At 42.8% G+C, this 57,671-nt stretch carries 35 protein-coding genes (2 of these 35 cut by a window edge); 1 reads left to right on the forward strand and 34 read right to left on the reverse strand.

Going from position 1 to position 57,671, the window contains the following annotated elements; all coding sequences use genetic code 11:
- The 28 genes from HDC92_RS16435 to HDC92_RS16570 all read right to left on the reverse strand — a co-directional run.
- Positions 1-75, reverse strand: the 5' portion of a protein-coding gene (locus HDC92_RS16435; protein ID WP_183876094.1) for a gliding motility-associated C-terminal domain-containing protein. It extends 3,126 nt beyond the left edge of the window; only the first 75 of its 3,201 coding nucleotides appear in the window; the start codon lies at positions 73-75; the stop codon falls past the left edge of the window.
- Entirely contained in the window at positions 72-1,913 is a 1,842-nt protein-coding gene (locus HDC92_RS16440; protein WP_183876096.1) for a carbon starvation protein A, read from the reverse strand. Before HDC92_RS16440 ends, HDC92_RS16435 begins: the two co-directional genes overlap by 4 nt.
- An 11-nt stretch (positions 1,914-1,924) precedes the next feature.
- Positions 1,925-3,868, reverse strand: coding sequence for a heparinase II/III family protein (locus tag HDC92_RS16445; RefSeq protein ID WP_183876098.1), 1,944 nt, complete (start codon positions 3,866-3,868; stop codon positions 1,925-1,927).
- Position 3,869: 1 nt separating this feature from the next.
- The gene (locus HDC92_RS16450) at positions 3,870-5,165 is read right to left on the reverse strand and encodes a polysaccharide pyruvyl transferase family protein (RefSeq protein ID WP_183876099.1); all 1,296 of its coding nucleotides are present in this window, start codon (positions 5,163-5,165) and stop codon (positions 3,870-3,872) included.
- Between the two features lie 21 nt (positions 5,166-5,186).
- Complete coding sequence (locus HDC92_RS16455; RefSeq protein WP_255484559.1) at positions 5,187-6,350, reverse strand: glycoside hydrolase family 88 protein; 1,164 nt, start codon at positions 6,348-6,350, stop codon at positions 5,187-5,189.
- A gap of 25 nt (positions 6,351-6,375) precedes the next feature.
- On the reverse strand, positions 6,376-7,266 hold the full coding sequence (locus HDC92_RS16460; RefSeq protein ID WP_183876103.1) for a DUF5017 domain-containing protein: 891 nt from the start codon (positions 7,264-7,266) through the stop codon (positions 6,376-6,378).
- A 60-nt stretch (positions 7,267-7,326) separates the two neighbouring features.
- Positions 7,327-9,321, reverse strand: a complete 1,995-nt coding sequence (locus HDC92_RS16465) for a RagB/SusD family nutrient uptake outer membrane protein (protein ID WP_015809764.1) — start codon at positions 9,319-9,321, stop codon at positions 7,327-7,329.
- Between the two features lie 14 nt (positions 9,322-9,335).
- A complete protein-coding gene (locus HDC92_RS16470) occupies positions 9,336-12,722 on the reverse strand; it encodes a TonB-dependent receptor (protein ID WP_255484560.1) in 3,387 nt (1,128 codons plus the stop codon).
- 198 nt (positions 12,723-12,920) lie between these two features.
- Entirely contained in the window at positions 12,921-14,078 is a 1,158-nt protein-coding gene (locus HDC92_RS16475) for a FecR family protein (RefSeq protein WP_183876107.1), read from the reverse strand.
- Positions 14,079-14,199: 121 nt separating this feature from the next.
- Entirely contained in the window at positions 14,200-14,790 is a 591-nt protein-coding gene (locus tag HDC92_RS16480) for an RNA polymerase sigma factor (RefSeq protein ID WP_015809767.1), read from the reverse strand.
- Positions 14,791-15,267: 477 nt separating this feature from the next.
- The gene (locus HDC92_RS16485; RefSeq protein WP_183876109.1) at positions 15,268-15,858 is read right to left on the reverse strand and encodes an RNA polymerase sigma-70 factor; all 591 of its coding nucleotides are present in this window, start codon (positions 15,856-15,858) and stop codon (positions 15,268-15,270) included.
- 140 nt (positions 15,859-15,998) lie between these two features.
- The gene (locus HDC92_RS16490; protein WP_015809769.1) at positions 15,999-16,952 is read right to left on the reverse strand and encodes a hypothetical protein; all 954 of its coding nucleotides are present in this window, start codon (positions 16,950-16,952) and stop codon (positions 15,999-16,001) included.
- A gap of 208 nt (positions 16,953-17,160) precedes the next feature.
- Complete coding sequence (locus HDC92_RS16495; protein ID WP_183876110.1) at positions 17,161-18,399, reverse strand: BamA/TamA family outer membrane protein; 1,239 nt, start codon at positions 18,397-18,399, stop codon at positions 17,161-17,163.
- A 98-nt stretch (positions 18,400-18,497) separates the two neighbouring features.
- Entirely contained in the window at positions 18,498-20,255 is a 1,758-nt protein-coding gene (locus HDC92_RS16500) for an alpha-L-rhamnosidase (protein WP_183876112.1), read from the reverse strand.
- A gap of 36 nt (positions 20,256-20,291) precedes the next feature.
- Entirely contained in the window at positions 20,292-23,081 is a 2,790-nt protein-coding gene (locus HDC92_RS16505; protein ID WP_183876114.1) for a polysaccharide lyase family 8 super-sandwich domain-containing protein, read from the reverse strand.
- 16 nt (positions 23,082-23,097) lie between these two features.
- Entirely contained in the window at positions 23,098-26,364 is a 3,267-nt protein-coding gene (locus HDC92_RS16510) for a glycosyl hydrolase (protein WP_183876116.1), read from the reverse strand.
- A 154-nt stretch (positions 26,365-26,518) separates the two neighbouring features.
- Positions 26,519-28,720 (reverse strand): family 78 glycoside hydrolase catalytic domain, encoded by a 2,202-nt coding sequence (locus HDC92_RS16515; protein ID WP_183876118.1) that lies wholly within the window; start codon positions 28,718-28,720, stop codon positions 26,519-26,521.
- The gene (locus HDC92_RS16520) at positions 28,717-29,586 is read right to left on the reverse strand and encodes an alpha/beta hydrolase (RefSeq protein ID WP_183876119.1); all 870 of its coding nucleotides are present in this window, start codon (positions 29,584-29,586) and stop codon (positions 28,717-28,719) included. Before HDC92_RS16520 ends, HDC92_RS16515 begins: the two co-directional genes overlap by 4 nt.
- A complete protein-coding gene (locus tag HDC92_RS16525; protein ID WP_183876121.1) occupies positions 29,579-31,969 on the reverse strand; it encodes an alpha-L-rhamnosidase C-terminal domain-containing protein in 2,391 nt (796 codons plus the stop codon). The genes HDC92_RS16520 and HDC92_RS16525 overlap by 8 nt, the downstream gene beginning before the upstream one ends.
- A 27-nt stretch (positions 31,970-31,996) precedes the next feature.
- Positions 31,997-33,604 carry a glycoside hydrolase family 28 protein gene (locus HDC92_RS16530; RefSeq protein ID WP_183876123.1) on the reverse strand — a complete coding sequence of 536 codons (1,608 nt, stop codon included), beginning with the start codon at positions 33,602-33,604 and terminating at the stop codon, positions 31,997-31,999.
- Between the two features lie 31 nt (positions 33,605-33,635).
- Entirely contained in the window at positions 33,636-34,742 is a 1,107-nt protein-coding gene (locus HDC92_RS16535) for a glycoside hydrolase family 105 protein (RefSeq protein ID WP_015809777.1), read from the reverse strand.
- A gap of 55 nt (positions 34,743-34,797) precedes the next feature.
- Positions 34,798-36,954: a polysaccharide lyase family 8 super-sandwich domain-containing protein gene (locus HDC92_RS16540; protein ID WP_183876126.1), complete on the reverse strand. Its 2,157-nt coding sequence runs from the start codon at positions 36,952-36,954 to the stop codon at positions 34,798-34,800.
- Positions 36,955-36,969: 15 nt separating this feature from the next.
- Positions 36,970-38,622 carry a RagB/SusD family nutrient uptake outer membrane protein gene (locus HDC92_RS16545; protein WP_183876128.1) on the reverse strand — a complete coding sequence of 551 codons (1,653 nt, stop codon included), beginning with the start codon at positions 38,620-38,622 and terminating at the stop codon, positions 36,970-36,972.
- A 42-nt stretch (positions 38,623-38,664) separates the two neighbouring features.
- A complete protein-coding gene (locus tag HDC92_RS16550) occupies positions 38,665-41,592 on the reverse strand; it encodes a SusC/RagA family TonB-linked outer membrane protein (protein ID WP_183876130.1) in 2,928 nt (975 codons plus the stop codon).
- Between the two features lie 315 nt (positions 41,593-41,907).
- Complete coding sequence (locus HDC92_RS16555; RefSeq protein ID WP_255484561.1) at positions 41,908-43,524, reverse strand: glycoside hydrolase; 1,617 nt, start codon at positions 43,522-43,524, stop codon at positions 41,908-41,910.
- A gap of 50 nt (positions 43,525-43,574) precedes the next feature.
- Entirely contained in the window at positions 43,575-44,768 is a 1,194-nt protein-coding gene (locus HDC92_RS16560) for an AGE family epimerase/isomerase (RefSeq protein WP_183876135.1), read from the reverse strand.
- Positions 44,765-45,952, reverse strand: a complete 1,188-nt coding sequence (locus HDC92_RS16565; RefSeq protein WP_183876137.1) for a glycosidase — start codon at positions 45,950-45,952, stop codon at positions 44,765-44,767. Before HDC92_RS16565 ends, HDC92_RS16560 begins: the two co-directional genes overlap by 4 nt.
- Before the next feature lie 49 nt (positions 45,953-46,001).
- A complete protein-coding gene (locus HDC92_RS16570; protein WP_183876139.1) occupies positions 46,002-47,432 on the reverse strand; it encodes an MFS transporter in 1,431 nt (476 codons plus the stop codon).
- A 177-nt stretch (positions 47,433-47,609) separates the two neighbouring features.
- Here HDC92_RS16570 and HDC92_RS16575 point away from each other — a divergent pair, with 177 nt between their 5' ends.
- Complete coding sequence (locus HDC92_RS16575; RefSeq protein WP_015809785.1) at positions 47,610-48,479, forward strand: AraC family transcriptional regulator; 870 nt, start codon at positions 47,610-47,612, stop codon at positions 48,477-48,479.
- A gap of 15 nt (positions 48,480-48,494) precedes the next feature.
- Here HDC92_RS16575 and HDC92_RS16580 read toward each other — a convergent pair whose 3' ends face one another.
- The 6 genes from HDC92_RS16580 to HDC92_RS16605 all read right to left on the reverse strand — a co-directional run.
- Complete coding sequence (locus tag HDC92_RS16580; protein ID WP_183876141.1) at positions 48,495-49,805, reverse strand: TlpA family protein disulfide reductase; 1,311 nt, start codon at positions 49,803-49,805, stop codon at positions 48,495-48,497.
- A gap of 36 nt (positions 49,806-49,841) precedes the next feature.
- Complete coding sequence (locus tag HDC92_RS16585) at positions 49,842-51,278, reverse strand: RagB/SusD family nutrient uptake outer membrane protein (RefSeq protein WP_183876143.1); 1,437 nt, start codon at positions 51,276-51,278, stop codon at positions 49,842-49,844.
- A gap of 47 nt (positions 51,279-51,325) precedes the next feature.
- Positions 51,326-54,655 (reverse strand): SusC/RagA family TonB-linked outer membrane protein, encoded by a 3,330-nt coding sequence (locus HDC92_RS16590; RefSeq protein ID WP_183876145.1) that lies wholly within the window; start codon positions 54,653-54,655, stop codon positions 51,326-51,328.
- Positions 54,656-54,778: 123 nt separating this feature from the next.
- Positions 54,779-55,882 (reverse strand): FecR family protein, encoded by a 1,104-nt coding sequence (locus tag HDC92_RS16595; protein WP_183876147.1) that lies wholly within the window; start codon positions 55,880-55,882, stop codon positions 54,779-54,781.
- A 68-nt stretch (positions 55,883-55,950) separates the two neighbouring features.
- Positions 55,951-56,481: an RNA polymerase sigma factor gene (locus HDC92_RS16600; protein ID WP_183876148.1), complete on the reverse strand. Its 531-nt coding sequence runs from the start codon at positions 56,479-56,481 to the stop codon at positions 55,951-55,953.
- Between the two features lie 190 nt (positions 56,482-56,671).
- Positions 56,672-57,671: the 3' portion of a TlpA disulfide reductase family protein gene (locus HDC92_RS16605; protein WP_183876150.1), read on the reverse strand. It continues 131 nt past the right edge of the window; 1,000 of the gene's 1,131 nt are visible here — the last part of the coding sequence; its start codon lies off the right edge, out of view — the gene reads right to left on this strand; it ends in the stop codon at positions 56,672-56,674.

The following is a 57,671-nucleotide window of genomic DNA, read 5'->3' on the forward strand; positions in this document are numbered from 1 at the left end:
ATGTAAAACGCCCATCCATAAAAACATAAATGCCAGCAAAGGCATTTTTAGTTGCTTGGTAAATGTTAAGTTCATCTCTCTACTAACTCTTTAACGGTATCACCATAATAATCCAACTGATCTGCTTTCATTTTTGACAATTGGTACCATCTTTTAAAAGTGTTCACAAACACGATGAACATCAGTACCATGGCTATACAGGCCAGGAAAGCCAGCAGATATTGGCCCTTGGGCAGGTAGATATTCAGCACCTGCTCATAGCCCGCCCAGAAGGTGATGAGGGCCATGAACACCCCGGGTATAGCAGCACAAAGGGCGTATTTTTTCCTGTTCATACGGATGAGCATGGTGGTACAAACAATCAGGCCGCAGGCTGCCAGCAATTGGTTGCTGATCCCAAATAAGGGCCAGATACTGCTTACGTTCCCTGTATACACCAGGTAGCCCCAGGAAAACGTGAACAGCAAACTGCTGATGATGAGCCCCGGCATCCAGTTCTTGTCATTGAATTTGGGTATGACCCTCCCTATCATCTCCTGCAGGAAGAACCTGCCTACCCTTGTGCCTGCATCAATAGCTGTCAGTATAAACACCGCTTCAAACATGATGGCGAAATTGTACCAGTAGGCCATTACATCGTCCATATACGGTATTTTATTAAATATATGGGCCATACCTACTGCAAGGGATACTGCCCCTCCCGTCCTTCCCTGCAGCTCTACCCCAATCTTTTCACTAAAATAGGCCAGGTCTACTGCCTTTAGGTCCGGATTTTGCGCAATAAAGCTTTCGTACATCTCTTTTGGGGTATTGATGGCGAAATAATCTCCCGGAAGCAATGTACAGGCTGCGATTAAAGCCATCAAAGCCACGAAGCCTTCTACCAGCATGGCGCCGTAGCCAACAAAAAGAATCTCCTTTTCATTGGTCAGCATTTTTGGAGTTGTTCCTGTAGCAATAATGGCGTGAAAACCAGAGATCGCTCCGCAGGCAATTACGATAAAAATAAAGGGCAATACAGGCCCGCCAATAACCGGACCGCCACCGCTCACAAATTGGGTAAGTGCAGGCATTTGCAGTGTTGGGTGTACAAAGATCACTCCTACTGTCAGCATGAGGATCGTTCCTATCTTTAAATAGGTAGACAGGTAATCCCTTGGGACCAATAATAACCAGACAGGTAATACGGATGCCAGAAAGCCGTATACTGTTATGGCGATAGATATGGTTGCAATCTTCCAATGGAAAATATTACTGATGGCGGGAATCTGCATCAGCTCATGGCCTCCAATTATGGAAGCAATTAGCATAATCCCTCCAAAAATACTGGCCAGGGTAACACTGTCTTTCCGATAGCGCATGATCAACCCCATGATCAGGGCAATGGGCATGGTTGCTATAACAGTAAACAAAGACCAGGAAGCTTCATGCATGGCGCTGATACAGGCTAAAGAAAGGCCGGCAAGCGTAAGGATAAGGATAAAAAGAATAGCTATCCCTGCTATCAAACCAGTACCTGTACCGATCTCTTTTCCTGCTATGGTAGCCAGGCTTTTTCCTTTATGTCTTACTGATGCAAAGAGCACCACCATATCATGCACCCCGCCGCCCAATACGCAGCCTATCAAAATCCATAACGCTCCCGGCAGGTAACCAAACTGGGCAGCAAGCACCGGGCCTACCAAAGGTCCGGCAGCTGCTATGGCTGCAAAATGATGGCCAAACAATACATTCTTATTGGTGGCCACATAATCTTTTCCATCTGAAAATTCTATTGCAGGGGTTACGTTTGCAGCATTGAGCTTTAATACTTTATTGGCCAGGAAAATCCCGTAAAATCTATACGCAATGGCAAATACCAATAAGGCAATAAAAACTAAAGTGAGGGCGTTAACGCCATTAAAAACATCCATGTCTTAAATTCTTAGTTTTGCGGTTTATAGGTGATTATCATGCGACCCGCCACTATTGGCTTGTCAATAAAAATCCCAATACGAGCATAAACCGGGCCTCCCTCAGTGATCTCTTCTGATCTCAGGGATAATTTGTTGCCCGGAGAAGAAAAGGTGACCAGCATTTTTTGATCATTTCTGGTCAGCAATAGGGTGCTATCGGAAACCTGCTTCCAGACTGAACGGGTAACCACCGCAGTTTCAAACTTTTTGGCTTCGGTATACTCAAAAACATCTTCAAAAGTAACGCTACCACTGCCCTGCCTGTTGTAAACCATAGTGCGTTCCAGTTTCTTTAGTCCGGGTACATTGTAGGCCGATGAGATATCTAAGGTAACCTCATCTTTTTCTGGTGTAAAGTTTGAATGTGTCGTTTTTGAGCGGGCCTGGGCACCTGGTCGCTGCGTACTATCCGCAATAAGGGGAACGGGATGGCCGAATGAACTTATTGTTTTGTAAGTATACCGATATTTAGGATCGAAAATATTAGCGGTATAGGGTATTACACCCGGATCACCCGCCATAGTTTGGTTACCTTGCACAACGGTATAGGAGCCTATATCATTATGATTATGTGATTCGTTGTTATTGCCGCCTTTAAGTACAACGCCCATATTGGAAGAAGATCCGGCAGCGGGCCTGCATACCAATACGCCCGTATGGTCGAAAAAGAAACGCAACGAAGAAGCGTCTTTCCGATCTGTCTTTCCCGGCTTCAGGCTGGTTGAAGAATTGGGAAAGGCCATCATCAAAGTCCGGCGGTTATCGCTTGTTTTTCCGGTAATCGACAGCGTGTCGTATCTTATCAGCCCCAGTTTAAGGCTCCGACTGAGGTAAGACATCAATTCGGTGTCAGGCGTTGCGCCTTCGCGACAATCTGAAAAAGCTGGATACACGTTGTTTATAATTTCGAGATTGGGTACATATCTGGCTATTTTCTGGACCTTCGGATCACTAAACAGGTCAACTTTACCCCCTGTAGCCTGCCAAATGCTTTCGCGCAACATCGCATAATGCCCAAAGCCGTAATTGTAATAAATAATACCTTCGCCACAGTACCCATCTTCACCAAAACCTGACAATCCGTTTTTCGAATAATATTCGCCTATCGCAACAAAAGTCGCACGTTCGTCTTTGTTGTCAATGGTGGCAAGTGCCGCTCCAACCAGTCCAGCCAGGCAAACATGGTTCCAGTTATTGGTTTCAGTCAGAAAACTATTTTCTTTGTTTTGTGCTCTTATTTTTTCGAGTACAGGATTAAAAATCTTTAGGTACAAGGCGTTTATAGCCTCAGTTCTTAATTTACTGCTGATTTTATCGCCCATCATGTAGAGGGTTTGGGCAATGGTATGTGCATATAAGGAAGAGGTAAGTTCTACCGAATATGCGACGCCATTGTAGTTCTTAAAACCATGATCGCTGCGTGGCGATACCCATGATTTTTGATTGATAATATCGCGCAAGCCTGCTTCTACCTGAGCGGTATATCGGTCCTTGTTTTCCAGACATTCGGCCCAGGTCACTTTGGATAAGCCTTCGGCTCTTTTCCGCATCATGGTCAAGCCTGCCCCCGAAGAAGTTTCTGTTCCATTGGAAAGGGAGAAATAGTCCTTTTTGCTAAAGGGCGGGAAGGCATAATTTTTCATTCCACGTAAAAAACGCTCGTATTTGCCTGATTTTAAAAGCTTGTCCCAGGTTTCGCGCTTACTGATCGGGTCGCCAAATCCCTTGGGCTGTTCAGACAGCATGTTTTTAATTTCGGCTATGCGTTTGGCATCAAGGGGTTTGAGCGGATATGGGGCGTTCTGACTAATGGCCAAAGGTACATTTCCAATTAAAAACAGGGCAATCAACACCATTTTGATGGCTGGCAGCAGACGTAGTTGATTTACTTGTATAAAGTGTTTTCTTTTCATTTTATTTTTTCATTGAGGGATGGTCCAAAAACCCTCCCAGTACTTTCATGGTGTCTTTTTGATATCGAATTACCCGGCTGAGGGCAGACATTGCTTTTGCTTTAGCGGCTTTAGGGTTTTTCATCATTTCCAGGACTGCGGGAACGATCCGGTCGACATCCGACTTGGTATCCATGTCAAATAACCACTCGCCTAATCCAATATCCCGCCACATAAATCCTTTAGAGGTTTGTTCGGTAAAGCGGCAAACGATAGCCGGTACACCCATTGCTATGCACATAATAGGTGAATGCATTTCGAGCCCGAATAGTCCCGCAGAGCGGGCATAAGTACTAACCGCTTCATCTGTTAGCCAATATTTATCACGCCAGACAACCCGGGGCTTAATGTCCTCCGGCAGGGGATCATAAAGCATTTCCTTGCCAATACGGATCTGTGTTTCATTTTCAGGAACAAGCAATACTTTAAGATCTGTTTGCCTTACCACTTCAATAATTGCATTTCGAATGGGCAGGTTATCATGTTCTTTCATCTTTTCGTTCCATGCATGTTTTTCCTGGTTAACTGTAGGGTCTTTTGAAGGGAGTTCCCACCATGGAGAAAAACGGAGCTGTGGAATTGCACAAACAAATTTTCCTGTTTCCAGTGCATGTTCCTTCAGAAATAAATCAGCAGCTTTATCATTTCTTACATCTACCGCAAAAGCACCATCCGGACAGAAACCCATTACCGGGCATTTTGCACCTATTTGCTTTGCAAATTCCAGCGATACGGAGTCCCTGAAATATGCAAAAGATGCATGATTGATCAGTTCTAAATCCAAGGGATTGTAATTTTTATCCTGTGCCTGAAAACCATAATTGCCCGGGAAGGTAATTCCGTAAATCCCGTATGGTTTACCTGTTTCTTTTTTCCAACGGAGCATTTCCTTTCTGCCTACCAGAGAAGGCCCCGATCCGTGAAGAAAAAAATCGCTTTCTGCTATTGCTTTTTGCTGCTCCTTTTCTGATTTTAATATCTTTAATCCAGGAAACCTGGCCATCAGCATTTCTTCTACACCAGCCCCTACGTCCATAGGCCAAAGACGAACATCCACATGTGGCAGGTATTTCTCAATCAATGCCAGCACCCCTGGTGTGTGGGCAATATCACCAATATTTTCGACTTGCCACGATGAACGTAAAAGAATCGTTTTATTTCTCTTGCTACTGGAACTGGCTAAAGCCGGAATGGCAGCCAGGAAAGCAGCGAAAGCAAGCGTCTGCTTCAGGAAGTCTTTGCGATTGATGTGCATCATATATCTGATTTCTTTTTTAAATTATTTCAATAGTTTGCTATACCTTAATAATGCCTCCAGGTAATAATAATCTGCGTAAATTATGGGTGTATTTACCTCTGATTTATAGGGCTTTGAACCTACCGAATGTTTGAGCAGGAAATTGTGGTTTTTGCCCGGACTTGCAGTGTATGCTTTACCCGAAAGACTTGCCAACATGTCTTCTGCCAGTCTGAACTGTGCCTTATCATTGGTATAGGTGTACAATTCCAATAAAGCAGAAGCCGTAATGGCCGCTGCTGACGCGTCTCTTTCTTCATTCGGTATATCCGGTGCGTTAAAATCCCAATAGGGGATCTTATCCGATGGAAGGTTCGGATGACTGGCAATAAACTTTGCAATATTTATAGCCTGGTTAAGATACTTCTTATTTCCAGTTTCCCTATACATCATGGTATATCCGTAAACAGCCCATGCCTGCCCTCTGGCCCAGGCAGATTCGTCTGCAGCCCCCTGATTGGTTTTCCTGGCAAGTACTTTTCCTGCAGTATCATAACAAACTACATGATAGCTGCTATAATCTTTTCTAAAGTGGTTTTTAAGGGTATTGTCAGCATGTGTAATACTTATATCATGAAATTTGCGGTTTCCTGATGCTTTAGCTGCCCACAATAAGAATTCGAGATTCATCATATTGTCTATGATCACAGGATAGTCAAAGCCTTTAAACTCCTCCCAGGACTTGATCAGCCCAATTTTAGGATTGAAGCGCGTAGACAGCGATTCTGCCCCAACAAGCATAATGTCCTTGTATTGCTCATTGTTGGTTAAACGATAACCATTTCCGAAGGAACAATACAACATAAACCCCAAATCGTGTGTGGTCTTATTGTATTTTTCTTTTTCTACAGCCATGGTCCATTTATCCGCAGCCACTTTCCATTTATCGTCGCTGGTAAATTCATAAAGATACCATAATGACCCGCCGAAGAAACCACTGCACCACCAATCTGATGTCCGGGTATCCAATGTCCCGTCTTGTTTTACAGACTGAGGGAACCTGCTGAGGTCTGTATTCGCTTTTAGCATCAATTCATATTGTGCTTTGGCAAATTCGATTTCTTTATTTACATCAACCTTAGGTTGTGCCTGTAACCTGAGTGTCGTTATTAAAAGCGTAACCGCTAAAAAAATAGTTTTCATCATTCTTTTGGTCAGGGGTGAAAGCATACTAATTGGTAACGGTAATTTCTATTTGCTTAACTACCTTTTTATTTCCATAGACATTATTGGTTTCAGCTACGAAAGTGGCCGTATAGGTGCCGGCTTTACTGTAGGTATAGGTGTAGCTTTCCTTTTTTGCTTCCCTGAACAATTTAAGCGCTGTTGCTTTATCTTTCCCCAGGTCGTTAGGGTTGATATAGATAGCCCTGCTTATTCCCCAGTCTTCTGTATATTCCTCCTTAATTTCCGCAGTTGCATTTCCTTTGAACTGAATCGTGGTCGTGTTTACAAGCGATCTGCCCGCTTGTTTGTTACCATAAGAAAATACAGAAAAATTACTACCTGACCCATAGTCCATTAGCGTAACCTCTGCATCGTCAAATTTACTTTTCAGCAATACAGCAGTGATATTCCAGTCATTGGCGGCTAAAAATTCTGTCTGAGGCCTGGTAATATATCTAAAGGCCAGATATAATGGTTTTCCTGTAACGGCAAGATCCATAATATCAACTTCCGTTGAGGGCGTTACTGTAGTGCTGGTTGCAAGTGTAAAGCGCCTGGTGATGTCTACCCAGGTAGCAGCCTTAATGTTGTCAATTGCATATTTACCGTCAAAATCAGCAGACACCAGTACCGACAATTGATTGAGCTGTCGTATAGCGGCTACTGTAGCACTGGAGAAAGACAAATAACAATTTTTTAATGCTCTGGAATTGGTAACATAGTTGTAGTCCTTCAGGAGTTCCCCTGAATAAAAGGACAACATTTGAGGGCTCCCTTCAAATTTGAACGTAACAGACTCGCCAACCTTAACCGTGGTTTTATCAGCCGTAACTTCTAATGCCGGATCATCAATCTGATATTTCTCACATGAAAATAAAAAAACCGATATCAGCATTAAATAATATTTAAAATATGTGTTCATTAGATTATCAATAAATAGTAAAACGAATAACAATTACCAACCTGGATTCTGACCGATTGCCTTATTGACGGTAGTTTCAGCATCAGGTATAGGCCATAAAACATCTCTCTCTGAGGTGTTTTCCCCTGCTTTTCCACCAAAGGCCCTTGATCCCAGAGCAGCAAAATCCAGCGCAATTTGTTTCATCACACGGTAGTAATCACCCCAGCGTACCAGATCTCTCTTCCTCATGGCCTCAAATGCCAATTCTCTTGAACGCTCCGCTTTCAGGAACTCCATAAATCTGGCATAGTCAGCAAAGCCCGCAGTTTTTACGTCACCTTTAAATTCAGATAACCTGGTCAGGGTTACAGCGGCCTTTGCTTGTACTCCTGCATAGGTAAACACAGCACCGGTAGTGGCTGCTGCAGATGCTCCGGAGCTTTGTGTTGGTGGTGTAGCGGTGGTTGTACCTGCTGTAGTTACAGTATACAGCTTATTGTCGTTATAAACTTGTTTACCTGCAGCGTATAAGACATTTGGCATCCAGGATTCACCAATAGTAATGGTTGGTGTTAAATTATAATTACCACCTCTGTTCTCCAGATAGATGGCGTTTAGCGCTCTGGTTCCACTTGTTGCAACTGTGGCAACAGCAGCGCCACCTGCACCGCCACCACCAGAAATTGTAACTGCCGGCGCTGAGGTATATCCTGAACCTGCAGTAGAAATAGTAATGGTATCAATCAGCTCTCTATTTGGCAACAGGTTTCCATACGCTCTTCTCCTTACCTGATTTACAGTCTGGTCCAATACATCCTGATCTGGTACAGTTCCATTTTGACTTGCTACTGCTTCTGCATACATCAGTAATACATCTGAGTAGCGCAGCAGCGGATAATTGACCGAGTTACCTCCTTGCTCTTTTGGATAAACGGTTTCATATTCCCTTTTCCATTTAGCTACACTTCTTTCACTTGCCTGCATGGCTGTAGGATAGATTGGGCGATACGTTTTAGTGGCAGGATTGGTCGACGACAAAGTGTATGGGGCGATGTTCCAGTCCCTTCTCCAATCACCTTTTGCATAGGAAAAATATAACTTTGGTGTGACCGCTACATATCCGAAGCAATAACCATAATTTGGGTCCTGACCACCGTGGGAAATTCCATAATGAATACCAACTTTCCCGGTGGCATTGAAACCATCTGAACTATAACCGTAAAACTCAACCTCCCAGATGCTTTCTTTAAGGTCATATTTATCCTGGCTCATGTTAATGAATACCTGCCTGTAATCCGGATTAAGGCTATGATAGCCGTCATCTATTACTTTTTTCGCCCAGATTTTAGCCATTTCGTATTTGGACACATCCTTTACAGGATCTCCGGCCATATATAAACACACCCTGGCCAATAAACCGCGTACGGCAGACTTATTGATGTGACCCGCGTTGCTGACCTGCCTGACATCAGGGACCAGACTTTCCGCTTCGGTCATATCTTTGATGATCTGCTCGTATACTTCTTTTGAAGGTGTTCTGGGATTATTGGTTTGTGCAACAGAAGAAGTAGGTTCCAGCAGCAAAGGCACATCTCCCCAGTAGCTCACCAGTAAAAAGTAAAAGTAGGACCTTAAAAACAAAGCTTCTCCTTTAATGACAGACCGGTTGGCTTCAGTCATTGTAGGTTTATTGATATTGGCCAGCAATAGGTTTGCTCTTTCAATTCCGTTATACAATGCGGTCCATACATTAGTTACGTTAGTTTCAGAAGTGGTAACCAGGTTTACAGCAATGCCCGTATTCTGTGCAGAACGGTTGTAAAAACCCTCATCTCCGTCCAATGACATCACCCCCTGAAAGCTGTGTCCATAAATTTTTGTCAAGGTCTGGAACACCCCGGCCAATGCCGAATTGAGCTGTTGTTCAGTCTCGTAATAATTTAAACTGGTGATCGTATCCTTTGGTACAGTATCTAAAAATTTAGAACAAGATGTAGCCATACAAACCAGGGCTACAACAATACAGATATATAATTTCTTTTCCATAATATTTTTTGGTTTTATAATGAAGCCTTTAGTCCAAAAACTAATGTTTTCGCAATAGGGAATGCAGAATAGTCAAACCCTGGAGTTAAGATGGAATTGCGCGTGGACACTTCCGGATCCATTCCTGAATAGTTGGTCCATGTAAGCAGATTCTGTGCAGAAGCTGTCAGGATGATCTCTTTAAGTCCTAATTTTTTCAGGTAATTCACTGGTACGCTGTAAGCCAATTCCACAGTTTTCAACCTTAAATAGGAAGCATCTTCCAATTCCCTGGTCGAATAATAGCCCTCAGGAACACCACCCACAACCGGTATGGTCGTACTCGGATTTGCAGGCGACCACCGATTCGCATAACCCGCATATTGATTCAGCATGCTGTATGCTTTTGCCTCAAAAATCAGTTTGTTTGCATTGTATACATCATTGCCATAAGACCATTGCAAGAAGACGTTCAGACTTAAGTTTTTATAAGTAAAATTGTTGGAAAAACCACCAGAATGAATAGGTAAACCCCTGCCGATAATGGTTTGATCGGCCGCTGTGATGACTCCGTCATTGTTCAGGTCTTTATAGCGGATATATCCTGGTTTGATGACCTCTCTGGCCATCCCGTTTGTCGGCACAGCATTTTTAAGGCGGTAACCGCCATTGGGCAATTGATAAAAATCATCGTACTGATAAATCCCATCAAAGATGTACCCAACGAAATTACCTACTGAATGACCTATTGCTGCACTATACAACACCGGGTCAGCATATCCGGATTGCCATCTGGGTGTGATACTATTCAACAAGCGTTCCTCTTCATCAGCTAGTTGTAAAATGGTATTCCGGTTGAAGCTGATGTTAAAATTACTCCGCCAGGTAAAATCCCGCTTACTGATATTCACCGTATTCAAGGTAAATTCCAAACCCTCATTCTTTAATTTACCTACGTTTTTGTAGGCACGGGCATACCCTGTGCTTGGCGACATATTGGCCAGCAGCAACAAATTGTCTGTTTTCTTTCGATATAGATCTACCACCAGCTCAATCCTGTTCTTCAATAAAGCTAAATCGTATCCTAAGTTGAGCTGCGCAGTAGTTTCCCATCTTAATTTGGGATTGCCAATCGTAGGGATGGCTGCTGGTGTTGGCACCTCATTCCCAAAAGAATAACCAGTAGAGTTGTCTACATTGATTGGTGAAAGCGCAGAAAAATCCCCTACTCTGTTGTTCCCGGTAAGGCCGTAACTCAAACGTAATTTGGCTTCTGTAATGGTTTCAATTCCTTTAAGAAAAGACTCTTCCTTCATTTTCCAGGCAAAAGCTCCTGATGGAAAGTAACCCCATTTGTTATTCGGAAATTTAGACGACCCGTCGGCCCTGAATGTTGCGGTGAACAGGTATCTGGATTGATACCCATAATTTACTCTGCTGAAATAAGATTGCAGGGTATTATAAGTGCCGAAAGAGCCTACAGCCAGCGGTGTACCTTGCCCCAATCCGTCTATGCCCAAAGTCTCATTAGGAACTTTAATTGCTGTATAGTTATTTCCTTTGCTGCTTTCCTTTTGGAAACTAAAACCACCCAATACGTTTAAGGAATGAACCTTGTTTACCTTGCTATAGGTAAGGGTATTTTCGTTAGACCAGGTTGTGCGGCTGCTATAGGACATTGACCCCCACTGTCCATAGTTATTTCTAGGGCTTATGGGGCTACCTTCGCTCGTATTGGAGTTATAGAATGTACCCAATTGAATGGTATTCAGGTTAATGGCACCGGTAGATTTGAAGACCAGATTATTAGTGATGTCATAATTAAAATACCCATTGGCAACCAGGTTATTGTTGTCCTTATTTCTGTAAACATTCTTTGCAGACTGCACCGGGTTGAAGCGGTAATCTGTAGTGCTGGTTACACCTTCATCAAAAAGTTCTTCTTCCAGATCTATGTCGCCTGTCAAATATCTGGCGTTAACTGGCCTGTATCCCCATACTGAATAAAGAAGCGCACTCGATGCATAGCCATCTTTTATAGAAGAAGCGATCTGGCCATAGGTCTGCGTGTGTGTATAATTTGTACTCAGGCCAGCTTTCAATTTTTTGCTGACGTTTTGATCTGTAGTAATGCGTCCCTGTTGTTTCTTCAAACCCGTATTTACTACCACAGAGCCGGTCTCAAACAAGGATCCTGAAATGGCATACCTGGTATCTTTATTCCCTCCCCGCAGTGATAAATTGTGAATATTGGTTACACCTTTGGTGAAGAACTGATCCTGCCAGTTGATCCCTTCCAGATTTTTATAGGAATCATAGGTTACGCCGTCCGGAAGATACAGCGTCCTGGCAGTTACCGAATCCCGCTCAAATTCCAATTTAACAAACTCATAAGGACTTAATACCTCAACCCTTTTAGTCACATCCTGAAAACCGTAGGATCCTGAATAATTCAAATTGGATTTACCCACTTTACCCTTTTTTGTTTCTACAACAATGACACCATTTGCACCTCTGGAGCCGTAGATCGCAGTTCCGGAAGCATCTTTGAGCACATTTATGGATTCCACATCGTCAGGGTTCAACATAGAAAGATCAAAGTTCTCTGTTGCGAAGCCATCAATGACGTACAAAGGGGACGCATCCTGTGTGATGGAGCCCACTCCTCTGATCCGTATATTGATCCCTTCTTCTCCAGGCTGTCCCTGACTGGCAGAAACATTTAAACCAGCCACACGGCCCGCCAATGCCTGTTCTATCGAAGACACCGGGGCTTTAGTCATATCACGGATATTTACCTGCGCAACAGAACCTGTAAGATCAACTTTTCGTACGGATCCATATCCTACCACTAAAACCTCATCCAGTTTGCTGATCTGCGGTTTTAGTGTAACGTTAATGGTTTGTCTTCCTTCAACCCGTATTTCCCGGTCATCAAAACCGAGGTAGGTAAAAACCAGTATTGCATTATCCGGAACCTCTATACTATAGCGTCCGTTCTTATCAGCAACCGCTTTTTTATCCCCACCTTTCATTCTTACGCCTGCGCCCTGCAATGGATTCCCCTCTTCATCATTGATCACACCTGAAACGCTGATATTTTTTCTAAGAGGTTGCATCATCACACTTGGCTTTATTTGAACAATGATAACGTTATTGTCAATCTTATAAGTTAAAGGCTGATTGGCAAATATTTGCGCTAAAACATCTTTAAAGTCGGCAGCTTTTACAGAAATGTCAACAGGCTTAGCCTGAGAGAGCGCATTGTCTGCATACACAAAGTTATAGCCACTCTGAGTCCTTAGCACTTTTAGTACAGCACGTAAGTCTGCTTGTTTTTTTGAAATAGTAATTTTCTGTGCAAGGCCGGCAGCACTTACCTGCATCAGGGCAGCTATTAGTATTACGGTGGTTAATCGCATAATTAGCCAAATTTTACGGATATAAGAATTTATTATACCCAGGTTTGTGGTTATTTTTCTATACATTTATATATTTGGTTGTGCAGGAGCCTTTTGTTCTGAAGCGTCAGGCCACTGCGGGTTTAGTTTATTAAATTAAGCACCAAGTATTGACCAAGTTCCTGTTTCAGCAGGGATTTGGTTTTTTTGATATCCGTACTATCTGCTTACCAAAATCTTCGTTCCTTCAATTTTAAATTTTACCTGTCCGGTTGATTCTAATGGCCGCAATACTTCAGACACATTGGCAAAACGGGATACCGAGCCACTAAATGTAGTTACAGGTAATTCACCCAGATATACTATTTCTACATTATACCAGCGTGAGATCATGCGCATGATGTAGCGGATGTCATCCTGTTCAAAAACAAACTGATTGTTTTTCCAGGCTATAAACAATTCTGTGTCCACATTTTCAACTTTTATACCGGTACCATTAAGAGAGGATTGCTGGTTTGGTTTGAGTATGACCTCATTTACCTTTGCACTGCCCTCAACCAATGTAGTTTTCGTGCTATGCTCGTCCGCATAAGCATTGATGTTAAATTCAGTACCAATATCCTCTACAGTCTGCCCGGTGCTTTCCACTTTAAAAGGCATTTTTGAATTATGCACAACCACGAAATAAGCTTCACCGGTCAGTTTAACCCGCCGTTCGCCGCCCAAAAACTTACCCGGGAATTCAAGCTTACTGTCTGCATTTAAAAACACTTTGGTACCATCAGGAAGGACAACCTGATAGGTTCCACCACGGGGAGTAGTGATGGTTGTCATTCCATTTAGCAGCCCTGGCGAAGAAGTATCCCCTTCCAAAGTACTTCCATCACTATAGGTGATCTTACTCGCATCAATCACTACTCCGCTTTTCGCATCGCTTAGTTGCACGCTGCTGCCACCTGGTAAGGTAATTGTGGCTGTGTTTTTGCCAGGCTTAATGTCGTTTTGATTCGCGATTTTTGAATTGCGATTTGCGACAGGGTTGCCGGCATAAAACCAAACGCCTGAGATTATCAAAGCTACAGCTGCCGCTATCGCCGCCAATTTTGGTAGTAACCTCAGCGTTTTAGGCTGATGGCTTGCTTGTAATAAATGATGATTGTAGATGTAGTTTAAAATAGTTTGTTTTTTTGTGGCATCCAATGCATTTTCGGGAACGTCCATTTCGTCACTAAATGCATCGGGAAAAAGCTGCATCAATTCCTGATCGTTGTGAGAAGTAATGATATGCGACCATAGCTCTTCATTTTCCGTTTCGGTATTCAGGTTATTGAAATAGTTTTGTAGCAGGACTTGAATCCTCGCGTTTGATTTTTGCATCGTTTGTTGGTTGTAGGCTTTTATACCTTTTAACTACATTGACACCTGACGCAAAAAAAATGCTTAGTGGTTAACTAAAAAATAATTGACAAATATTTAATAGACTGATTTACAATGCTATTTATTTAAATAGTACAGCAAATAGCGCCGGATAGGCTAGTGCATGTTTACTGAAGTGCTCACGTATGTGTTTTAAAGCCTGACGCATATGTGCCTGTACAGTACGGCTTGAAACGTTCATCTTTTTTGCAACTTCTTCATATTTCAATCCTTGTATATGGCAAAGGGTATATGCTGTTCGTTGCTGGGGACTTAAGTTTTCGACAGCCTGGGTCAATATCCTGTTACTTTCATTGTAATCTAGTATTTTATCTGTGGAATTGTCAGATTCCAGAGTATTAATTTTAAGCTGTGTGGCCGATCTGGCATCTTGTGCCAATTTGCGTATCACGTTTATGGAATGGTTTCTTACTACCCGGTTTAGATATGCCCCGAAATTTTTCACCTCGTTGAATTTTTCTCTGTTGAGCCATATTTTTAAGAATACATCTTGTACAATCTCACTCGCCTGATCTTCGGATTTAGTCAGCTTTCGGCCATAGTCATATACATAACGCTGATAAAAATCAAAGATTTCCGTAAATGCACGCTGATCGCCCATGGCAATCCTGGCCAATAGTTCTTCTTCATTTTTAAGTTGCCTGCTCTCCATCAGTTGTACCCTGGTGATAATTTTTTGTTGATTATCTAAGCAGCAAGTATAATATAAATTTAACCATGTTCAAGTATCTATTTCGATTGTTTTAAATGTAATGGCTGATTTGATGAACTTTCTTCGGAGCAAAAATGAAAGAATGTTTGTTTGAAAAAACCAGGCACAGTTCATTCGGCAATTTGCCATAAAATACGTTTCCAATTTATAAATGGGCAGAATTGTTAACTCTATATCATATATTGATCAATAACTCAAAATTAAAGAAGAAGGATACTGCGGATGAACGAAAATGTCTGGTTCAGGTTGGCTTTGATTACTCTGATCACTTTGGTTAAATGCCCTTCAACCGTTTTTTAGATGGCAACATGTTCAGCCTCTTTTAAAATATCTGGCCCATGATATCAATATCCGTTTATTCTGTACCGCAGTGTGCATACACAAAAATACCATTTACACCGGCCTGCAAGGTTGAATTTAATTAATCCATAAATGACTGCTTGCAGAAACAGCAATGATCAGGATGCCGGAATCTTTCAAATTGGTTTTGATTACTTTGATCCCTTTGGTTAAATGTCCTTCAACCGTTTTTTCCGAAATATTCATCTCCTTTGCTATCTCTGGTATGGTCATACCTTCAACCCGGCTGTAATTAAATACCATGCGGCATTTTTCTGGCAACAGCTCTACCTGCCCGTTAATATACTCCTGTAAAAACTTAGCTTCAAGCTTTTGTTCGTCATCTGCATAACTGTTCAGTTTATACTCCTTATGCTCAATATCCCTGCGCCTGCGTTCCCGCTCTATTTGCTTAAATATGGAGAACTTTACTGCCGTGGCCAGATAAGCTTTTAAGGTTTGGATCTCCAGTTTGTCCCTCCTGCTCCATACGCCAACAAAAAGTTCCTGCACAATTTCCTGGGCAGCCGATTTATCTTTGGTATGGTTGTAGGCCATAGCCATCAACGTACTCCAATAACGGTTGTAAATTTCCGTAAAAGCAGCATGATCCGCAGCCCTTAACAAAGCAATCAGTTCCTGATCGGTATATGTGCTGTAAGCACCCATTTCCCTGTTGTGTTTAAAACCCAATAATAAGTTAGCTATAATTCCGAAAAAATCAAAACCGGATTATATTGTAAACTTATACATTTCAGCCAACGAAACCACACATTATCAGATGAATAATTTAATTGTGGGTATATGGGTTATAGCTTTTCTATTTCTGCTATAGGGAGCTTGGTAGTTTTAGCAATAAATTCAATAGTAAGGCCCTCTTTTTTTAGTTCCCTGGCAATTTCTAAAGCCTCCTCACGGCGGCCTTCCAGTTTTCCTTCTATTTTAGCTTCCTGTCTTTCCCACTTTTTAAAAACGTCAATAACTCCCATAGGATTTTTATCTTTAGTTAGTTCCTCGATCTGCTGATCAAATTTACGATTAATTTCTTCACTCTCAATAAAAATGAAGTTCTTAAGAAATAATATAAAACTGATAATCCGCTGGCGGTCATAACCATGACGCAGTAATGCCTTGACAATGACAAGCCTTTCATCAGCAAGTTCTTCATCCGGTATTTTACCTTCCAGCAATGCTTTCTGGCAGGCCAGAGCAATGAGGGAAAACGGGTTGTCGCTTTTTAACAGTTCATCTTCCTGATGATCGAAAACGTGGTATGCAGTATACTTAAATGAAAGTACTGTACCCAGCAATTCGTCAAGGTATTCCGTAGGCCTTAATTGCGTCTTTTTACCGGTAAATACTGCGATAGAGGCTACAGATACTTTATACTTATCTCTGATGCGGTAATTGTATTCAAATACCCGTTGGCCAAACTTACGATCATTACCACCCTCTATTTCTACATTCAATAGTACCCACTTTTCTGTACCGTCTTTTAGATACAGTTTAGCTAAAAGATCTGCCCTGCGGCCCCCTCCTTTACGTTCCCTGTCTGGAATAATAGTGAACAGCTCATTATTCAAAAATTCTATCTCTCTATTAAAATCCAATATTTCGTCGGCATCAGAGAATACAAAACGTAAGAAATCAGGAAAATTGTCTTCAAAAGCTCCTTTAAGAAACTCGTCATCCTTTCGGCGGGGCCTTTCTTCCTCATTGTTTAGCTCCTTTAACGGTATTACAGCTATTGTTTGCTTTTCCATTTTTATTGGTCTGGTTTGTTTAAGCAAAAAAACATATCAATGGCCATGAAATCTGCATGAACACTCAACTCATTTCACTAAATTTTTGGGCTTTTGCCATATAATATTTGGCGATGGGCATTTTGCAGGCGAAGCATTGATAAACGTTATTCCGGTTGTCTTTTTAAACAACCTGCCAAAGGTTGTTAACCTCGTAAGGATATCAAGTTTAAAATGCTTCGCCCAAATTGAGCAACACTGCACTGTATCCTTTACTCATGCCATAATCAATACCGATATTCGTATTTGAAGCCTTATTAAACTTAATGCGCAGACCGGTTCCTGCTGCAGGCTTCCAGGAGGTAAATAAAGAGCCCGATCCACTTACGGTATTTACATTTGCAAATACCACAAAACCCAATAAGCCATTTGTGGTAATGTCCCTGCGGTATTCACTCTCAGCATAAAACAGCGTTCTGCCACGGTACCTGTTCTGGTCTATACCCCTTGCCGATCTGTTATAGGGGTCCCATCCGGTGCTTGGCAAATCCAGGTAAGGAGTTTTATCGTTCAGCACTGTCCAGAAGTATGACCATAGTGCCAGCGTATTTTGCTGACGGGGTTTTCCCGGATTCATAGAAATGTATTTACGCACATCCAGATAAACGGAGCTCCAGCTGTTGTCGCTGCCTAAAAACGTCGGGTTCACCCGGTAAACTAAATTTCCATACATTCCCGGCATAGGATTTATGGAATTGCTCCGCGTATCATAAACCATATTCAGGCTAATTCCTGAAGAAAAGGAGTTTTTGCCTGTGCCGTATCGATAGCCGGCATACTGCTCCAGCTCTGGAGAGGGATCATCGGTATTGATGTTAAAGCGGTAATCCAGGTTGTAGCCAAGACCCGCATATAAGTACGGTTTGATCCGCTTAAGGGCATTCTGATAAAACCGGATGTATTTATAGTTCAGCAATACTTTCTCCTCCTCCGCTTTCTGGTGGCCAAGCCCCCAGGTGTATTGAGGATAAACCAGGAATCGGGTATCTCCCTGAATCAGCCAGGTGTTGTCGGGAAGCCAGATGTTGGTCCTGACTGGCAATCCAAAACGACTGCCAAGATTCCAGTAGGGTGTAAAGGTCGCCGTTGAAAGATTTGTCGTCTTTTTTGGGCCAAGATACATCGCAGCTGAAGTGCTGGTAATGAGCGCATTTCCGGTACCCCCGGGTACAGTACCCCCGATAGGCAGAATAGAAAAATAAAGCTTTTTATCCTTTTCTTCCCGGATTTTACCTGGGCGGATGCGAAATAAGGCTTTTCCGATGTCGATCAGATCTGTTTGTCTGGCGGTATCCTGACCCTTTTTGGTCTGAATGATCGCATCACCCGCATTTTGTCCAAAAGAAAAGACCGGCCCACACATCAGCAGGTTAACCAGGCATAATCTCACTATCGTCTTCGATTGCATATGAGCAGTTTAGGATAGATAAAATGCAATAAGCCTGCCAGAAACTGAAGTACCGCGATTAGCAATGGATTCACCAGATGGATGGTGTGGCTATTGTATTACTTAATCACTTTAACTCCCTTTGGCGCAGCATAATCTGTTTTAATCTGTCCGTTAGCCAGCTTTGTATGTTTAATTTTTACAATACCATAAGGCGTTGGAAAGGTACCTTCAACAAACTTCAGGTCTCCAAGATGGGGTTCAAGTTTAATTACTTTACAACCTGGCTCCACCACTTTTACGCCAAGCACATGTGTGGTTAACCAGGGTGTAGGGCCCGAAGCCCAGCCATGTGAAAGACTATGCCTGTGACCGACATAGCAATAAGCACCGTAATCGCCGTGAATGTCTTTTTTACCTTCTGGTACAATTTCATCAATACGACTTGCACCAGGTACCCAGTTCAGGTTAAAATCTTCCCAGAAAGTGGTAGCGCCTAGCTTAAGCATGGCACCCCAAAACTCGCGGATATTATCTATTGCCCCCTGATAGTCTCCGGCCTTTGCCTTGGCTTCCAACATGTAATAACCGTAAAAAGTAGAGAAGTTTTTTGCTCCATCAATGGAGATTTCTTTATTTGCCTGATCAGCAGGAATAATGCCTGATAGCGACAACAGGGCCGCTGCTTGCTTTGAAGCATTGGTTTCAGGTACATGTTTCTTTAAACGCTTCACAGCATCATCACATATCTTTACAGTTGCCGGGTCATTTAATACGCTACACAGTTCAGCGCCTGCTTCAAGTGTTATGGATAACATGGCATGCATACCTGCATCTACTCCTTTTTTATTCGCACTGGATGGCCAGTCTAAAAACCGCCTGCCATCATGTAGGTTTTCCTTATTATTTGAATCAACCTTTGAAGCAAAATGTACCAGTAGCTTTAACAAATAATCCTTTTGTGCTTTTAAATAATTTAAATCCCCGGTATGCAGGTACCAATCACGGTGAAGAATTACCCACCACATTGAATAGGTAATCATGCCATTCATGTATTGAGGTAATGGGGTTAAATCTCTTGATAAGTCCAAGCTTTTGGGTACAACGTTATTGTTACCAAATACCGCCGATATGGTGGCCACTTCCGGATGCATATCACCAACCCATACCAAACGGTCACGTTTAATACCATCCCACAAATAATCCTGCATATTCAGGTGCACGGTATAAGCTCCGGTAAGCCATATTTCGTTTAGCAAGGGATCGCTTGAATTAAAGGAACCCAGATATGGAATGTCCCTGAAAATAAAAATAGTGCTGACTTCTTTTAAAGCAAGCTGGGCATTATCATCTGCCAGGTCGATCCTTACAAACCTAAAACCAGTATTTCCAATTTCCAGTTTGCCTAGCCAGGGCAGTTCAACGATAAAATCGCGCATGGCATGATCATTAGTAGCACCTTTAGCCCCAATATCGGACATTGCCTCACTTACAGACTCGCCAAATCTGATCCTGATCTTAACTGGTTTATTGCTTTTAGAGCGGTCTGTTACCAATTGCAAGCCTCCATGCAGCTCTTTACCAAAATCAAATAATAAACCTGCCTTACCATTCGCATCGCTTTTCATCACGCAAACATCCGTACCGGACAGATCTGCCTGTCCGTTACCTTGTTTTAACAATCTTTGGGCATTGACAATATTTGTTTTCGCATTCTCGGATTGCCAGGTAATGGCCACCGGCGATAGAAACTTCCGGACGGTTTCTGTAGAACGCGCGCTTTGCGTACGTGCAGCATCAAAAACTGGTGGCAATTGTGCCCTGGTTAAACTTACAGCAATACACATTAAAATGCCTAACACTAAACTTTTCTTCATTAACAGGTCTTTAATAAATGTAAATTACTGATAAAATTACTCTTTGATGAACTGCTTCCGGATAACTTTGCCCTTATCGTAAATTCTCAGAAAATAATTAGGCCCATTTTGCAGCTCGCTTACCTCTACCGAATTCCCGGTCACCGTTTTATATTTACGGCCCCACAGGTCATAAACCTCAATTTTCGCGTCTTTAGAAACACCCTTAACTGTAAGTGTTGAAGTAGCAGGATTAGGATAAAGCATGATTTCATTGTTCTGCTGATCGGATTTAGCCATAAGCGATCCATCGTTAACAATGTTATAAAAACCTGTATTCGTTTTCCCTTTTTCATCTCCGGAATACATAGACAGGTTGATGGCAGTTTCTCCGGCCGCATAAGATGTGCCGGCACCGGTTAAGTGCAGGTTAAGCGTAATGGTAATGTTGGAGCCGGTATACTCCGGATCTGAAACAGAGATCCGGTAATTTGTTGAATATTTCTTGACCTGCACTATCGCCTTTTTATCCGATTTGATTACCAGTCCATCTGGCATGGTTACCTGACCAGCACCATAGAAAACTGCAGCGTATTGCTTATTGGTGCCATTATGGTAAATGGCCTGTACGGTAGAAGTGTTACTTGCCAGTTCGAATCCGTGACTGGCGTAAAGTGTCGTCATGTCACCGGCAGACTTATTGGGAGCTACGATATAATAATAGGTACGGTTGGTTGGCGTAGGGCTGTGTCTTACGTAAAGGTTGAACATTTGGTTGGTAACACTGCCGGTGCCCCCGCCCAGACTTGCCCAGGTACCCGTTTGAGATTTATTTGTAAGGGAAAAGTACCCACCATTAGGAAACAGATATCCTACCTGTCCATGGTTCACCCAGTTTAGTTTATTGGTTGTGAGCGAATCGCCCGAGAAGGTATAAGTAGAACCATCGTCCCGAATGGTAATGGCCCCGTCCAACTTGGTCTGATTTATAGTTGTTACTATTTCGTTCGATTTTGATGCGGTAATGCTATTGCCCACACACACCATCATGTTCTCCAGCAAGAAATAGGCTTTATTTGCGGTAACCCCCCTTTTGTTGTCCTGCTGAAAGGCGATGATCCCTACTTCGTTGACCGAAAGACCACCCCCATAGACATTGGAGGCAGTCACATAACCCTCTACTGTTCCAAAGGTGGTTGATGCGGCTGCCTCGCTCATTTCGGACGTAGTACCAGGAATACGCGACCAATTCCAACTGGGAAAAATGTTATCATATTCGTTGCCGGTAACCAGGATATTAGTTGCACCGAAAGGCAAATTCCAGCCTTTTAAATTTGTCCCCTTAATGGCCTCTGTACCTGTATTACGTGAAGAAGTAATCTTTGCGGACATATAGAAATTCGCTCCCCGACTGACCACCATATCCGATAGCCAAAAATGTTTCGCCCTTGAAAATGGGAACGCAGCTCCAGCCAGATGCGCCTTCCAGCTCTGATAAGACGCATTGTTTACGGGATCATTTACAGCTTGTGTATCCAATAAACCTGCAGAGATCTTATTTAAAAGACTATTGGCACCACTAACCGACCTCCCAATAATTCCAAAGTCCAGCGTGTTGCGGTAGCTGAGATTGCGAAGGCCACCTAATATCACTCCCCTGAGGTTGTTTTTATAAGTTGTCGTATAAATCGAATTGAAACTAGTTCCCGCAGCGATATTGAGATACTTCACCTCATCATCTACGAATATCATTCCATAGCTGCCTGTTTGGATTTGGGTTCGATGCTGGTGGAAACTGCTATCCATCCGGATGCCCTCGGTTATGCTCATATTGGCAATATTTAACCCATTAACCATACTCTGGTAACCTTTCGTAACCGTTTTATAACTGTCCATCACCAATCCCTTTCGTATCATCGTTGTAGAAACCCAAGATCGGTTGGCACCTCTGTGGTCAGAATTATCGGTTTGGTCAACTACAGTTGCCGCATAAGTCATAAGAGAATCGTTTGGTATCGCTCCTCTCATCAGCAGCAGAGCCGACACCACATTATTCGGCGAACGTATTTCATTATCATGCCAGTTAGATGACACGTAATTAGCATTGATAAAGTGTCTCATGGCCAACATAAATTTGGCAGGTACATCAGGATGATTATACAAAACATTTGACGGATTGCGATAAGCCTGTGCCAGGCGATTTAGCCAAAGCGTATGTCGCGGCCAATTGTCACCAGTATAATTTACACCAGGCCATTGTCCATTAGGCAACATCGTTGTAAGGAAAAAGGTAAGATCCTGCTTTTCCTGCTTAGAGTATTGGCTGATTAGCCTGCCGGCAACAGTATCCATATCTGCCTGTTGGCTACTGGTCGGATCCCCATCCCCATAAACCTTAAAATCTGAAATCCGATACCCAGCCGTATTTGCCCTGCCGCGTCCGTTAAACCTGATATACCTATACCAACCATAGGTTCCGTTTATAGTGAGCAGCGAAAGGCTGTTAGTGGGTGGAATTGTTTTTAGTGTATTCCAGGTTATTCCATTTGTTGAACCCTGGATATCAAAAGTTACGGCATATCGTCCGTCGGCAAATTGAATAACAACATGGTCTATATCCCGAATACTCCCGAGGTCTACCGTGAGTGTCTGGATATAACCATTAGAAGTTGATGACCAGTAAGTGGCCGTATTGTTATCCACGGCGTTAGCAGCGAAGTAGGAACCTTCTGTTGTAGATGCTGATGCCGGTTTATTCAGCGACAGCAATGTTTGCGCAGCCGCGCCAAAAGCAATGCCAAAAATCGGGAGCATGGCAAGGAGCAGAGATCGTAAATTTAATTTCATACATGATTTGGTTAGGTTAATATTTAGTCACGCTTATAAACCCCGGGCCTTTTAATCCTGATGGTTCGAGCATACTTTTCGGGTGATAAGGGTTGTCATTTGTCCAGGTATTCCGTTCTTCCGGCGGCAACATGCTATCGCCGATCAGACGGTTTACCCAGGTGTTCGCCACACTTATTTCAATGGTGTTCAGTCCCGGTTTTATGGCTTTGGTGATCTCTACCCTCCATGGTGCTGTCCATGCACCTCCTACATCAACACCGTTTACTTTTACTTTGGCAATAACCTTTACTTCTCCCAAATTCAGGTAAACGTGCTGAGCGGTAGTGGCTTTCTTTAATTCAACAGAATTGCGATAAACAGCCGTACCCGAATAATATTTGATCTCGTTATTGGTATGCTGCGTCCAATCGAGCAGCTCATTAAATATTACCGGCTGTACAGGACCGCGCATCTTACTGTCAAAGGTTACTTTCCAGGGTTTTTCAATTGTTGCCCATGTAAGCTCCTCCGGATTATTTAGTGTTGCGGTATGCTGTACTTTGCGGGCGGTTTTTTTAAAGATGATAAATGTACTCTGCAGCTTGTCCAGCTTTAAAGGGATAGTAGTTATCCCATTTTTATGTTCGTATTGGGGCAGGGCACGTGTTGTGCCATCAACCGGGTCCCAAAGCTCCGGCTGCTTATTGCCCACCCTGAATTCGGAAAGCACACTGACCGGCTTGTTTTTCTGGTTACTTACATAATAGATCTCGGCCTCGGGTGTTGTCCGATGGATAAAAAGAATAGAATCGGTATAATTTGTTTTGTAGTCAGGAACGATATTAAGCCTGTTCAATGCAGTGGAAAGATCCATACCATAAAGTACCTGCCCCTTACCATATTTGTGAGCGGTTATGGTTGTTCCGTTAATGTTGCCCCAAAGTTCTTTTGCCATAGCAGACACGAGCTGATCGGCCAAAGGATAATGTTCCAGACTTGGCGAACGCTTAGGGGCAGGGCCCATAACCGCAGCACCCTGACTTACCAGGTTACGGATTTTTTCCAGTAATTCCGGCCGCATTGTTTCCAGTGCAGGCAATACCAATAAGCCATAGTTCATCCCGTCAGGCAAGAACAGGCGGCCGTTTTTAACAGAGAGCCGGTTTATGATCACTTCAGCATTGATGTAATCAAAAGAATATCCGGATGGTAATGCAGGCTCGGTTATCCCGGTCATTTTAGGTGCATCCTCTCCAATAAAATAAGCCACATCTGCCACGTACTTTCCTTGCTGGAGCATAAAATTGCATCGTTTTAAATAGGCTGTAAACAGGTCCAGATAATTGAACCAGGTATTGTGCCTGTTAAATTCGGTACTAAAGTTGGCGTTAACACCGGGCATCCTTTCATCGGGTTGCTGAATGAATACATGGAGCAGCGTATTGTTGATCCCTTCAGTAAAAAACCGGTCGCCCCGCTGTTTAATGTAAGCCGGATAGCGGATATACGGTTTGCCACCAGCGGTAAAAGACTCTGCCGATACTTTTGTTTTCCCGTAGATATGTGTCGCAGAAGAGGCCGCCCTGTTTTCGATGTTCCCCAATTCCCCGGCAGCCCAGAATTCTCCGGCAATTTCGTCCGACTGTCCTCCATATTGTAAAAATTCGCCCGGGAAGCCCCAGTGACCGTAATTTTCTAGCCATGTGCGGAGGCCGTTCTGATGGCTGATTTCGCGCAGTCCACCCACATAATCATAGGCCACCTTATCTGCAATGAGCCTTCTTAAATCCCATAAAAACCGATCGGACATGTCCGGGTTACCTACCACCTTTCCCTGTAAGGCAGGTAAGTAAGGCAGGGGATCATAACCATACCTGGCCTTAAATTTTTCGATCAGTCCGTCCGTCCAGTTCTGCCCCCCCGTTTCATAGCTATCCTGAACCACCACCTTCCAGGTCTTTCTGTCAGCGGCTGGTATGCGCCTCAAAATTTCGCCAAGAAAGGAGTCAAAATGAGACCTGAGGTGTTCCTTGCTCATTTTATCAACTTCCAGGCCCGTACCTTCTCTGGAAGCAGGACTGTTGTTTACCCCGGTCGGTGTCATCCCCATTCTCATAATAACCCAGTCTCCGGCAGGAGCATCCCAGTTAAAATTCCCATCTGGCGACATAAACCTGGATACATCCAGAACATTTTTCGGCTCGATCAACAAATTTTTATCCCCAACTACGGGCTGCTGAGGCCATTGGTATTCATTCCAATAAGGAAGGGGTGTTTGGACCATTTTGGCAAAAGTCTTTTCTACATACCGCTCAACCCTGGGCACAGAAGAAAGGATAAATTCCCTGATCCCATATTTAGGGAAAGACTGGCCAGCCAATATGCTTTTTTTCAAAACTAAGCGGAAGTGCGTTGAAGTACTTGCCGGAAAAGAAATCACTATGGCTGCATAGGGATCGAAACCAACATTTAAGGCATTTCTCCTGCGGTCAATTTCAAAGGATCTTATTGTACGATAACCGCCTGCTTCCCTGATCTGAAGCTCGGCAGAAGCGATCATCTGGTAAGCGGCCGGATAAATTGTCAGGCTTCGGGCCGTATACTCCCTGTCTGTCCGGAAGTCTATGCTCACCTGGTTGGCATCTGTTATAGTAATTGCCGTTGAGGTATCGCGGTCTATCAGATTTTGTAGCTGGGGCAATTCGGGCTTAGAGGTCACAACCGGACGAAGGTCTGCCAGCGTGCTGCCGTAACCTTCAGGTGCCCTGAAGGCAACAACCCTGACATCCTGAAATTGAGGCTTGGGTTTTTCCAGCAAGACATTCACCCGGCCCCCGCCCTTAATAAGGGTTTCAGATGAGGTCAGATACCTCATGGACTGTTCTGGCCTGATCCATGGCCCGCCAGACTGGCTCCAGCCCGGACTGTTAAAAATGCCGATCTCTATTCCGAGTTCGCCGGCCGTTTTTAAAGCAAGGTGGAGGATGTCCCACCATTGTTCAGAAAATATTTTTACCTTCCCGTATGGGGTAGAATTGTATCCGATATTCCCGATAAAAGCTCTGTTGATGCCCGCAGTTTTCATCGCTTTAAGATCGCTGACCACCCCTTCTTTTGAAATGTTGTCCGACATCCAGTACCAGTATACACTGGTTTGAATCGTATCGGGTGTTACCTTGAAGCCTTTTTCCAGCGCAGACAAGCCCTCATTTTGCTGACGGTGTTTTCCAGCCTGACCAAAGGTATGGATTGTACAGGCCGCCAATAAAGTCAGGCAAAAAAATGATTTAATTAGCTTCACTATAATTTGGTTAATTGAAATCAACGCTCGGTTTAAACAAATGTAATGGAGGAAAACAGTTATTGCTAATACGATCCAAGCAAAATATAGTACGATTATTACATTTTATTTTTTACACAAGCTACTGGTTATGAGCAATAGACATGATCAAATATTATTTTTTATAAGCGATATGCAATGTATGTTTGCCTGAGCCTAAGTAGTCTACCAGAACTGTTTGATTTTCCCTGGTTGTTTTAACCGGACTACCATCTAACAAAACTTCGTATCTGCTTTCATTTTTAAGCGGGAGGCTTACCTGGGCCGAAGTATTCCCCGGTATTTCAACATCCATAGTGAAACTATCTTTCCTTTGTACATAGGCTACCTTGATCTTTCCCTTAACAGTAGGAACGGTGATACGCGCATGCTCCAGCGATCCTATTTGAGGTTTTATAGAGAACCTTGTCCAACCGGGCGTTATGGGTTCGATACCCATTAGTTTACGCGAAATGATATTTGCAGGCGCAGCACCCCATGCATGGTTCCAATCCTGATTGGGCTTATATTTATTGTCCCAGGCTTCCAGTGTAATGGTACTGCCTACTTTAATCATATTGAACCAGCTCCGGTCGGTTTTTGACGTAAGCAGCGACAAACCATAGTCGCCATCGCAGGCATCATAAACCCCGTCCAATAAAAACTGGCTTCCATAAACACTACAGGCCATGCCTTTCGACCTGATGAAAGCCATAACGCTGTTCTTATGCTGATCGTTTACCAAGCCCAGGGCTAAAGCAAAGGCGTTTGCATGCAATGAAGCGTGATCGGTACCAGTACCGTCAACAAAAATATTCCTGGCCGGGTCAAAAAACATTTTTTGGAATGCGGCTTTAACATTGGCTGCACTTTTCCGGTACATACGGGCATCGGAAGTTTTACCCAGCTGCTTTGCGATCTGTTCCATGAGCACAAGCGCCCGATAATGAAACGCGTTGACTACCGCATTGTACTTTGTAAATACAAAACCATCTGTTTCGGTATTTCTTGGCCAATCGACGATGTCTTTTAAGGTTGCATCCTTCAGATGTATCGAAGCTTTAACATCGTCATTCAATAGCCCGTTTAACGTACTGATCAGTCCTGTTGAATCGGTTAATGAAAGGAGGGTTTTGGCCTGGAGGTCTTTGTAGTAATAAGCTACGGAGCGGATATCCCCGGTATAGAGGTAATCATTCCAGGCGATTAAAACAGATTGAAGGTTCCATTCCGTTGGCCAGGTAGGGTGTGTAATGAGGTATTCGTGTGAATTACGTGCTATTGTAAACTCTTTGTCTACCGCATAATGGCTGAGCTGGTTGATGTAAGCATCTGCTTCATAGGGGATACGTTCCCTGTCGCCATCTACATACATCCCTGTAAAAGACGTTGCCTTTATCGAATACTTACATAAATCCCATATGGCATTCAAGGTGGAATCAGAACTATGGAAGGATGAGCCTTCGTCATCGAATTTATAGTGGACAAACAATCTGGTTAATGACTCTTTTTGTATTTGCTGCTTATAACCTTCGATTTCACAATATCTATATGGGGTTACCTCGCCAACATAAGCAGGCATTTTAATGGCGGCAGGCCTGGTATTGATGTTATCTTTATAAATACTGAGTTTGTAGGTGTGTGTACCTTTTTGCAATACCAGAACATATTGTGCATAACGGATTTTTCCAGGGGGCTTCCGGTCAATGTTGCCATCCTTATCCAAAATTTCGCCCAAACGTACAAATACGGTATCACCTCCAAATGTTGAAGACAGCTGAAGTTTGAGCTGTGCAAAAGCATCCTTGCCGAAATCGGCCTGGTAAATTTTGCCGATTGCCTTTAATGAAACCGGCTGCTGTTCGGTAATTTGTAAGGGATAAGAGGGATTTTTATAAGCGGACAGCGTATCGCCCGTTAGAAATGATACGGCCCTGGAGTAGGGGCTCGCCGCCTTCTGGCTATCCCATATCTTAACTTTCCAATAATAGCGTGTATTTGGTTTCAGTGTGGTATTTTTTAACAAAACTCCAGCAGATAGGGAGCTCATTATTTTTCCGGAATCCCAAACCTTGCCCACATCCCGGTTTAGTTCTTCCAGATCATCAGACACCAATAGCTGATAAGCTATCTGGACCAACCCTTTCTTTTCTGCAGACAATTCCCAGCTAAAGGCAGGTGTTTTGTTAAATATAAGTACCGGCCGAACATCAACTGTTGCAGCCACCAGGTCACACATCAGTCCCACTGGTGACCCGACCGGAGTGTTTTGAGCCCTTCCGGGAACCATATAGAGGATGGATAACAGAAAAGCCGATATTATTGATTTCTTTTTCATTTCTTATAACGTTCTTTTTTGATCCATTGGATACAATCGTCCATCCACTGTACCTGTGCTTGGGTATTATTCACACCATATCCATGACGCCCTTTCTCGTACAGAAACAACTCTACCGGAATGCGATACTGCCGCAGTGCGGCGGAAAAATAAAGACTATTTCTTACGTCTACAATTTTATCATCCATTCCGGAACTAAGGTAGCTGGGCGGTGTTTGCATGGTTACCTGCAATTCATTGGAGTATGCCCTGATTTCTTCTGCGGTAATCTCAGGCCCCAGCAGGTTCATCCGGGAAACTTTATGGGTCAATGAATCTGCAAAACTTATTACCGGATAGACCAGCACCATAAAGTCGGGCCGCAATGAAGTGCTTTTCGGGTTATAGAGTTCCGATTCAGCAAAGCGGGCACCCACAGTTGACACCAGATGCCCCCCTGCAGAAAAGCCCATTATCCCCAAACGGGAAGGATCGATCTTATACTGGCCCGCATGTTCCCTCAGGTATTGGATGGCCCGTTGCGCATCTGTTAAAGGCACAATTTCCTTACGTTCCATTCTTTCTGCTTTTGGCAGCCGGTAGTCCAAAAGAAATGCAGTAATGCCTGCTTCCATCAGTTTGTTACAGGCAGGGATGCCTTCAACCCTGTTGGCCCGGCCTCCATAGGATCCTCCGGAACAAACGATAACCGCTGTACCTTTCGCCAGGTTTCGGGCAGGTTGGAAAACGGTCAGTTTTGGCATTTCTCCCCCTTCTTTGGCAAAAGGAATCTGCCCATCGGGATACAGCGGTATCACTTCCTGGGCCCTGAGTCCGATTGCCAGCAGACAAAACAATGTGGCGGTTAAATAATGTAACTTATTCATATTTAAATGTGATTTCCTGCTTTCCTCCTGTTAAAATTACTTTTTGACCCTTGGAAATAAAGATACCATTTAAATTTGCCGGCAATTCAATATGGGCTGAATATGAACTGTCTTTTATTTTTTTGTAACTTACTTTAATAGGTCCAAGTGGATGGGGCAGCTCTCCGGAAACTGCTTTCAGATTGCCCAGATTCGGGCTTATCCTGACGGTAGCAAAGCCAGGTGTTCCAGGCTCTATTCCACATACTGTTGCCAGGAAATCGTAACATGGGCCGGCACTCCAGGCATGGCAATCAGAGCGTACATTAGGCGCAAGTGTTTCCGGGAAAGTACTGAACCCTAAGTCGAGTATTTGCTTCCAGGGACGGAGTGAAGATAAATATAAGGAACCCAATCCTGCCTTTTTCATCGCCTTCGTATAATAAAATCTATAATAAAGCGACGTGGCAGTTAAAGTGCTATCGTTCATGATTCTTTCCATGGTAGCCTCCTGCTCTTTAAAGGGTATGCAGTCTGTAATTATCGACCAGATATTGGCATGCTGACTAAAGGCTTTCCTTTCGGGTGAATCGGCCAGCAATCTGTTGTTTATATCGTAACAGCGCGCATAGACCGCCCTTTTAATTTTTTGGCCCAGGTTATGGTAGTAATCAGCCTTTTGCTGTTGTTTTGCATGTGCAAAAATTTCTGCAGCCTGCTCTAAAGCATACACATACTGCAGGGATAAAATTGATGAATTGCCCTCCAGGCCACCAGATGGGATACCCTTTGGGCTGAACGACCAGTCTACAAAGTTCCAATATCCGGTTTTACCAAGCATCCCTGAATTGTTATCCAGCCTATACTCAAACCATTTCAGAATGGCTTCCATTGGAATGAGGTATTTTTCAATAAATTTCTCATCATCGCGATACCAATAAAAATCATGAAGCATTGCTATCCAGAACAAAGAAAAGGGTGGGATAAATTTACCACCCCCGGCAGGATAGGCATCCATAGTCAATCCATCAGGAATTTGTGACTGATGGAATTGTTCAATAGCGTTTCTCATTAGCCTGTCGTCTCCCGAAACATATAATGAAATCAGGGCTTGTATCCTTGTGTCGCCTACGTATTGCAACTGCTCATAATAAGGGCAGTCCATATACGTTTCGTTAGCACATAATCGGGCGGTGCGCCAGCTAACATCCCATATTTCGTGCAGAGTACTATCGTTTGACGTAAAAAATGCATGCTCTTTAAATGGATAGGCAGTGAATACCGATTGCATTTTGTCGATCACCATCGGTTCACTGCCAGTTGTGATGTCAAATTGTATGTATCGAAAAGTACGTGTCCATAGAGGTCTAAATGTATGGGCTGTTCCGCCATCGGGCAGAAATACATCGTAATACCCTTTAATGGTTTTGTTTTTTATCTCATTTCTGTTCCCTTTCAAGTTCTCGCTATTGAATAACGATTCTGCATAAGTGATCTTCACTTTTCCATTACTTCCTTTACTAAATGTTATTTCAGGATACGCTGTGGTGAGTGTTTTTCTATCAAAAAGAATTGTTGCTTTGGTATTTGCGGGAATGGTGATTGATCCATTTTTATTAAATGAGTTTAAAATTGCCGAAGTGTCTGTTCCTAAAATGCGAACAATGCCAGTAATGGGTTCAATTTTTTCCTCCATCATCGGAATGCTGCGGGGTATCAGCGAACGCTTTTCAGTATAGTATCTTGGTTTAGTTTCAGAAACAGGGCTTAGCCAACTCTTGTCATCATAATTAATATTTTGCCATCCAAAAGGGTAATTTTTAAACACCACACTGTCACAGCTGCCAACAATATATGAAGCCAATCTTGAGGGAGGAAACGGCTCAGGAAAGTAGCCCTTATTTTCAATAATACGCCAGCTATTATTTGTATTGACCATTTGCTCGGCATTGCTGTTCCCCTGTAAAATGAACCCTGTTTGATAAGTTAACTGGGCCGCCGGAGCTCCGGACCCCATATTCCACAGCTGTACCGCAAGCACGTTTTTACCCGTTTTCAAATGTGGTGCGATATCTATGGTCTCATAGTTCCAGTTCCTTAAGTCGCCCCGGGCAGGGCCAAAGCATACTGGAGTACCGTTAGCGAACAAACGGTAACGCTGGTCACCCGAGACATGCACAACAAACTGTTTAGGCCTGGAAGTCAGTTCAAATACTTTTCGCATATGAAACACACCATAACTTTTTAAATTTACATCCGGACAGCTTATCCAGTCGGCATCAAAAGAGCCCCTGGGGTAAACAATGGTCCTGGATTTTACTTGTGCTGTTATAAAGGGGCTGCAGGAAAGAAACAACATCAAAAAAGAAGTGATGCGTTTAGCGATACAGGAAAAATTTGTCATAAGCGTATGGATAAATATTACCGTTTTTTATAAAGACGTTAGCCATCCTTTATATTTTTTAAACCCGGCAATGGCAATTTCAGGTTCAGCTGTGCCATCTAGTTGTATCAATGGTTGGTTTTCAGATTTAAAAACAGGATTGATGACTTTTATATTCTTACTGTTTTTTAAACCAATAGCAGCGGTGTTTCCTTCAGGCACCGGTAAATTTACATTGCTTATGTTAACTCCCAATACGTCATCCAAAATTATAGATGAACGATAATCGGGTTTTCTGACACTTAATTTGATGTGATTTAAAGATAGGTTTTTTACATGCCGTATAAAAAATCCGCTTGCAGGATAGGCCAGTCCGTACATCCTGTTTTCTGGATATGCACCCGGGTTCTCTATCAATGGGGTAATGGCTTCCTGTTGGGTTCCTGCTCCCATAATGTTAAATGCAATGTTGTCTAGTGTTATATTTTCTATGTAATGGCCTGGAAATGCCGTTATAGAACTGGCCATTTTGCTATGACTTGTCGCCTTGATATTTTTAAGCTGAATATTACTTATTTTTCCTACAGCTTGTTGTGCTGTATTGCCTGCAGAGGTATTGTAGAAATTCTTATCGCCCATTGGCTTATTACCTCTATTACCCAATACAATAAATAGGGGTGTTTGTACGTCTTTCATCGTGATATTAAAAATGCTGATGCTGTCAATTATACCTCCGTCTACAGCTTCAAGTGCAATGCCTGAAATTACCGTTATGGGTTGGTCTATAAATTTTAATGTCTTTTGCCAATGTCTGATGGGGTCAGCAGAGGCTTTCTGTATATTGCAATTTGATATGCTGACATTTTTTAATCCGGCCATAGATTTGGTGCCAAATTTAATGGCATTGCAGTTACTGGATATCTTACAGTTTCGGACCACCACATCTTCTACAATTCGTTTCGGATCATGACTTTTAAAACAAATACCATCATCATCAACATCTAAGGTACAGCCTTCTACCAGTACGTGTTTGGCGTCAATATCCATTCCATCCTGATTATAGTTTGACTGGTTATAAATCTTTAAACCTTTTAGCTCAAGAAATTCACAGCCCAGATAGTTTTGTAGCCAGTATGCTGAGTTCTCTAAAGTCAAATCATTCAGCTTAATGTGCTTGCTGTCAATAATTAGCAACATGCAGGGTCTTGAACGGCTTATAGACGTATCGTCATTTCCAAGATTAAATTCGGGACTGTCGCCACTGCCGTTAATAGTTCCCTTACCAGTAAATGAGATGTTACTCACATTTTCCGCAAAAATAAATGCTTTATTAGCATAAAGTTTTCCGTCTTCAAAATGTGTAAAGGCATTTTTGTAGGTCACTTTGTTGTCAGGATAATCTTTAAAAGAAGCGCTGCCTTTAAGTATCGCCCCTTCCTCAATATGTAGTTCTACATTGCTTTTCATATATAAAGTACCTGACAGGTAAACACCTTTCGGAATTACAACCCGTCCGCCCGTTTTGCTACATTCATCTATTGCCTTTTGAATAGCGGCGGTGTTTAAGGTCTTCCCGTCCCGGACGGCTCCAAAGTCAAGTATATTAAAGTTTTTCTCAGTCCTGCAACTATAAATGAATCCAAGAAATATTATCATTAACAGTTTAAATCTATTTTTCATCCCGTTATTATCTGTATAGCTTATACAATTCAGATCCGGCAAGCAAAAAAGCACCCACACCGTAAACATCAGTGCTTTCATAGCCTGCTTTTACCGGTTTATCTCCTATGGGCTGTACATAGCCCAGCTTTCCATCAAGATGGACAGCAGAAAGCAAAGCTTCCCATGCTTTTTCTACTACTGGAAGGTACTTCTTCTTAGGCAGTAAACCCATGTTTATGCCCCATGCAAGTCCATAACAAAAAAATGCGGTACCACTGGATTCTTTAAGACTAAATGTAAGGGGGTCGTACAAAGAGGCATGCCAGCTGCCATCTGGCTGCTGTATAGTTGCTATTTTTTTTGCCATCTCTTTAAATTGCTGCTCATATTTTTTCCTGTTTTCAAAATCAACGGGCATATTGTCCATCATCCTGGCCAGGCCTGCCAGTACCCAACCATTGCCCCTCGACCAAAAAACCTTTTTACCATTGGCCTCCCTTCGTTCAAAAAATCTTGCATCGCGGTAATACAGGCTTTCTTTCCTGTCGTATAAATATCCGGAAGTTTTCCACCACAGCGTATCTGCTTTTTTAAGGTATCTCGGGTCTCCTGTTGCTTTGGAGAGCATGGCCATTCCAGGAGGGCCCATGAAGAGGGCGTCACACCAGGCCCATTCCCGGTGGTTAATTCCCGGCACGACCATTAAAGGTTCGTTAAATTGTTTATTTACAATGGTATCGGCAAGCGCCATCCATTTGGCAATCATTTTAGGCGCCCGATGTTCCATATACATTGCTGTATACATCTGGGCAATGGCATAATCGTCGGCAAAGAGCCTGACTTTTCCAGTGTTCCACTTCAACTCTTCTCCAATATTGTACAAAAACCGATCGTAGGCCGGCCGATTGTCGATTTGTTTCAAGGCGACAAAACCTGTATACATCGCAGCATTTTCCCATTCTGTTTTAGGAAGTTTGATGATCCTGCCCTCTTCCCATTCTTTCATTTGCCAATTGGCTACCTTACTCATCATCTTTAATACGGAATCACTGTTGGCCGGTATGTTCACCTTGGCCGCGGCAGCCACACATAAAAGGCAAGCGATCATCACTCCCGATACTTTTTTAACCATTGTCTTCTATTTACTAACTAATTTACACGGGCTGCATTTAAAACCAATTGTCAATTTATTTTTTATAAAATCTGTTTACGGCACTACCCTGATCGTCACCCTGTGGAAATATAAAGTTAAGTCTTGTTGTACCATTTTCCTGAGAGGGGGCAGCTGCATCTTTTAATAAGCTGAAGGATAAGTTCGCTTCTTTTTGCTGATGGGTAGGATCTGCAAGCGACAACTGATAACCATCCTCTTTCTCTTCCATCATGAATACTGCTTTTGAATCTGAAGAAACCTGCAGATTTTTTCCGAGATCAACTGCTCCCGGTTTGTAAAATACAACAAAATAGCTATGTCCATATTTTACGGCCTGTATATTCTTGTCATTTTTAAGGATTATAAAGCCATTTGCATGAACATGACTTTTAAAGCTTTCTAAAGAACGCTCCGGGCGCACGATATAACAGTAACTGTCTTCGGATGGAGCTGTGCCATGGTTAAGCCACAGACTAAAAACCGGTTTGCTGATGAGCTCCTCACTTCCACTTTGATTGATGGATTTCCAGGAGCCAGTCTGCACAGCGTTCTTCAGGGTAAGGTTTCCTCCGGCAGGAAAGATATAGCCCACACCGGCATGGTAAACCCAATGAAGTTCCACGCCTTTAGAGGTGCTCAGGCTATCTGTAAAGCGGGTTCCTTCTACATTGCCTTTTCCACCAGTAACCACCTCGCCATCCTGATAACATTGATTAACTGAGGTGACCACCTGCTGTGTTCTGATTGCATTGATACCTGCACCCAGGCAAAGCATAGAGCCATCCACAAAAAAATAAGCCTTTTTTGCCTGTACGCCATTATAGCTGTGCTCATAAGCAATTACGCCTGCTTCGCCATTGCTAATCCCTCCTGCAAATTCATTTGTTCCAAACAAATACCAGGGCAATACTGTAGCCGATTGGTTCATCACTGCAGTAGTGCCGGGAACACGTGTCCAGTCCCATATGGGAAAGATATTTTTATATTCTCCTCCTGTCTTCATGATATTGGTTGCCCCCAATGGAAGGTTATATCCTTTCAGGTTCTCAGCGTTTAACATTTCCGTTCCGTTGGTACGGGTAGAGATTACTTTTGCCGACAGATAGTAGTCTTCTCCATGGTAGGTCATGATGTCTGACTTCCAGAAATACCTGCTCCCCAGAAAAGGTTTGGGGAAAGCCGCTCCTTGTATATGGGATTTCCAATCCCGGAATGCCGACTTCCGCTGACTGTCGATGACCATCATCTGATCTAATGTTACCAGACTGATGGGACTTATTGAATTTGGACGGGCGATATTTCTGCCAATAGTTCCAAAGTCGACCGCCCCACGATAACTGAAAAGCTGGTGTCCGTACAAGAGCAGGTCTGAAAATATTCTTTTTTTCTCGGCAGAGAAGGTAGCATGAAAAGAGGTATTTGCAGAAAGGGCCATTAACTTTGCTGTACTTTCTGCAAAGCCCATCCCATATCCGCCTGAATACAATTGTGGCCGGTGCTGGTGAAAACTATTGTCGGTTTTTATGCCCTCTATGCCTTGTTCGTTTGCGATTACCAGGGTAGCAGCTACACTTTGGAAGCCTTTGCCGACTAATAAATAGTCGTTTTCCAGGCATCCTTTGGCAATGGTAATGGCCGACACCCATATCCTGTTCATACCCCTGTGGGCAGGATTGTCTGTAAGGTCCTTTAGATAAGAAGCATAACGGATAAGGTCTGCATTTGCAATCTGGCCCTTCATCAAGATCAAGCCTGCCATATAATCCTGCTGGGCACCTATATCATTGTACCACCAGTTTTTTGATGTTGGCTTTTTATCCAGATAGTAATTATACCCGAGCAGGATTTTTTGTCTTAGTTCTTTGTTGCGATAAAAACCACTGCCTTGCCTGGCATACGCATTGGCCATGAGCATCAGCTTTTTAAGGTGAAGCCCGGCAGGGAAATCATTTGAAACGGTAACATAATCAATACCAGGCCAGCTGCCGTCCTGTTTTAAAGATGAAACTACCGCTTCAACTTTATGGTAATCAACCCCTTCAGCCAGATAATCTTCAGCAAGGCGTTCTGTGATGGTCTTAATATCTTTTGCCCATACCTGAGGGCTGCTTTTATGCTGACCAAAAGCCGATGCAACACCTGTAGGCACCAATTGTATAAGTAAGATAATTATAAAAAGTCTCCTTGCCATTTTTTAGGTTGAATGCTAATTGTCGTATCCCGGGTTTTGAGGGAAAGCACTTGCCCCACCAATAACCCTGTCTATCTGGGTTTGTGGAACAGGCCTCAACACATGATAGGATTTAATATTAGGTGCAGCAAGTGTATTGTATAGTTTCACGCGTTCCAATAATTTGCCTGTTCTTACCAGATCAAACCACCTCATATACTCCCCGTTAAGCTCCCTGGCCCTTTCATTCAAAATGAAATCTATGTTAAGGTCCGAAGCACTTACCTCCATGGCCTGCCTGTTAGCGGTTGTTACAGCAGGATCGGAAGAAACAATGGCAGCTCTTTTTCTCAGTTCATTCACATAGAACACCGCATCTCCAGCCTTGCCGTCCATCAGTAATGCTTCAGCAGCAATAAGATAAGTTTCACCTAACCTAAATATAAGCACATCTTTTACACCATTTATATTGTTAACATCAGCCCTTAATCCGTCTATGTGTTTTGAAGATTGGGGAAACAGGGTATTGTGTTGCTGACTGGGTGAGATGATCGTATATTTTGCGGCATTCCTTTGTGCCTGGGTAGGTTCGTAATCTGTCATCACCACGGCAGTATCACCCAATGCCATAGCTACAGTTTTACCACTGATGGTATAACTTCCTGGCTTGTTACAATACCATACCGTTTTAAACGACTTGCTAAAACGGGAGTCATATTGTTTGTTGTACAGTCCCAACATAAAATTGGTTGGCCTGAAATGATTGTAGGGCCGTCCGTTAGCTACATCGCGTACCATGCCCGGCTGGGAAGTATAATCTGTGGTAAAAAAGAGATGTGTCTGATTTCCAAGATTTCCAGCTGTACCACCGGTGAGCTGGTTCACATCATATTGACAGGCAAATATAACCTCGTTGTTCCTTCCTCCGGGCCCTTGTGCAAATATTGCTGCAAAATCGGGTAATAAAGAATATTTGCCAGATGCAATTACCTCTTTTGCCAGAGTTGCCGCTTTGGCATAATCTGTAGCTTCTTTAACTGCTGTACCGGCCCGGGTTAAATACACTTTAGCTAAAGCATGTTTGGCAGCAAGTGAAGTTGCCCGGCCATAGTCAGAGGTAGTTTCTGGTAAATTGGCTACAGCAAAAATCAGGTCATCAACAATTGCTTTGTAAACTTCAGCAATCGGTGTCCTGGTGGCCACACTCGAAGCACTTGTAGTTGGTGTCAAAGGCAGTGGAATAGCCCCATAGGTTTGAACAAGGAGAAAGAAATAATGAGCCCGCAAAAATTTGAGTTCACCGATTCTGGTGTTTTTTAATTGCTCAGTCATATTCACTTTTTCTGCCGCAGCCAAAACTGCATTACAGGTATTGATGGCCGTATAGGTTTGGTTCCAGCCATCTCTGACCACTAAATAAGATGAGTTCAGACCAGAAGTATAACCATTCATTGTGGCATCGGCAGCTCCATTGGTATATTCATCCCCATACATCGTTAACCAGGCTGACCCTTGCTTGCCATACCAGTTTCGCAGATAGCTGTAGCTGGCCTTTACCCCGTCTTCCACGCCGCTGGGTGTGGTATAATAAAGATTGGAGATTTGATTTCTAACATCTTCATCTAATAATTTCTGGCAGGAGGAAAAGAGCATTATACTGCCAATTATGGATACATATATATTTTTCATCTGTTTATAATTATTCATTATATTTTATTGAATTTTTTCAAATTAGAATTTAACATTTAATCCCAGTTGATAATTCACTGTTGCCGGATTGTCTAATATCTCAGGATCTATACCTGCATAATTTCTTACATAGGAAGAGAAAACAAAAGGGTTGGTGATGTTAAAATAAAATCTTAGCGATTTTGCCCGGATTTTTGAAGCGACACGCTCTGGCACAAGATAGCCAAAATTGATATTCCTGATCCGTACAAACGAACCATCAAAATACTTTAAGGAGCTTCCAAAGAGGAGCGAATTCACATTTTGATCGGCAATGGGCTGCGGATAAGCATTAGTTGGGTTTGTAGGCGTCCAATAGTCAACTGCAAGCTGGTTATACCTGCCTCCAAAAGCAATGGTATTGTTAGGAACGGTATAAAGGGGACTGGTTACCTTCTTGTTCTGAACCCCAACTACAAATACTGACAGATCAAATCCTTTAAATGAAAAGTTATTGTTAAAACCAAATGTAAACGTCGGATCAGGGGAACCAAGGATTACCCTGTCATCAGGTGTGATTTTCCCATCTCCATTTTGATCTTTTACCCTGATTTGTCCTACTTTGGATCCTTGCTGAGCGGCTAGTGTCTCTTCCCCCTTCTGCCAGATGCCTATCTTTTCGTAGTCATAATACACATTCAGCTGTTTTCCTATGAAGCGCGCACTGCCGACATCATCTACTTTACCTAAAGACAGTTCAAGGATCTTTCCTTTATTGTAACCTGCTGTAATGTCTGTGCTCCATTGAAACCCGCCGTCAGACATGATGTTTTGGGTAGACAACGAAAAATCAAGTCCCCTGTTCTGTGTTGATCCTATATTTGTGGTTACAGATTGAAAACCTGTAGATCCTGGCAGTGCAAAAGGAAGCAATAAGTCAGTGGTTTTGGTCTGGTATACCTCTATAGTTCCGCTAATTCGTTGATTTAGAAATCCGAAATCTATACCTATGTTGGCCGTAGCAGAGGTTTCCCATTTAAGGTCTTTGTTGGCTATGCCATTGGGCGCATAACCAAAAGCTGCTTTCCCATCAAATTCGTAAGCTGTTTTACCTAAAAGTGCTAAAGTTTGATAAGAGTTGATCCCCTGGTTTCCGGTCAGCCCATAGCTCAGTCTTAGCTTAAGGTTACTCAGGTACGGGACATTCTTCAAAAAACTTTCCTCTGAAATGTTATAGGCAACTGCTGCCGATGGGAAAAAGCTCCATTTGTTGCCTGGTGCAAATCTTGAAGATCCATCAGCCCTTCCCGTGAGCGTTACCAGAAAGCGATTGTCAAAGCCATAGTTGATCCTTCCCATATAAGACAGGATATTCCATCTGGAGTAACCACTGCCTACTCCTCCAATAATACCTGCAGAACCCAGATTAAAATAGGTTACAGTCTCCACCGGCAAATCGCTTACACTGATATTGGTACTTTCATTTCTTCGTTCCTGAATGCTGTATAAAGCCGTTAAATTAAGCTTATGTTTTTTGTTAAATACTTTATCATAGGTCAATTGGTTGTCCAGGGTATAGGAGAACCAATAATTTTCAGAGGTACTGGCCGTTGGTAATATCCCCACGGGGATGTTTGTGGAGTTAAAATTGCCCACTCTTGCCGTACGGATATCCGGGCCAAAATTAATCCTGTATTTAAGCCCTGGTAATAACTCTGCCTCAGCAAACAGGCTGGCCAGAATCCTGGTGTCTTTTTCTATATTGATAAACTTATCCTTCTCTTTAGAGGCCAGTGGATTAAACATTGTGGGATCGTTAATGGGATAGGGTATAAATTTACCGTCACTATCATAAGGCACGCCCAAAGGTGAACTGATCAAAGAGTTAAGATATGGGTTATAACCCGCTCCATTATTTACAGCATATGAAGTCAAAATCGACAAGCCTGTTTTTATGCGCTTACCCAGGTTTTGGTCCAGATTAACCCGTGCGGTATAGCGGCTATAATTCTGACCAACAAAATAACCCTCATCATTAAAATAACCCAGTGACAGGTTGTATTTTGTATTTTCTGTTCCCCCAAGCATCCCTAGTTCGTGGTTTTGGGTATGGCCTTTTTTAATCAGTAAATCCTGCCAATTGGTATAGCGCCCTAAGGCTATGGATTCCCGTTCTATCGGATCTTTAAATATTAATGTCTCATCTGTTCTCCCGATAGCTGCTGCGGCATCTCTCATGTACTTTACAAAACCCTCTCCTTCAAATACATCTGCCTTTCGCACCACGTCTGTAATGCCATAATAGGCATTGTACCTCACACTGGTTTCTCCCGCCTTGCCTCTGGCAGTGGTTACCAGAATTACCCCATTGGCCCCTCTTGAACCATAGATAGCTGTTGCAGATGCATCTTTTAGCACCTCCATCGACACAATATCGCTCGGGTTGATGTCGCTGATACCATCATTTAAAGGCATACCATCTACCACGAACAAGGGAGCATTACCAGCACTGAAAGATCTGTTACCGCGAATGGTAATGTTTGGAGTGGTACCTGGCTTGTTGGCACCCGTGGTTACATAGGCCCCTGGAACCCTGCCCTCTACCAATTGCGCAGCATTGGTTACTGGAACTTCTCTCAATGTTTTTTCCTTTATAGAGGAGATGGATCCTGTAATATCCCTTCTGCTCTGGGTACCATATCCGACCACCACTATCCCGTCCAGACTGCTGTCGTCTTCCTCGAGCGTAACATTAATTACATGACGCCCCTTTACAGCTATTTCCTGGGTTTTCATTCCAATAAAAGAAAAAACAATAATGGTATTTTCATCAGGAACATTTATGGAAAAGTCTCCTTCACTGTTGCTTAATGTACCTCCCTTAACGCCTTTTATAGTTATGCTTACACCAACCAAAGGCATCCCTTTTTCATCAATAATTCTCCCGGAAACAGAGGTGTTTTGGGCATAGCCCATAGTGTAGCAAAGCATGAAGAGTATCAGTAAACTTCGCTTACACCTATTCTCCAAAAAACTGTGTAATTTTTTTTTCATATCGTTATACTTGGTTATATAATAATCCATAAAGCCAGAAAAGATTGGCAAATCTGAGCTCGAGTTTTGCGCAGACCTTTTCTCTAAGATGTTATGGGATCATCCAAACTTAGGTAAGCTTTTAGCTAATTTGTAATACATTTTTAACGTTTTTAAGTACAAAAACATCAGTTAGCGCTATTAATTGCAATTTATAGTATCCTGATTTCATCATGGTGCAAAAGCCTATTTCTCAAAAACTGCTGAACAATATTATTTTTGGAATATCTCGGGATATTTTCTAATGAAATATACCGGTGTACAACTCCAGGCATGGCAATAACTATTGATTGGAAAGAAACCATACGGAGATAGGTAATCGTCGGAAGGATCATAAACTTCCCAAAACGTGTCAGCACCCTTTTTAACCATTCCCCCCCAATAATCTAAAATTAAGTCTTTTGCCTCCCTGCCCATCCCCGATTTTATCATCGCCTCAACAACATAATGATAAAGGTAGGCTGCGCCCGGTTTTACCACATCTTTTATTGCAGCCAACGCCTCAAATGCGCTTTGGCCCTCCTTTTTAGAAGCTACCCCACTGATGACCATCCAGGCCTGGGAAGCATAAGAAATTTGCTTTTTAGGCCCACTTTCGAATAGCCTCCTTTGTTTGTTAAATAAGTTTTTCCTGGCGGCGGCAGTCATTCTGGCAATGAGAGCTGGCAAATGGCTAACCTCGCGCTCCTTTCCTAAACGTCTTGCCAGCTCGTATGTCTGTGCCAGGGAGTATATAACGATCCCCTGAATGGAGGCCTGGCGATCTAGCGCCTTGTTCCAATCTACAAACAGCCACCAGTTGTCTTTCATTGCCTGCCGATCATCGAACATCCCATCGCGCTTTAAATGGACTAGCGGACTCTCGGCCTGTTTCTTCACTACAGGCCACAAATCTAAAGCCGTACCCCGGTCACCGCTAGCATCAAGATAGTCCTTAACCGCAACATTATATAACAATGCATAATCGAAAAGGAAGGAAATTCCTGCCTGTGGATGTGGCTCGGGATTTTCAAATACGCTTGGATACAGATAACCATCGTCCCTGCTTAAACCAGCAAGCAGATACAAACAACGTTTGGTTAAATCATGCTTTTTGAAAGATTGGTTATTAGCCAGTGCCTCCAGATAAAGATCTCCGATCCATAGTCGCCTGTCCCTCTTTGGACCATCCTCGTACACTGTTTGCATACATTCTTTAAGCGTTGCAAGCCCAACGCTATCAATTTGGGCAATCATTGAATTGGTACCTGCAGCAAGCGAAACAGGCTGTACGTTGACAGAGGTGGTTGACTTCAGCTCCATGTCGGCAATTGCAAAATCAAAAAATGCCGAGCTCCCAAGCAAATCAATTTTAAGATACCTAAACGCAACACGGCGTGGAAGCGTTACTCTGGCAGGAACGTCCATAACAGTTATGATTTCATCCTGCAACCAGGCGCGGCTTAAACCTCCCTTATACTGCTCAAACGGAGTAACAAGCTCAGAAGGTACTTCGCCGAAAGTGAACCTGAAACGCAGCGGCGCGTCTGGGGTTCCATGTATAGCTTTTATGGTGATGATAAAATATCCTGTGAGATGTGTTTTAAAATCAACAACAATCCCTGATTGCTTTTTGAAAGATGAGCTATACAATTCGGATACAGGCTGGTTTCCTTCGCTCCTCCAACCCTGGAAAGAACGTTCATCCTTCACTATCTTAACTATCGAAACCGGCTTTTTAACCTGCTCAAAAAGTTTTGGTTTGCTTGCCTCCGCTTTTTTTAGCCAGTCTTTACGCTGCAGCATAAAAACGTCTTTTGCAAGCTCTTGTCCTGCTAAGAATTGGCTCATGCCCAATAAAATCAAAAGTAAAAGTTGCTTTTTCAGGTTCGTCATGATGATCAGGAAAAATCGAAATTGACACCAAGGCGGCGTATCATCTCCAGGCAGGCCCTGCCATTATGATAGGGACACTTCCATAAACCAACTTTATATTGTTCAGGCATCAGGGAAAGATCTTCATTTACACCCCAAAACCACTCTCCTTTTTGTGTATCGATAATGTGCGCTTTTGTAAACTCCCAGCATTTTAAAAATTTATCGTAGTAGGTCTGTTCTTTCGTAAGCTGAAAAGCATTAAAAAAACCTACCATGGCTTCGGCTTGTACCCACCAATGTTTTTCTCTGCTCCAATTGGATGGTTCAAACTCATAGTTTAGCCCTCCATTTTCATCTAGCCCTTGAATAGATGCCATGGCCATCTTTACTGCTACATCTTTAAATTGCCAGATCATGTTTTCATCTCCCAAAGATTCCGCTGCTTCCAGCAAAAGCCAGGAAGCCTCTATATCGTGTCCAAAAGAAATTGCCCGGGATTTTGAATGCCAGCTTTCGTCAAAAAAAAGCATCAGATGATGGGTATCTCTGTCAATAATCTTATCTGTAAAAACACCAAGCAAATTACGGATCTGCCTGCCCAATCCCTCATCGGGCCAAACAGTGTAAAGACTGGTATATGCCTCTAAAACATGAAGGTGTGTATTCATAGTCTTTTTTTCGTTGGCATCCTTATCACTTAAACGTTGGTCTGTCAATTCTGACCACTGGCAGGAAAAAGCTTCAACATATCCATTATTTATGGGGTCGAAGCTATGTTTCTCTATATCAGCATAAAGAATTTTAGCCAGGGCCAATGCCTCTTCCTCTTTGCTCGCCTTATAAAACTCTGTTATCCCATACAGGGCAAACGCTAGTGCATACATCTGTTTTTTGGTATCTGCTGGTTTGCCCTGAAAATCTACAGACCAATATACTCCTCCAAATTGTTTGTCCACAAAGTGGTCTCTTATATAATCATAGCTTCTTCTGGCCAGATGTAAACTTTCGGGCCAGCTCTTGTAATTATAGGCGGCAGAGAAAAACCAAAGGATGCGGGAGTTTAACACAACACCTTTATCTGCTTTTTCAATAGCATTATTGTCATTATCAACTTGTCCATAAAAGCCTGTATGCACTTTGTCTACTGTATATGTAGCCCAGTAGTTCAGCATACCGGTCAGTTCCTTTTCAAACTCTTGTATAAGAATTTCGCTCATATTTTAGAAAAGCTGTGTATACTGTTTTTATCTATTAACCCAACAATATTCTTTATAGATTTAGCGGAACTTAACCCGTCTTCCGGTGTATTCACTACGTAATCTATCAGTTGTTCAACTGTAGATGTAGCAACGTGCATCCGGGTATCAGATGAAGCGTAATATATATAAATTTTTTCATCCTGATCTGCGATCCAGCCATTACAAAAAGTAACATTAGAAACATCCCCTACTCTTTCTTCTCCTTCAGGGGCAATAAAATAACCTCCTGGTTTATAGATTACTTTTGTCAGATCATCTAAATCGGTCATAAACATATATAACACATATCGCAACCCTGCCGCCGTATTCCTTACGCCATGGGCTAAATGCAACCAGCCCTTGTCTGTCTTTATTGGAGCTGGCCCTTGTCCATTTTTTGCCTCGTAAACAGTATGGTATTCTTTTTTATAAAAGATAGCTTCATGCGTTATAGTTGCATTTTCTATGTTATCTGCCAGTCCAAAGCCTATTCCACCTCCTGTTCCGGCCTCTATAAAACTATCTTGCGGACGGGTATAAAAGGCATACTTTCCCCCCACAAATTCAGGATGCAGCACAACATTTCTCTGTTGAGGCGAGGGCGTTTTTAAATCCGGTAAGCGATCCCATTTTTTGAGGTCTTTTGTCCTGATGATCCCACACTGTGCCAGGGCCGAGGTTTGATCGGACTCCGGAGCTGAAGGATCTCTTTTCTCTGTACAGAACAAACCATATATCCATCCATCTTCGTGCTTGACAAGCCGCATATCATAAACGTTGGTATCTGCATGCTCATCGGTGTCAAAAACTATCGGAGCGTTCCAAAATTCAAAGCCATCAATACCATTTTCACTTTCAGCTATGGCAAAAAAAGATTTTCTGTCAGCCCCTTCTACACGGGCAACCAGGATGAACTTACCATTGAACTTTATTGCCCCGGCATTGAAAACAGCATTGAATCCTATGCGTTCCATAAAATACGGATTAGCTTTCGCGTCGAAGTCGTACTTCCAGGTTAAGGGTATATGTGCAGCCGTTAATACCGGATATCTATACCGGTCGAATATGCCATTCCCCCCGGTTTCAATTTGATTCTTTTGGTGGATAAGTGTCTGATGTACTTTCTGAAGTTGCTCTAAACGATTCTTAAAAATGGATGTCATGCTTTTTTATATATAATACATTTATATCTATACCTTCGCAGTTGACCTTTTAGGCTATGCGTTCGTTTTGTATCGCGATGTTGATGTGCTGTTCCTTTGTTCTTCCTTCCTCCAGTGCGTCAATTACAGAAACCATTAAGGAATCACTTAACTTGTAAAACAGGATAAATATGGCGGACAGTAATGCCCCGGTTGCAGGAATGAAGCTTAGCATGGTTCTTATGCCGGTTTGTGTTTCGATGGTCTGAGCAGCATTGGCTTCAAATCCATAGATGGCGAGCAACCAGCCCGTCAGCGCCCCACCTAATGTCCAGCCCAGCTTCTGGGACATGGATGAGGAGGAGAAAATCAGTCCTGTTGCCCTGCGGCCGGTTTTCCATTCAGAATAATCGGCAATATCTGCATACATAGACCACAATAACGGAAAAATACTTCCGGCGCAGATACTTATCAAAAACTGAAAAAAGAAGATCAAAAAGAGATCAGTTTCTTTAAAGGCATAAAATATACAGCTCAGGATGGCGGCAACCAGCATTGCAAAGAAAAAGGTATTCTTCTTGCCTATTTTGTCAGATACCGGCTTGGCCAATACGACACCAACAATATTGGCCGCCTGACCCAATACCAGGTAAAGGGTACTGTAATTAATCGGCGCATTTATCAAAGGTAGCTGAAAGGCTTCCTGGGCCTTGAAATAATACTTAAAATAATAAATAGCCGACCCATCACGTAACGAATTGAATATCAATGTAGAAACCCCGGCACCTAACAATACAAACCATGGTTTGTTTGTTGCCAGATTTTTTAAATCTGTTTTTAGGGAGGTTTTCTGTTCTTTTGGGGGGTAAATCCTTTCCCGTGTCCAGGCAAAAGTCAGATAAAACAAAACAACAGCTATAACAGCATACAGGATCATGGTTAGCGACCAGCCTTTTTGGACATCTTCAACTGTTCCTGCTTTACCAAACCAGCCCACCAGGGGCTCTGCTGTTGCCAGTACAAGAATACTCCCTGCAAAAGCAAAAATAAACCTGAACGTGGATAAAGTGGTACGGTCCTTAACATTTGAGGTCATTACGCCCATTAGTGAGGCATAAGGTACATTGATAGCAGAATATACCATCATCATTAAAGTATAGGTAAGATATGCATAAATAATCTTGCCACTCACATCCAGATCGGGCGCTACAAATGTCAGTACGCCGATGATTCCAAAAGGAATGGCCATCCACAAAAGATAAGGTCTGAACTTCCCCCACCTTGAATTCGTCATATCGGCAACAATACCGACAATAGGATCAAGAGCGGTGTCCCAGATCCTGGTAATCAGGAACATCGTACCAACAACGGCTGCCGAAATACCAAATACATCCGTATAATAATAAAGTAGGTAAACAGAAAATATTTTCCAGAACATGGATGATGCAAAATCACCGAACCCATATCCGATTTTCTCTTTTAATGTTATTTTTTCGCTCATACTATTTATAGATCGTATTGTTTTGGCAACAACAATTCAAATGTAGCCCAACGAATTACATATCTATCAATACTTTTTTAACAAATTATGATACAAAAAGACAAGTCTGTGCTTAATGACTTGTCTTGATAATAATTTATTTTTAATTTACAAATACCAAACTACTCCAGTTCTCTTATGAATATTCAGCGAGAAATTACCCCTTTGACGCAAAGTGATTGCTTTACCTTGTTTTCAAGACGTAAAAAGCAATTTGACTTCCCTCTGCACTATCATGAAGAGTACGAGCTTAACCTGATTCTCAATGCAAAAAATGCAAAAAGGATTGTCGGCAACCATATTCACCTCATAGATGACCTAGAACTTGTATTTGTAGGCCCCAATCTCAGTCATGCGTGGTTTACACATGAATGTAAATCTTCGGAGATTATTGAAGTCACCATTCAGTTTCACAAGGATTTTCTGGACGAAACGATCTTGAGAAGAAATCAGTTGAGCTTTATCCGAAACCTCTTCGAAAGATCAAAAAAAGGCATTGCCTTTTCTACTGAGACCATTAAAGCCATTAAACCGAGAATACTCGATCTATGCCAGAAAAACGGCTTCGATTCGGTTCTCGAACTGCTATCGATTCTGCACGATTTGTCCATTTCCAGAAATATGGTGACTCTATCTGATGCGGCTTTTATCAACCAGCATTCCAGTTACAATAGTAGAAGGATCGAAAAGGTATTTGAATACCTAAATGCCAACTACAGTAAGCAGATTACTTTAGCTGATGTAGCCAAAATCACCAACATGCCTGATGTATCATTTAGCCGCTTTATCAAAAAGAGAACCGGAAAGACATTTATCGATAGTCTGAATGAAATCAGGTTAGGCCATGCCAGCAGATTACTTATAGATACCACCACTACAATATCGGAAATAGCCTATAGCTGTGGCTTCAATAATATATCCAACTTCAACCGCATTTTTAAAAGGAAAAAGAATACAACTCCAAAGCAGTTCAGAGATAATTATTCCGGAACCAGGGTTTTTATTTAAATCAAATTGTTCAAATCACTGATCGTCACTGATCACCAGGGCTTCAATTTCCCTTTCCTGTAATGAAAAGATAAAACCATGTTTACTTAAAGCATAACTTAATTTTTTCCAGTCCTGGATGTTTGTGTCAATTTCAATATTTCCCAGTTTATCTGTAAATCCCGATTCATTTACAATGGGATAAGAAAGCCCGCTATAATAGCCAATTCTCCCAATGAGTGCATTTAACAGCTCCTGCAAGGTAACTGCATTTAGTTTCAACATGCCATCATTGGTGTTTAAAACCTGTGTACCCTCTTTATACGCAGTAACAGGGAATTCCGATCTGGAAACAACCAGGCATGTTTTCTTTACTTTTTCCCGGCTAACTTTTAATTCAAAATACCGTTGCAGGTCGCTTTTCAGAATGTCTTTTAATTTCTCTGTTGAGAAAACCTTTTCGGCAGTAAACTGTATGGTATAAAAATTTTCAGGCCTCACCGCATCATTTACTTTGTTTACCAGTTTGGTTGTATCTGCTGCCTTTAATATAACCTGGCTATAGGGTACACGCAGCTGGTTCCCAATCCTGTCGACCCCCTTCCCATAAAGCATCCTGAACATATCCACCACTGTGGTATTACTGATTACGGCATAGGATGCATTGGCGTCTTTAACTTTTCCTGCCATGAAAACCCCCATCTGGTTCAATATGTTATTCCTGATTACCGTACGGCTTAAGACATCTTCTTCCGGCCCCCCATTGCCATTTATAAACAAGGGCCTGCTCCATTTTACGGGTACCTGAACATCGTTTTTTTGACGGATATCCATTTCTTTTCCCAGGATCATATTTTCAATGGTCTCATGGTTCAGAAACTGGGCCATAGAAATATATTTAACTGTCCCAACCTGATCAATCCATACCAAATGTGGGACACTTTGGTGAGGAAACATGGCATTTACCACTTTATCCTGATAAACAGTAGGCAGTGTCATCTGCATCTCGAAGGTCTTTGACCACCTTTTGATCAATGCCCGTATCGTAGCCTCATCATCCAGGTCATTTATCAGCAGAATCTGGATGTTATCCTTAAATTTTTCCTGCAACTTCATCAGTTTTGGCCAGGAGTCAATACAAGAGGTACAGCCACGGTTCCAGAAATCCAGAATCAGGATCTTACCCTTAAAATCTGTCAATCCAACGCTCGGCCGCGGGAAATTGATCAGCCTGGTTAAGGTATGCCCCGGAATTTTTGTCCCGATCGTAACCGCTGTATTTTGTGTAAAAGCATTGCCTCCGGCCAGTATACCTACTGCCAGGAGGATCAAAAGTTTAAATCTCATGATATTTTATATGATAGAATAAGACGTTCCTGTTATTTACTGGTATCCCTTGTTTTGCACCAGGTTTGGGTTGTTTGCCAGTTCCGTTTTTGGGATAGGATAAAATACATCTGTACTTTGCCAGTTACTCCCTCTTAATGCGCCCATTACCGACTCAGCCTTATGGGTCCTTTTCAGGTCTAACCAGCGGTGCCCCCATTCAGCAAACAGCTCATATTTTCTTTCCTTTTCTACTGCAAGCAGCGCATCGGTCTGACTTAATGTCGGCAAAATATCAGGCAGTGGATTAGGGCCTGCAACACCGGGAAGGGGCCTGGCACGTTTGCGCAAAACATTCAGGTCCTGGACTCCAGTTTCCACATTACCCTGGTTAATACGGGCTTCGGCCCTGATGAGGTATTGTTCGGCTAAGCGCAGTACCATCGAATATTCCGTTACCACAGTAGCTCCTGTTTTAACCTTGTATTTGAATGCATATTTCCAGCTGCCAGCTGCATTGGTAAAGGTTCCGATCCATTTTTGTGCACGCTGGTCATTCGGATCAAAGGAACTGGTTAAATTGCTGCTCAATATTACAGCGGTACTGGCACCCGGCGCAGCAGTTAAAATAAAAAGCTGGCCCTCTCTGGTATTTACCCCGGTACTGGCTGGTGCAGCAAACTGTAAGATCGCTTCTTCACTATTCTTTAGAAATGCCTGGTTCAGGTCGGACTGTATTTTGTACAGATTTGTTTTTTGGATCACCTCGGTAGCTTGCTTTTCTGCATTTACCCAGTCTTCCTGGTATAAATAGACCCTGGCCAGCAGGGCTGTCGCCGCCCATTTGTTCGGCCTTGTTCTTTCAGCAGCCGGGTAACTCTCGGGCAATAATGCTTTAGACTTCAACAGGTCTTTAACCATACAGGTATAGATCTCTGTTTTGGAACTTGCCCGGGCAATGGCATTGACTCTGTAATCCGTGGTTAAAATAACAGGCACCTCACCAAAAAGGTTACTCAGATAAAAATGGCAAAATGCACGGATAAACAAAGCTTCGCCTTCAAGCTGGCTTTTCATGTCCGCAGAAACCAGGTCAGACTTTTGCAGGTTCTCCAATACAGCATTTGCATAATAAATGTACTTATAAGGCTCCTGCCATAATCCGGTCCGTAAAATACCATTATCCGGCAATAAATTATTGCTTGCAAACTGGACGTCCATCATACTGGAGGTATTGTAGTTTATAAATTCATCTGATGATTTCCCGGCCAATAAAGTTACACTGCTAACATAACCGCTTGCGAAACCATTTGCGGTCATCATCCGCGCATATATGCCCCTTATGGCAGAAGAAGCCATATCATCACTTGTAAATACAGTCTCACTCACAATCTGGTCGACAGGGGGATCAATCTCCACAAATCCTTTACATCCGGCTGTCAGTATGACCAGACCCATCACCATTGGTCTGATCAGTAGGTTTAAATTTTTCATTGGAATATATATTTGTTTTTAATGGTAATCGTTAAATGGATCAATCGTTACAGGCTTACCTGGATACCAGCCGTTAAAGTGGTTAAACTGGGTAAGCTTTTGATATTTAGCACTTCAGGGTCTCCTTTGTATTTGGTAAGGGTAAACAGGTTTTGCCCCTGCAGGTATAATTTAAGCCCCTTTAGCCGCAATCGCCGGCTCCAGTCTGCGGGCACATTCCAGGAGAACGATACATTCTTCAGCCTGATGAACGATGCATCGCTGAAATAATCTGAACTCAGCGTGTAATAGAACCTTAATCCGGGACCATCAGCGACGAGCGACTGGCTAAACTTCTGGACACTGCGCTCATCACCCTGCTTTTGCCACCTTTCCATAACTTCAGCCGATTGGTTACCCATAGCACCCGGAATGCCGTACAGGCTTATTGGATTCCTTGCCGTTTTGCTTACAAATTGAAAGAAAACATCCAGCTGGAAGCTTTTATAGGTAAAACTGTTTTGCAGACCACCAAAAGCATGACTTTCCAGCCCTTTATCTGCTGTTTTTTTATCTGCTTCATCCAGGTCGTTCCCGTTTCCGTCCAGATCTTCAAAAGTATACAAACCGTTTTGCGGGTCAACCCCTAAATAGTGATAGCCTATAGGAGTATACAAAGACTGCCCAACAGTATAAGCACTTGCATAAGCGGAGCCTGCAATATTGGGATACGAAACCAGTTTATTGCGGGGAATGGTTAAATTAAATGCAGTTTTCCAGGTAAAGTTTCTTCCTGAAACATTGCTGGTGTTGAGCTCAAACTCCAGCCCCGTGTTTTGCACAACTGCCGGCAGGTTATATTGTATGCTTGTGAAGCCTGTAATATCCGGGAGTGAATAACCGACCAGTTGATTGGATGACCGGTTTCGGTACCAGCTTATCGTAAAAAAGAGCTTGTCGCGAAGAAAACCCAGGTCAACTGCGGCTTCAAGCTTCTTGTTATTTTCCCAGGCATAATCGGGATTCGCCAGTCTGGTTGGGGTAAGCCCTGCTCCACCCTGATAAGGCTGGGAAGCCGAATACGTATCCAGGAAGCCATAATCGCCTATCTTATCACTTCCCGTGAGACCGTAACTTGCCCTGAACTTTCCAAAGGAAAGAAAGGGCAGGCTGGATTTAAATGCCTTTTCTTCCGAAAAGATCCAGGCAGCACCTACAGCCCCAAAGTTTGCAAACTGTTTTCCGGGGCCAAACCTGCTCGACCCATCCCTTCTGGCAGTAAGGTTTAGAATATATTTGTCCTGATGGTTGTAGTTTAAGCGTGCAAACAATGCATTGTACTTATACTGACTGCCTGAAGATGTGCCTGTTTTGGTTGGTGCAGCAGAGATGCTTTTCAAAAGCAGGTCGTTGGTGTACCCCGTACCGACAACCGCCTCTGTTTTTTGATCGTCCTTCTGAAAAGTACTGCCCAGTAATATTTCCAGACGCCCCTTAAAAACCTTAGGGTTCCAGATCAGCTGGGGTTCAACAATCCAGGTTTCAATGGTATTATTTGACAGGTAATTAGAACCCAGCGGGGCTGTTGCCGGATTACCCGCCTTAACCGGATTTAGCAGGTTTTCCCTTAACCTGATATTGGTATAGCCCAAATTACTTTTAATGATCAAACCTGGGACAGGTTCATAGCTCAGTACAGCACTCGACATGAAACTGACCGACCTGCCCTGGTAAACATTTCTTATTGCGGCCATCGGGTTTGTCCATGTTGCGGCACCGGTGCTGTTATAGTCCCAGTTTAAATCACCATTGTCTGTATAGGGTTCAGGTGCATTGGGGGCTAACAGGATATGATTGGTCAGATCAACCCTCGGTAGATTATTGTTATCCAGCAAATAAGATGATGAAAAATTTGCTTTAAACTTTTTATTCAATGAAGCGTGACCCGCGGTTAAACTTGCCGATCCTTTCTGATCCGCAAAATTGCCCGGAAAAACGGTCGATTGCCTGTTGTAATTGCTTCTGAAGGCAACCTGGGTAAGTTCATTGCCGCCATTTATGGAGGCCGAGATATTGGTAAGCTGTGCCGTACCACCGATAAGTACATCCTGCCAGTCGGTATAACGATGCTGGTCCCAGCTGCCATTCAGGTCGTAATCTGTTAAGCCTGGACTTATCCCGTCATTTTTAAATGCCTCATTACGCATTTCAAGGTATTGCGAAGTATTTAAAAGATCGAGTATCGTACTGACTTTCGAAATGCCGGTATAAATATTGAAGCCTACTTCCGTTTTTCCGTTCCTAGCAGATTTTGTTTTGATCAGCACCACCCCATTGGCACCCCTTGAGCCATAAATGGCAGTTGCATCTGCATCTTTCAACACCTCGATACTTTCAATGTCGAGGGGGTTCAGGTAGTTTAAGGGGCTGCTGCCTGCTAAAATTGAAACACCCATACTGTTGTTGGTGAGCGGGGCAGAGGGATAAGGTACGCCATCAACCAGGTATAAGGGGTCCCTGGCATCCGACCTTAAGCTATTCCTCCCCCTTATTTCTACATTGACGTTTCCTCCGGTTACGCCGGAACTCTGTGCTATATTTACCCCGGCCATCCTGCCTGTTAACGCAGTCAGCGGATTACCAACCGGCTGTGCGGCAATTATTTCGTCAGACACACGGGATATTGCACCGGTACGTACTTTATTTTTAACCGTATAATAGCCGGCATTGATCTCCACCTCTTTTAAATCGTCAATAGCCAGAATCAGCTTAATGGTGCCCAGACTTTTCTCAGCTTTGATTTCTTTGGTCTCAAAGCCAAGATAGGAAACGAGCAGGATAGCATTTTCGGGCACCTGTTTCAGTTCAAAATTCCCCACTGCATTTGTTGAAGTGGCCATAGTGCTCCCTTTAACTTTAACAATTGCACCCAACAGGGGTTCATCCCGGTCGTCCACCACACGCCCCTGTACATCAATGCTAAGAAAAAAATCATGGACCGAATCCAGGATGAGCTTCGCCTTATCTATAAGGGATGGGTTTATCGCTTTAATTACGATGGTCCTGCCCCTGATGGCATACGTTAAATTTAATCCTCTCAGGCTTTGGTTTAGCACTTCGGTTACCGGCACATTTCTAAAATTAGCGGTAATCACTGTATGGGTATTGATGTCCTGTTCCGGCCACACTACATGATAGCCCGTCTGGGCCTTTATTTCCTTAAACAGCTGGAGTAATGTGGTGCTTTTACGAACGTAATTCAGCTTCTGACCAAAACCGGAAGCACTTACCTGAAGCATCGATGCGATTAAAATTACGGTGGTCAGTCGCATAATCAATAGAATCTTATAGATATGCCTTTTCCGCATATCCGGATTATTGGTATAAAATATATACATTTGTTTAGTCTGTAAATTTGTAAATTGATGTAATAGATTCGCTTTTATTTCATAGCAATACAGGCATGAGCCAGAAGAGTCGAGACTTCTGGCTCTGTTGTGTATTACCGTTTTTATATCTGTTTAATTCACGGTAATCCTCCTTCCTTCTACTTTAAATTTTACTTTCCCTGTTAATTCGAGCATATCCAGCACCTCTGAGACCTTGCCAAACCTGGATATGCTGCCACCGAATGGTACGTTACCAACGTTTTTATTTTCATAAACAACGGTAACATCATACCAGCGTGCAATTTTGCGCATGATACTTTCCAGTCTTTCATTGCTGAATGCAAATTCCCCGTTTTTCCATGCAATAACTTCCTCTGCCTCCACTTTGCTAACCTCAATCCTTTGCCCCTCATTAAAGCCCTGTTCGCCTGGTTTAAGCATCGTCCCCCCGTTCTGCAATAGCGGGACAGAGAGGCGCACTGAACCCTCAAGCAGCGTTGTTTTGGTATTGGGCTCATCTGCGTAACTGTTGATGTTAAAATGGGTACCCAGCACGCTTACTTCCTGCTGAGCTGTTTTTACTATAAATTTTATGCCCTGCGGAGATTTGATCCGGGCCACTTCGAAATAAGCTTCACCGGATAAACGGACGATTCTTTCCTTAAGACCTGCAAAGCTTGAAGGAAATTTAAGTGTAGAACCCGCATTGAGCCATACCCGGGTACCATCAGGCAGGCTAACCTGATAAGTACCGCCCAGCGGTGTACTTACCTGTACTTCATTTAATACCATGTTTTGGGGCGATGCCAGCACAGTACCATCATTATAGGTTAAATGATCCCCCTCAATTACGACACCTGTTTTTGTACTGCTCAATGGAATAACTTTTCCACTGCTTAAGGTAAGCGTGGCTTTATTACCACCAGGGCCGATGTCATTACGGTAAGCTTTTGACAATGGCCCTTCTCTAAACAACAGCACAGATATGCCAAGCAGCAATAATATGGCCGCAGCAATACCGGCCAACTGCCAGTTTCTGTTGATCTTTTTTACAGGTACTTCAGCCAGAATGGAGCGCATAACTTCTCTATTGGCCCGCTCAATCCTTGCCGCGGAAGGGCTAACGCCATCTGCTTTCCAGTGCAGAAACCAGCTTTCTACCAATGCTTTTTCTTCAGCAGTGCAAACACCCTGGCTGTATTTATCGAGTAAATCTTCTGTTGGCTCCCTTTTCATTGTCAATTATAAACTATGCCTTTTATAACAATGACGAAGAACCGGGGGGCAGGGGGGCAATTAGCAGATTAAAATTTTAAGCGTAGAATTTTCAGGGCACGTTTAATATGTGACCTGACGGTTTGCTTTTGGAGGCCAAGCTGATCTGAAATCTCCTGATGCGATAAATCTGAGCTTCGGCTCAACAGGAATACTTCCCGCATCTTTATAGGAAGGGCATCGATTTCCTTTTCAATTAAGGCCGCAAGTTGTTTCTCCCTAACCAGGTGATCTGCCATGATATTGTCTGCTTCAAAAGTATCCAGTTTCTCAAGGTATTTTTTATGTAAACCATTCCGTCTTGTTAAATCGATCATTTTATTGCGCACCGAAGCATATAAATAGGACGAGATGGAAGTGGTAATGTTCAGGGATTCCCTCGAATTCCAGAGCTGGGCAAACACCTCCTGTACAATATCCTGCGCATCATCCTGATCGTGCAGGCTTTTTGAGATGTAGACAAACAACAAATTTCCATATCTGTTATACAGCGCTTTAAAAGCAAAAACATTTCCCTCCTTTATAAGGCCGGTAAGCTGTTCGTCTGTTTGACAATCCATATTGTGCTTGTAATGATCTCCCTTTTTGTGAAGCTATACAAAATCAACAATACAAACCAAAAAACCCGGGCGTTATTTTTAATTCCGGTTTAACCTGGGCCTGTACTTTGCAAAAAAAAGACCCTTATTTAAAAAGACACAGATTACGTCTTTTTAAATAAGGGTCTAATGCTTATACTGATTTTATCTGCTAACGGATCAGTTTCGCAAGCTGCTCATTTACATCTTCACCCCTTAGGTTCTTCGCTATGATAACGCCTTGTGGGTCGATCAGAAAGTTTTGAGGAATGGCAGAGATACCATATTGAACTGCAATTTCACTCTTAAAGCCCTTCAGGTCACTCACCTGTATCCAGGGCATGCCATCATGCTTTACAGCATTAAGCCAGGCGGCTTTGGTTTCATCCAGAGAAATCCCTACAATTTCAAATCCCTTATCTTTTAACTGGTTATAAGCTTTTAGCAAATGTGGATTTTCTGCACGGCAAGGCACGCACCAGCTGGCCCAGAAATCGACCAGTACGTATTTTCCTTTTAATGAAGAAAGCTTAAATTCATTGCCTTTATCGTCTGTTTGCGTAAAGTCTACAGTTTTACCAATGGATATTTTCTTTGCCTTTTCAAATTTGGCAGTTAATTTCTGACCAGTAAAACTGGCCAGTACTCTTTTGCTTAATGGATTGTAATAAGCCCCAAAAACCTGGGGATCGATTACTGCGGTCTTTTCTGAAGCAATCAGATCAAGCGCCACATAGGAATCCGGGTGACTAAAAATAAAGGAATCCAATGCCGCTTCGATTTTGGCATGTACTGGTCTTGCTTCGGCCTGAATCTTTTTGATCGTTACCGTATCTTTCACTTTCGCATAATAAACCTTGGTAAACCGCTGGGTGATCTCTCTGAACTGGGCCAACAGGGCCTGTGATTTAGACTTCCATAATAAAAAATCCTTTTGCGCCTGCGCTCCCGTTATGCTTGCTTTGGCCAGGCTATCTGTACCCGTTACTTTATACATGCCCTTTTCCAGGTAAAACTCCTGGTAATCAGATTGACCGACACGTCGGATAGTATCCTTTTTTACAGGCATTAGTGTCAGATACGCTTTATTACCAAAAGCTGTAGTACCGCTGATCAGGAATTTACCGTTTTTTACCAGGGCGCTGTCTTTGGTATCTTTACCCTCGCTGTTT

Origin of the sequence: Pedobacter sp. AK017, from assembly GCF_014200825.1 — a bacterium.
Lineage (GTDB): Bacteria > Bacteroidota > Bacteroidia > Sphingobacteriales > Sphingobacteriaceae > Pedobacter > Pedobacter heparinus.

What these genes read in the sequence shown, in the direction of transcription:
- HDC92_RS16505 (WP_183876114.1), bottom strand. Translation starts at nt 23,081, where the DNA reads ATGAAATTAAATTTACGATCTCTGCTCCTTGCCATGCTCCCGATTTTT.
- HDC92_RS16560 (WP_183876135.1), bottom strand. Translation starts at nt 44,768, where the DNA reads ATGAGCGAAATTCTTATACAAGAGTTTGAAAAGGAACTGACCGGTATG.
- HDC92_RS16540 (WP_183876126.1), bottom strand. Translation starts at nt 36,954, where the DNA reads ATGGCAAGGAGACTTTTTATAATTATCTTACTTATACAATTGGTGCCT.
- HDC92_RS16515 (WP_183876118.1), bottom strand. Translation starts at nt 28,720, where the DNA reads ATGAAAAAGAAATCAATAATATCGGCTTTTCTGTTATCCATCCTCTAT.
- HDC92_RS16590 (WP_183876145.1), bottom strand. Translation starts at nt 54,655, where the DNA reads ATGTATATATTTTATACCAATAATCCGGATATGCGGAAAAGGCATATC.
- HDC92_RS16440 (WP_183876096.1), bottom strand. Translation starts at nt 1,913, where the DNA reads ATGGATGTTTTTAATGGCGTTAACGCCCTCACTTTAGTTTTTATTGCC.
- HDC92_RS16485 (WP_183876109.1), bottom strand. Translation starts at nt 15,858, where the DNA reads ATGGGTGCTTACAGCACATATACCGATCAGGAACTGATTGCTTTGTTA.
- HDC92_RS16500 (WP_183876112.1), bottom strand. Translation starts at nt 20,255, where the DNA reads ATGAAGAAAAGTTTAGTGTTAGGCATTTTAATGTGTATTGCTGTAAGT.
- HDC92_RS16490 (WP_015809769.1), bottom strand. Translation starts at nt 16,952, where the DNA reads ATGGAAAAGCAAACAATAGCTGTAATACCGTTAAAGGAGCTAAACAAT.
- HDC92_RS16495 (WP_183876110.1), bottom strand. Translation starts at nt 18,399, where the DNA reads ATGCAATCGAAGACGATAGTGAGATTATGCCTGGTTAACCTGCTGATG.
- HDC92_RS16460 (WP_183876103.1), bottom strand. Translation starts at nt 7,266, where the DNA reads ATGCTGATATCGGTTTTTTTATTTTCATGTGAGAAATATCAGATTGAT.
- HDC92_RS16550 (WP_183876130.1), bottom strand. Translation starts at nt 41,592, where the DNA reads ATGCTTTGCTACACTATGGGCTATGCCCAAAACACCTCTGTTTCCGGG.
- HDC92_RS16535 (WP_015809777.1), bottom strand. Translation starts at nt 34,742, where the DNA reads ATGGTTAAAAAAGTATCGGGAGTGATGATCGCTTGCCTTTTATGTGTG.
- HDC92_RS16545 (WP_183876128.1), bottom strand. Translation starts at nt 38,622, where the DNA reads ATGAAAAATATATATGTATCCATAATTGGCAGTATAATGCTCTTTTCC.
- HDC92_RS16465 (WP_015809764.1), bottom strand. Translation starts at nt 9,321, where the DNA reads ATGGAAAAGAAATTATATATCTGTATTGTTGTAGCCCTGGTTTGTATG.
- HDC92_RS16570 (WP_183876139.1), bottom strand. Translation starts at nt 47,432, where the DNA reads ATGAGCGAAAAAATAACATTAAAAGAGAAAATCGGATATGGGTTCGGT.
- HDC92_RS16575 (WP_015809785.1), top strand. Translation starts at nt 47,610, where the DNA reads ATGAATATTCAGCGAGAAATTACCCCTTTGACGCAAAGTGATTGCTTT.
- HDC92_RS16530 (WP_183876123.1), bottom strand. Translation starts at nt 33,604, where the DNA reads ATGATAATATTTCTTGGATTCATTTATAGTTGCAGGACTGAGAAAAAC.
- HDC92_RS16555 (WP_255484561.1), bottom strand. Translation starts at nt 43,524, where the DNA reads ATGAGCCAATTCTTAGCAGGACAAGAGCTTGCAAAAGACGTTTTTATG.
- HDC92_RS16475 (WP_183876107.1), bottom strand. Translation starts at nt 14,078, where the DNA reads ATGCAAAAATCAAACGCGAGGATTCAAGTCCTGCTACAAAACTATTTC.
- HDC92_RS16450 (WP_183876099.1), bottom strand. Translation starts at nt 5,165, where the DNA reads ATGATGCACATCAATCGCAAAGACTTCCTGAAGCAGACGCTTGCTTTC.
- HDC92_RS16565 (WP_183876137.1), bottom strand. Translation starts at nt 45,952, where the DNA reads ATGACATCCATTTTTAAGAATCGTTTAGAGCAACTTCAGAAAGTACAT.
- HDC92_RS16585 (WP_183876143.1), bottom strand. Translation starts at nt 51,278, where the DNA reads ATGAAAAATTTAAACCTACTGATCAGACCAATGGTGATGGGTCTGGTC.
- HDC92_RS16595 (WP_183876147.1), bottom strand. Translation starts at nt 55,882, where the DNA reads ATGAAAAGGGAGCCAACAGAAGATTTACTCGATAAATACAGCCAGGGT.
- HDC92_RS16525 (WP_183876121.1), bottom strand. Translation starts at nt 31,969, where the DNA reads ATGACAAATTTTTCCTGTATCGCTAAACGCATCACTTCTTTTTTGATG.
- HDC92_RS16600 (WP_183876148.1), bottom strand. Translation starts at nt 56,481, where the DNA reads ATGGATTGTCAAACAGACGAACAGCTTACCGGCCTTATAAAGGAGGGA.
- HDC92_RS16580 (WP_183876141.1), bottom strand. Translation starts at nt 49,805, where the DNA reads ATGAGATTTAAACTTTTGATCCTCCTGGCAGTAGGTATACTGGCCGGA.
- HDC92_RS16445 (WP_183876098.1), bottom strand. Translation starts at nt 3,868, where the DNA reads ATGAAAAGAAAACACTTTATACAAGTAAATCAACTACGTCTGCTGCCA.
- HDC92_RS16520 (WP_183876119.1), bottom strand. Translation starts at nt 29,586, where the DNA reads ATGAATAAGTTACATTATTTAACCGCCACATTGTTTTGTCTGCTGGCA.
- HDC92_RS16455 (WP_255484559.1), bottom strand. Translation starts at nt 6,350, where the DNA reads ATGATGAAAACTATTTTTTTAGCGGTTACGCTTTTAATAACGACACTC.
- HDC92_RS16470 (WP_255484560.1), bottom strand. Translation starts at nt 12,722, where the DNA reads ATGCGATTAACCACCGTAATACTAATAGCTGCCCTGATGCAGGTAAGT.
- HDC92_RS16480 (WP_015809767.1), bottom strand. Translation starts at nt 14,790, where the DNA reads ATGGAGAGCAGGCAACTTAAAAATGAAGAAGAACTATTGGCCAGGATT.